Source organism: Pseudoalteromonas sp. (genome assembly GCF_036960685.1).
In the GTDB taxonomy this organism is placed as follows: domain Bacteria; phylum Pseudomonadota; class Gammaproteobacteria; order Enterobacterales; family Alteromonadaceae; genus Pseudoalteromonas.
Map to the genome: position 1 here is coordinate 57,672 of NZ_JBALXK010000003.1, position 57,671 is coordinate 115,342.

The window sequence follows — 57,671 nt, forward strand, 5'->3', positions numbered from 1 at the left end:
AGGATATGTGGAATTTTGTAGAACCTGAACTGAGTTCTTTGCTCAACTTTCTTACAGGCGATCAATGGCTGTTTACTTTTGAAAAAACAACTATGCCGATGCCGACTCCTAAAACAAGTGAGCAAGCGAAAGCAAAAGCAAAATCATTAATTGGACTCAACTCTGTTTGCCTTTTTTCTGGTGGTCTTGATAGCGCAGTTGGTGCAATTGATATTTTGAACGGAGAATCAGATTTAAAGCCTCTCTTGGTTAGTCACGCTTATCGTGGTGATGGCGCTAAGCAAGAAGACATTAAGCAATTATTATCCCCGCCATTCGGCGAATTGTCCTATTCAATGTCTCCCCATATTATTAAGCACTTAGAAGGTAAAACTGACATTAGTATGAGGGGAAGAAGCTTTAACTTCCTAGCTATGGCGGTACTTGGTATATCAGCCTTAAGAAATGCTAATTGCGATAGCAGTATTGAAACTATTGTCGTCCCAGAGAATGGCTATATTTCTATAAATCCGCCGCTTACCAGAAGACGGATTGGTAGCCATAGCACTAGAACTACTCATCCTAATTTTCTAAGCAGGCTTGAATCTTTGCTTAGAGACACTGGGTTTCATGTCAAATTTGTAAACCCCTATCAATTCAAAACTAAAGGTGAAATGTTAGCGGAATGTGTTGATCAAGACGCAATTAGAAAAGCAGTTCCCCTAAGTGTTTCATGCAGTCATTGGCACAGAGAACATAAACAGTGTGGGCATTGTGTACCTTGCCTTATTCGAAGAGCGTCAGTTTTTCATGCTGGTTTTACACAAGATGCGCCATACAAGACAAAGCGGTTGAGAGATCTTATCAAAGAAAAAGATACTCGCGATGATCTCCAAGCGGTTCAAACTGCCATTATTAGATTGAAACAATCCGATAACTATCGTTCTTGGCTTCGAAGTTCAGGGCCAATACCACAAGAAAAAGATATACGAGAAAAATTAGAATCAACTATTAAGCGAGGATTGGCAGAGGTTGAATTATTTCTCCAAGCGGATAAATCGTCATGATGGATCTTCATTGCCACGTTGATTTATATCCAGATCATCAAGAGGTATTGAACGACATAAAAAGCAGTAATTATTACGTGCTATCAGTAACTACGGTGCCTTCAGCTTTTGAAGGTACTGTCCAGTTAACAAGTGGCATAAAACACTGTAAGACGGCCTTGGGGCTTCACCCTCAACTTGCTCATCTAAGAAAAAATGAATTAGCACTATTCGATAAGCTAGTTGATAGAACTAGATATATTGGAGAAATTGGACTGGATGGCTCAAAAGGTTACGCTGATTACTTTGATGATCAATTAGAGGTTTTCACGCATATTCTAAAAAAATGTGAAGGCTTTGATGACAAAATACTAACTATCCATAGTCTTAACGCGACTGGTGAAGTTCTTGAACAACTTAAGTTACATCCCAATGCTGGTACTTCTATTCTTCATTGGTTTTTAGGTACTAAGAAGCAAGTTCTAGAAGCCGTCGAGCTAGGCTGTTTCTTCTCTATTGGGCCAGCCATGCTAACTTCAGCCAGAGCTAAAAAAGTAATATCGTGGATACCTCAAGATAGAGTTCTACTCGAAACTGATGGACCTTTCGCCAAAGTGGCGGGGAATATTCTGTTTCCTTCAAGTGTTGGCACTGTTACTGAATATCTGGCTGAAATTTGGTGTAAAAATAAGGCTTTGATAATAGAAAAATTGTCAGTAAATCTTAGGTGTTTAACATCAGTCAAGTAACTAATTATACGTCACGTAATCTTATAACAATTTTATTCAGGTTTAATCGGTTTGTTTGAAGTATTTGTATTAGCTATAGCACTCAGTATGGACGCGTTTGCAGTATCCATAGGCTTAGGTTCTAAAAAAGTAGTAAATGCTGAAAAGCTCTTTATTAAAGCCGCTGCTTATTTTGGTTTTTTCCAAGGCTTTATGCCTCTTTTAGGCTATTACAGCGGTAAAGGTTTATCATCTTGGATTGAAGATTATGCACCTTGGATAGCTTTTATTTTGCTAGTATTTATCGGTGGCAAAATGATTTATGAGTCCCAATCTGAAGGAATTGAAGAAGATATTGCTAATGTTACTCATCGTGTGCTATTTGTTCTTGCTATTGCCACCAGTATTGATGCAATGGCGGCAGGTTATGCAATCACATTGCTTGAGGTAGATATAGCCGTAGCTTGCTTGATAATAGGCGTCACGACGTTTGCCTTTAGCTGGATTGGTGTGAATATCGGCGAAAGAAGTGGCGTATGGCTGGAATCTAAAGCTGAACTATTTGGTGGTTTAGTGTTAATCGCAATCGCATTTAAGATATTACTTGGTTGACACAGAACCACCGAATACTAGGCTACTTACCTGAGCAACATGCATTGCCTTCTTGAATAGGAGGACACTTAACTGTTCCATAAGAGCAATAAACGCAACAATCACCTTTTAACGGTTTAAGTAGTGCTTTACAGCTTTCGCATTCGTAATACCATTGGCAAGCGTTTGTAGGCATGGTTTCAACTTTGCTAAATCCACATTCAGGGCAAGTGATTTTAGATTCTAGTTCTATACCTTGCATACTGGTTCCTTAATGGGCTTAACAATATCTAAAATAGACATTACGACCATCCAAATGATCCCAAAGTAAAATAAGTAAGTGCTCCAGTCGTATTGCCATAAAGGATAAAGGGTCAGCAATACTGCAATTGGGCCAATGACACTTAAAACGCCTCTCAATGAATCTCGATGTTGATACCAATTATAGAAATTAACTAACAACGCTAGTGAAGCAAATAATGGCAATAAGGTGTTCACCGCTATCCCTTCAAAATGTGAAAGAAAACCTAACCCAAGAGCAGATGCCAATGAGCCGAGTGCAGGAAAACATGCTGTGCAGCTAAGGGCGGCTAGCCAAACGCCACCAGAACCTACTTTATCTAGAATTTTATTGATCATAACTATCTACCTCAATTTTTAAGGTAGTATAAACTCCGTACATAAGTACGGGGTCAATAGCTATTTAAGTGAATTTATTACCGGGCAGGATTGAGGGTCTTGATTGGCCTTGCAAGAATCTGTCATATCTTGAATTACTTTCTCTAATCGCTGTAAATCAGCAATTTTATTACGAATGAGATTAAGTTTTTGCAACCCCATCGACTCAATATCAGCGCAACTGTCACTTAGTGACATAAGCGATTCAATTTCTTTCAGCGTAAACCCTAATGCTTTAGCTTTCAGAATAAATTTGAGTTGACTGGTAAGGGCATCGCCATACATTCTGTAACCAGACTCTGGTTTTAAAGGTTGCTCTATCAGACCTTGGCGCTCATAGAAACGGATTGTTTCAACATTGATATCTAAATCTTTTGCCAGTTTTCCAATGGTTCTCATAAACATACTCTTTAGAAGCAGAAATATCATTATACAATTAATGCGGATTGCCTAAACTCAATTTTATTGCATGAACGGGGTCGCTAAGCGTCCTCTTTGTAGAATTAAGTTCACATATCCAGATCACTCTGACCGTCTCTTGTTCGCTCTTGCTGCCTGTCAGGTGAAGTCTAAGCCTAATCAACAAAACTGTAAGTTGAGATATGAGCTACTACATCTAATCTATTGTTTCGTTGAAACTAATTCAATAATTTCACCAGTAGACGTATCCACTCTTATTTCTGTATGTTGCCCTGAATGCTGAAGTTGATTTTGTAAATCGGCATTAATCAGTTTGAGCTTATCTATTTCTGCGTACATTTCACTCAACAACACTAATAACTTTGTATCTTTATTATCGATTTCCTTAGTGCCGATATTATTTTTTTGCTTTTCTTTAGCAAGCTTGCTTTTTAGTTCGGCTACCTTTGTTCTGAGTTGTTTTATTAAATTATCTTTATTTTTTTCTTCCCAAGTTAATTGAGCTTTTTCAATACTTTCTCGTAACTTTACCCATTTTTCTTCTTCTTTAGATAGATTCGCAATATTTCTTTTAGCTCTCGTTGCTACTGCATTTTTGGTTATCTTGCTGCCATCAGATTTCATCTCTTCAAAAGCACGTTTTATATCATCATATGCGCTACTCATGCTTGTTCTCCTTGGTTTGTATGCGCTTTGCCTTCATCTAATACATAGTCAGCTGCTGCTATATTATTTTTCCAGTGAATAGCAAATAGCTCGTAATCTTCTTGCTCTTCTGTGGTTGATGCTGCATATGCCTCTAGTTTCTGGGTCGCATCTTTTTTTATCACTTGCCAATTGACCTTGTGGCGTTTGGTAATGATTTTACTACCACAATACACACAGCCACTAGGGATTCCTGCTCCTTTTATCTTGCAAGCTTCTCCCGCAGTGCAGTACCCCGTAGGCAAGCCACGTATGTTTTTAATATTTTTGACGAGAAATTTTTTCAGTTCTTCAATTGAACTGAAATGGATCTGCTTAATCACAGTCGAATCTTTACTTTGACTATCAGTAATACCTATTATCAGATCTTTAGATGTTTTATTAATTTGCTCACCAGCACCACCTTTAAGTGATTGTGACTCGGCTTCATCTATTAACTCTTCTGCAACACGGTCAATTAAAATCTCATTAAACTCTTCAGTAGTTTTAATTAAAGTTGTTGAGGCCAAAAATGCTCTTCGAGTATAAACAAACGTCATTAGGCTGGTTAAATGTTTAAATTGATATCTAATATCATCAAGCTCACCTAATTTATTGGCAATGACAAAGTAGGCCAACGTATGTCGAAACATGTGAGCGGTTAATCTAAACGTATCGCCTTCTTCGTATGGGACACCTCTATTCTCTCCTCTAACTTCTTTGTAGTTAGATTCAAGGCGTTCAAGCTCTGCTATATCATCATCGTCTAGAGTTAAGTCAAAAAGCTCAATGTTTTCACTGTTTTTAACCTCAAATTTTGTGAATCGCCCAGCATCGCTAAAACTAACACTACAGCTACTATGTGAAACCCCGAAAAGACGGTTTCTTTCTAACCCTTCTTTCAAGTTGTGTGCTTGACTACTTGTTATATTGGCTCTGCATGAAGAAAGTACAGCTTTTGCCCTTTCTTGCATACCGAACACATATTTTTCGTAAATACCAACACACTCATGTACTTCAGCGTTTGAAAACCATTCCATCTCAACCTTACTGTTGTCGGTTTTGGTCATGATTGCCGTAATGTAATAAATATCATCTTTGTAATTGGCACAGCCAACCTTGCATGTAAGTACTTCGTTATATCTCATGCCTGTATAGGCCAAGATATTAATGTATGTGGCTAATTTTAAATCTTCTAATTCTTCGGATAATTGAATGAATTCCACTTCATCGGGTAAGTTTCTTACATGTTTTGCTATTAGCTCACCTGTACTAATTTTGGGCGGTGGTTCAACGGAGCCTTCATTTAAACTATCTATTAAGCGTGCATTTAATTCTAGCCATCGTTCTATCTTATCCTTAGAGTTTTCAACTATTTTTTCTGCAAACTTCAGAATTTTTTTCATTACTTTAGTAGGAATGACAGGGTGCGAATAAGTGACTGGTCTCGGATGGTGTAACTCGTTTAGTTGGTTAAGTACATCAATAAAAACACTACACACCTTAGGGCCAAAAAGACGAAAGCTGCGCTGCACGTCAAATAGTTTAGTAAATGAGTGTGATTGTCTGTAAATAGCTATTTTCCTGACTTCATATAAATAGTCTTTTATGAGATTCCTAATAACTAAGTCAGATTTGAACTCCAACTCATGAAATGAGTGATAACCTCTTTGTCTTAAGAAGGCTGCAAATAAATTTAGATACGTTACATCATTTTGAAGTGTAGAGATTTTTAGAGGTTTACCGCCTACAACATCACCATGTGTGAGTTTAATTAGTGAATAAATTCGAATTTGATATGCTAATTCATCAACACCTTTAAAATTCACATTTCTTTGCGTTTCTTCATAGCTTATCCAAGTGTCATCGCCAAAGTGAATAGTGCCATGTTTAGCAATATTCAATGCTCTGTTTTCCCACAAAGCAATCGAATTAAAAGCGCTAGTATCATCAACTTTAAAATCTTCTAACACCTGAACCAAAGGTTTTATAGTGATTTGACCTGTATGTGTTTTTACAACAGCGATATCAAGTAGTTTTGTTTTAGTTATCTCTTTGGTCATAGCAAACCTGTGTTTTTCCAATGAGGATGAATACCCTCTGTTCTCAATAGTTCTTTTCCATCAGTCACAGCTTGAGCATTAAGCTTGGCAATATCAGCTAATATTTCGTTAACCCTATTTTTCAACTGCTCTATGTTTTCCAGTTGCTCTGTTATAGAGTCAAATGTTGCGGCTGAGTTTTCCATATCAGCAACAACAAAATCCCGGTATGACAAAAGTTTCCAAACATGCAATGCGTCAGCAACACAGCGATAGAACGGACACCACAAGCATGCGTTAAAGTCGGCACATGCATGCTCGTTTGTATCTCGCTGGTCTAATAATTTCCTGTTTTGTGATTCGAATGCCACTACTGCGGATTTATCTTTTGAGTTAATGCATGTGCCATTCGGGACTTTTTTACCGTCTTCTGGTGGAGTCTGCAAAATGATTACTTTGTCGGTAACATCGCGAACAAAATAGTCTGCCATTGTTTTTGTCGCTCTGTTGATTGTCATTGCAACATCTTTGTTATCTTGCATTAAATAATGACGCAAGAACGTTTCATAAGAGTGCTTGCCAGCTTTTTGATACCACTTAAATTCTTTGGCAACTTTTCGGTAAATGTAGTTAAGCCCTGATTTTCTGATCTTTTGCGAATTAAATACGATATCACACCCAAGCTCAGTCAATATCCTATCTATAGTGGTCTTGAAACGTGATGCTGTTAATAATTGAATCTTTACTTCTCCAATACTATTTACTTTGGGAAAAACAAAAATTCTTTTTGATAGGTTCTCAATAGAAGGGCGGTAAATAGACGTAAGTTTAGTCGCAGCCTTAATATCAAATATTACTGGTTCGACAACGTCGCCGTATAAGACGCCTTCTTTTTCTAGATCTTCGGCTTTAATTTCAAATTTATGCCATTGTGTTTGATAATTAGCTCGGCGTTTAAATAAACGAAGAGCAGGAGTTTTACTTGAATGTAATGGCGTGTTAAAGAAAAATAAGTCGTCAGTATCAAGCTCTAGCGTAGGAGTTGAATTCCAACCAGTTTTCAATATGACTTTTGCTGCATAAAGTGTAACTTTGTCTTTAATTGTGAGTAAGGTCTCAGAAAGCCCTTTTTCTATGTAATATGCTAATTCTACTACTTCTCTATATGAGTAGAGCTTATCTTGATTCTGAGAGAGTTGCTCTTGATGTTGTGCAGTTAATTCGGTGTTGACCGGAAAGCTTTTAATAGTATCTAGACCATAAAACGATAGTAATTTGTCGATAGCGCTCTGATATTGATTACCAACAAAAACCGACAAATCGCCTTGTTTTGATTTTAGTTGAATTGCCTCTCTTATAGCCTTTAGTATCTCACAGTTATTTTCAACAAAAGCATGAACCCCATGATTGGCAATAAGCTTCATTTGTTCATCTGTTAATGATGATGCATTTTCTTTCAATGCGCTAGCCATACTACCTATGTAACCTTTGAGAGTGACGATGCCTATGCTCTCGCCATCAATTCGCTTTGTAAAAACTTTATGGTATTCGACTAGGTTTTGATAAAATTTATAGGCATTGTCATATACCCACTCATGCTTCTGCCATTCGGTAGTGTCACTTTCTTTAAGGTAATAGCCCAATGAGTAGGGTAATAAACTTTCCTTTGCGATTTTTTCACCCGTAACAAAGTGGTAAAGGTCCAATGCAGCGTTTAGTAGCAGTAAAAACTGCTGGTTATTTTGAGTTTCTTCTTGGTAATGCTTATAAAGGTATTTAAATCCCTGAAGGCCATTTTCTGCAAACCCTTGAATTCCACGCTCACTAAGCAGCTTAATTATTGGTGATGCTACGCTACCAGCACTATTCAACCACCTTGGAAATGATAAAGTTGAGGATCTAACTCTTGTTGTATTAGCTTCCGAAGCGCTTGCTATCTGATTTTTCAAAAAAGCATCAACTTCATTGCCAAATTTGGATGATATGCTTTGTGCATACCCTATCACTTCGGCTTCAGTTTTAAATTGATTGACTCTAGCTTTACCCCACACATCGGGTAGTATAAATTTTAAAAAAGTACGGAAGTTGTGATTGCATATAAATGATGAAACGAATTCCCTATCCTTTAATGTTGCCAATAATGGCAGTTTGACGCGTTCAGTATTCTTAAAAGTATCATGTAGACAAATATTTATAATAGCAGTCGCAGTTTTGAGGATGTTGTCTCTAATAGAAGAATCTTTGAGGCTTAATTCTGGAAGGACGAGATAGTCCAGATATTTTTTTAGTAATTTACGAGTCTCTTTTACTTGATGGAATTCAAGTTCGAATAATTTAGTTATGTCGATTGAAGTAGCCCCATTTACTAGCCTAAAAGGAGCGTTGATAGCGTTATCATAAAAATGAAACTTAGCTATGTTTTCTAAAGCTTCTTCTATACGAGTAGCATAACTAGGTAGCTTGACATCATTTATTTCATTAATGCAAAAGTATTCCAGTTCTTGCCAAATTTCAAAGTCTGATAGAGCATTTAATCCCGAAGTTTGAATTGATGTCGCAGTATCTGCACTAACCTTATTAAGGGCTAGAGGAAGAATGTGCTGTAAACTGACACAAGCATTCCGCAAGCGACTCATTGAAATAGCAGTGTCGTCACCTGTGCTAATATTGCTTTCTTTGTCATATGCCCTGTTAAATAAAACGTCTAACTGTTCGGCTAGAACAATTGAATGAGGTTTAAATCTAGCAGGAATACGATTGGACTTCCGCGTTTTAACTTGCTGTAGCATCTTCAGCCTCACGCATAAGCAATTCGTTAACATCACCGTAGATATCTTTTACCCACTCTGACATCGCTCCGTATGCATCCACTGATACACTTTTGGCAAAGTCGATGTAACGTTTGGTTGTTTTAAAGCTTTCGTGACTCATCAAAGTCATTAGTGTTTGTCGGATGGAACTTTCTGATTCACCTTTGTCAATTAGGTATTTAGCGACATAAGTAGCAAAGGTAGCGCGTAAGTCATGGAATGTGCGTAATAGTATTTCTAATCCCTGCTTCCTTTGTTCTTTTCTAACTATGGAAATAGTATTCCCCGGTGTATCTTCGCTTATCCGCGATCCTGAACTATTCATAAACAAAGGAAGCGGATGTTCGCTATTGTCCATACCATGATTAGTCTCATGTTTGGTACGTCGCTTCATATTTTGAATTGTCAAAGTGTGATTGTACAAAAGCTTCATTAGAACTCGCGCTATTGTTAATCTCACTGGCTTATGTCCTTTTCGTACAATGTTCAATTTTGGAATACGTTTCTCGTTTTCTTTTTCATCAGGGTTAAAGAGGTCTTTCTGGTCGATGGCCGAAATTTCAAAAGATCGAAGTCCACCTAACAAGGCACACTGCAAATAAAGTTTATAAGTCTCTTTTTGAGCTGTATTCGTCTCCAGTAACTGTTTAAGTTCTTTTGGAGAATATGGTTGTAGACCTTTGTCTGGTGAGTCTTCTTTTTGTTTCAATGTATTTGGAATGCTCAAATTACTGACCCATTTCCATAAGCCCCCAGAACGATTGTTGCTGGTAGGTAATTGAAACAACGAACTGACACCTGATTTAGCTTTCGATTTAATACGTACCTGTTTGTATTCAAGTGAGAAGGGGAGGCTATCTATAGCTCCGCGCTTATGGCTCCATATATAGAATGCTTTAACAGCTCTAATTCGTTCTTGAGCGCTGTTAAAGCTTATGCGTTTAGACTTATCTTTGGTTTCGACTCTTTCACATAAATGTTTGTGATATCTCCACACAGGTAACCTAGAAATATCATCATCTACAGATTGTTTTGAAAGTGGTGCAGCTATTACTTCAAAATAGGATGCATCATCTTTATCCAACCAATCTAAGAAAGCTTTTAAGTGCTTAGCTATACTGCGAACAGACTTAACATCTAATGGCTTTCCCGGTTGGCTGGCATGATAAGCGTCACTAAAAGCCTCATTGTCTATTTGATTCTTTTTGAGACTGAAATGACCTTCAAAGCGGTGCATTAAAAATAAGTTCATTTCTTGGCATTCGGTGAAGCGAGTCGGGTGATATAGCACTGGAAAATTAGGTTCTATTTTATCGTGCCTATATGAGTGAGTTCTGATGCCTTTTTCAGTCTTAATAGGTTGCCCTGATTTATCGAGGTGAAAAGACATTCCTTTTCCAAAGTTGACTGATGTTTTAATTATTTTAGTTTTTGTTGTATTTCGAAGTATCATTTTCGTTCACCTTTGATTCTTAGCTAGAGTATGTGTGTAAAAACTTTTTTGTTCAAGTTTATTGAGGGTATGATAGTATTATATCAATTCGGGGGTGATTTTAGATGAAAGCCAAAACTTAACCGCCTCGCAGCTGAAAACCATTATTACCCGTTGTGGCGAAGGCACCAAGCTAATTTGCTCTGGCAACCTTGCGCAAATAGACAGTAATTACTTAACCCCAGTAACATCGGGTTTAACCTATATTGTCGAGCGCTTTAAAGATTTTGAGGGCAGCGCCACAGTTAACTTGAATGGCGTAGTAAGAAGTCGCTTAGCCTCGTTTGCGGAGGAAAATTTATAACTTGCACAGCTTCGCTTGGCTCGATAACCTAACTTGCAAAATTAGCGTCAAGCGACGGATTGTAGATTGAACTTTCTACCTTTAAAACATTACTACCGTTCACTAACAGTGGCACTTATTGTGCCACTGTTAGTGGCTTTTCTATTGTGCCTACATTTATACAATATTAAATTGGAGCGTGGCGTTGCTAAACGTGAGGCGGATTTTGCCAATTTAGCAGCGCAAGTTGAGCATGCTATGAATGGTGCGGATGGCTTGATTGCCACGCTTTTTTCTCAATATTCACAACCTCTTTCTTATCAATTTGATCAGCAATGGCTTGAAGGTATCAATCAGCAAGACAATTATTACTACCGGAAAATTCCAGGTGGTGGTGGTGAAATTGTCGGTCAGGGTAAATTTTCAAACAGTCCAAATGCAATCGCGCAATGGCAGCAAGTTATTGCGCTAGGACCGGCTTTTAATACCGCATTATCGTTAATTCAATCTTTAGCTGCGGTTGCTTACGTTAATGAGCAAGGTTTTGTGTATATCAAGCGCCGCCAAGACGGGGATAGCTTAATGCTAACCCAAGTGCTTGATGGCCACCTTCGCCCTGCGGTTGTTGATAACTCGCTGACATCAAGTGCGGTTATCGAAATTGCGGGAAAAAATTACTTTTCAATCGGCCATGCACGTGAGCGAGGCAGTGAAGAGTACATTATTTTGATTTATGACCTAGCGGCCGTTGCAAGTTGGTTAAAAAAAATAGCCCCCAGCAGCGGTGAATATATCTTTTTAAATGATCAGCAAGAGGTCATTACTAGTTCGCGAAATGAGATCAAACAAGGCGTGCCACTAACAGCGTATTGGCCCTTAGCAAGCCCTGCTGATAAGCCTGCAAAAGGGATGGATAAGCTTGGTAATGTCTTCCTTTTACAAGCGCAAAATCAGCTTCCCATATATGTTGGTTACTTTGAATCTCATTTTGAATTAGCATCACCGATAGTGACCGATGTTGTCATAGAACTGGTTTTTTTATGTTTATTTTTAGTGATGATGTTCGCCACCTTACTGTGGTTGAGTCAGCGTATTTTTGTCAAACCGATGACTTACTTAATGGCGTACCTTGAACAAAATGAGGCACATTATAAAGCGCGTTCAAATTATCAAATACCAGCTAACTGGCAGCCATGGTTTAGCCGGATTAAGTGGGTGCTTAATAAAAATCAGCAACTTGTTGATTCTTTACAGCAAGCTAATAGCGAGCTCGATGACCAAGTTAAAATAAAAACTCGTGAATTAGCGCGTAGTTATGAAGCTAAAGAGCGACATTTAGCCTTGCTTAATAGCATGCTCAATAGTGTGCCAGATTTAATTTACTTTAAAAATATTGATGGTTCATTTTTAGGCTGTAACCGTTCTTATGAGCAATATATTGGGATTGAGCAAGGCCAGCTAGTGGGTCAGCAGTTATGTGATATTAGTGATGACAGTGGTCATATTAGCGAGCTGGAACAGCAAGTGTTAAAAACTAAAAGCAAAGCGGAGCTGCGGCTTGAAACCCAACAGCAAGTATTTCAATTAACCATTGCGCCATTTTACAACGAGCAAAATCAATTATTAGGCTCAATGGGAATTGGTCGCGACATAACAGCGCAACAGCAAGCCTTGTTGGCATTAAAAGCCTCCGAATCTAAATTTCGCAGTGCCATTGAATATGCCGCCAATGGGGTGATCTTATTGTCACTAGAGCATAGCGTATTACAGCTTAATAGAACGGCGCGCAAGATTTTTGATATTGATAAAGCAGCACCCAACTTATTATTAAAACAGTTATTCCCGCAGCAACAATGGCAAGAAATAGCATCACTATTAGCTTTATTACTGACTGAGAAAAAGAAGGTTTATCACCTTACTTTAGGGCAACAAGAGCTCAATCTTTGGTGGCAGTTGAGTGTTTCTTTAGTGTGGGATGAGCAGCAAGCTCCTTATTATTATGTGATCCATATTCAAGATGTCAGCGCACTCACCCAAGCTAAACAGGACGCAGAGCGGGCAACCGAAGCGAAAAGCCGTTTTATTGCTAATTTAAGCCATGAAATTCGCACTCCACTTAATGCGGTGACCGGCTTAATTGATATGGTTACCCAGCAAGGCTTAACATCGCAGCAGCAACAACATGCAGCTCAAGCTAAAAGTGCAGCGCAAAGCTTATTAACTATGCTTAATCGAATGCTAGATTTTGCACGAAGTGAGAATAATCAAGTACAACTCGATCTGGTTAGTTTTGAGTTATCTGCACTGTTAGATAGCTGTGAGAGTTTATTGATCGGGCTTTGTCAGCAAAAAGGGCTTTCGTTTAATATTGAAGTGGACTCCTCAGTTGCGCCTCAACTTGTAGGTGACTATATTCGTTTGCAGCAAGTGCTCGGAAACTTACTAACAAATGCCGTAAAATTTACTGAGCAAGGAACTATTACACTTAAAATAACGGCTCATGATATATCTGATACTCAACAAACGCTGTGTTTTACGGTGCGAGATACTGGTGTAGGCATTGATAAAGCTGACCAAAGTCGATTATTTGACGCATTTACCCAAGGTGATGAATCGCTTACCCGTACCCACCAAGGCGTCGGCTTAGGACTTGCCATTGTAAAACATGAAGTGGCGTTAATGGGCTCAGAAATTAACGTAGTGAGTGAGAAAGGCCAAGGCAGTGAGTTTTTCTTCACAATCACCTTCACTATTGCGCAACCACCCACCCAGCCTACGCAACCTAATAGGCTTAACACTGCAATGACAGCACCGACTCTTAAGGTTGCAGGAGCTCTAGTATTAGTGATTGATGATAATCAGCTGAACTTAGATATTATTAGTAATATTTTAAGCCAAACAAATATTAATGTGATGACTGCAAATTCGGCGATGGCAGGTATTGCGTTAGTAGAACAAGTAATGCCGGACCTGATTTTGATGGATATCCAGATGCCAGAAGTTGATGGCTTGCAAGCAACGGGATTATTGCGACAACATTATACTCAACAACAATTACCTATTTTTGCACTTACCGCTCACAGTGAGTTGGCCGATGAGCAACGTTCAATTGCTGCGGGTATGAACAGGCATCTTACCAAACCTGTCATTGCAGCGACTTTATTAACAGCAATCAATGAGCTAAAAATAATGAAAAGTGCATTTTTCGATCGTTCTTTTGCATTAGCTCAATTCTCAGGCGATAATACTTTACTACAGGTAATGTTAGAAAAGTTTGCACAGTTGTGTGATAGTCATATACAACAACTACGAGTTTCAACCTTAGAAGATGGTTTGGAACGGTTAGTGCATAGCATTAAAGGTGTGTCAGGAAATCTCGGATTTAACCGCCTTTGTGCTGTCGCTAAGCAACTTGAAGGTAAACTGCGAGAGTCGCAATCGCAACACGTTGAGCAATCAGAGTTGACTCAGCTAGTGTTCGAATTAACACAAATAAGTAGATATATTCAAATACAAGGCTCTGTAAATGTTGAAGAAAGCCAAAATACTGATCGTAGATGATGACCCATTAAATCGATTAGTGTTGGAAAAAACATTAGCGAATGATCACGAAATATTTTTAGTTGAAAGCGGTGAAAAAGCCCTAACGTTTGTTAAATCGACTCAGGTTGATTTAATTATTCTTGATATTGTGATGCCCGGCATTAATGGTTATGAAGTATTAGTTCGGTTGAAAGAGAATCCAACTACGCAGACGATCCCGGTTATTTTTATTTCAGCTAACACTAGCCATGATGATGAAGCAAAAGGTTTTGAATTAGGGGCAATGGATTATATTGCTAAGCCATTTAGTACGGCAATTGTGCGTGCCCGGGTGCGTAATCAATTACTGATCAAGAAAAAAAATGACTTACTCGAAATGCTTGCCTCAATTGATGGCCTAACAGAGATCCCTAATCGTCGTTACCTAGATGAAAACTTATCAAGGGAATGGCGAAGAAGTCGCCGCGCAGGTACGCCGTTATCAGTTTTATTAATGGATATAGATCACTTTAAACGTTATAACGATTGTTATGGTCATCGTGCCGGAGATGATTGTCTTAAACGTGTAGCACATGCATTGGTTGCTGCATGTGAGCGTGGTACTGATTTTGTAGCGCGTTATGGTGGTGAAGAGTTTGCTGCGGTATTACCTAATATCAACCAGCAAGATGCGTGGGAGTTTGCAAATAAACTCAGAGATGCCGTAAATGCGTTGAATATCCCGCATAAAGCATCACTGAATGCTGATCATATTACGATAAGTATTGGTATTGCCACCACTGAGTTTGGCCAAGTGTATGCAGAACACACGCTACTCGAAGAAGCCGATTTAGGCTTATATGAAGCCAAAGATACTGGGCGCGATAAAATAGTCGCCCGCGTTATTGCTGCAAGTGCCTAGGCAAAGAAGAGCGAATCAACATTCACTCTTCTTTGTGTATTAAATTGCGCTTAGTGAGTTATAAATACTGTCACCTACACCAATCAGCTTGTCGTTTTTAAAGACAAGTGGCGTACATTCATCTTTTGTTGTTTTACTATCTGAGTGAATGCTTTGGGTGGCATAAAATAGCACTTGGTATACATCACCGTCTTTCTTTAGTAGCTCAGTAAAGTCAGGTGTTTTTAGTTGACTTAAAACGCTCTGATAGCTGGTATCTAGCCCTAATGATGCAATAGTTTCACGATTAGATTGGTGGCGTTTCTCCCAGCTTGAATTATTACCTGCCCAATGCGTTTCTGCTTCTCCGTCTGATACGGCAATCACACAACCAGTAAGTAGTGGGGTAGTAAGGGCTGCGATCAAAAGTACTTTTTTCATTATTTTATCCTGATACTAAATATTGATTGTTAATTTGTTTATTCAGTAGCAAAGAATCTGCCAATATTTTAATTTATTAAAAATCATGTGGTTAATTGTTTTTGTACAAGGTGGTAAATTGTATTTAACCACCTTACATAGTAGTAAAAACTAAAATTTAGTTTATTACACCAATCTGTTTAAGGTTTCACCTTGGCTAAATGCACTGATATTTAAGCTCACTTGTTTAACCAAGCGAATGATTGACTCTTCGCTTGCCCAGGCAATATGTGGGGTGAGAATTAAGTTGTCGCCTTTGTAAAGAGCCAGTGGATTATTATCAGCAGCGGGCTCTTTGGTTAACACATCAAACCCAGCCCCTGCGATTTGTTTATTTGCTAATGCCTGCGCTAACTGTGCTTCGTTAACAATGCCACCGCGTGCGGTGTTAATTAAAATGGCGCTTGGTTTCATCATAGCCAGTTCTTCGCTGCCAATTAGATCGCGGCTTTCATCGGTTAATGGGCAGTGAACACTGATAATGTCGGCGCTTTTAATTGCTTGAAAAAACTCTGTGCGACCTGCTCTTGGGCTGTGATCTTTGCGCTCACTAATGATCACATTTGCACCAAATGCTTTGGCAACATCGGCAACTGCTTTACCAAGCGAACCATAACCGATAATTGCTAAGGTTTTACCGCCAATATCATTAAAACGATAATCAAGGCGGCAGAACATTTCGCTTTGTTGCCACAAGCCTTGCTGGCAATCAGCAATATAGCGGTGGGTATTGCCTAACAAATTAGTGATCAAAGCAAAGGTGTGTTGTACAACTGAAGGTGTTGAATAGCCTGCAACATTGGTAACAGCAATGCCAAGTTCTTTAGCGGCGACTAAATCAACATTGTTAGTGCCAGTTGCGGCAACACAAATAAGCTTTAATTCAGGTAGTTTTGCCAGTGTTTCACGATTAAGAACTACTTTATTGGTGATCAACACATCAGCGCCCGTACTGTGCGCTAAAACTTGCTCTGAACTGGTTAATGGGTAGCTTGTGAAATTGCCAAGTTTTTGAAAAGGCTCAAGAGAAGTGCCTGCTAATGTGGCAGTATCGAGAAGAGTAATGTTCATGTGCTGTCCTTATTAAAGAAAATAATTTTAATGCTTGACCTTGGTGTGTACTCTAAGGTTTATACTTGGCATCAGTTGATAATACACTCATTGGAGACACAGATGAAAATAGGTGAGTTTGCCAACCAATTAGGTGTCTCTACAGATACCCTAAGATACTATGAAAAACATAATTTGTTAACGCCATCAAGTCGAACCGAAGCCGGTTATCGCGATTATGGCGAAACGGCATTACAGCAAATGAAGTTTATTTTGCGTGCTAAAAATGTTGGTTTTAGCTTGGCAGAGATCAAAGAATTACTGCAAATTAAATTTAAAAAGCATCAGCATTCATGCCATGAAGTAAAAGATTTAACAATACAAAAACGTGATCTAGTCGCAGAACGTATCGCTGAACTAACACGTTTTCATCAATCGCTATCAGTTCTTGCTGATAAATGCTGTGGCGGACAAGAGCCTGCAGACAACTGTTCAATATTAACCACTTTGGAGGACATCGATGGACTTACTCAATAATTTTTGGCAGTTATTTTTATTATCTGCCCCTTGGTTAATGCTTGGTTTATTGATTGCTGGGTTATTAAATGTGTATTTACCTGCAAATTTTTTAAATAAACATTTAGGTAAAGAAGGTTTTTGGACCACAGTAAAAGCCGCTTTAATTGGTGCACCTATGCCATTGTGTTCATGTGGTGTTATTCCTGCAGCTATTGGCCTAAGACGTGCTGGTGCTTCAAAAAGTGCGACCACAGCGTTTTTAGTGTCGACTCCTGAAACTGGCGTCGATTCAGTGTCTGTGTCGTACGTGTTACTAGGTCCATTTATGGCGATTATTCGTCCCATAGCTGCGATTTGCAGTGCTATTGTTGCAGGTGTACTCGTTGGGCGTGATGGAGATAAACAGTCAGTAAAACCCGCTGCGGGAGCTGATATTAAAACCAGTTGTTGTGCGGCTAAATCTGCGGAGCTTAAACCGACGCAGCCTGAAGTTAAAACCAGTTGCTGTGCGCCTAAAACGGCGCAGCCTGAAGCTAAAACCAGTTGTTGTGATACAGATACACCAAGTGCGGCACCGCAGAGTCAATGGCAAAAGATGCGACAGGCGATAAGTTTTAGCTGCAACAAATTACTATCAGATACCATGGTCTGGTTAATGATTGGTTTATTCTTTGCCGCATTGGTACAAACATATGTGCCAGAGTCATTTTTAACCCAGTGGGGCAGTGGCATTTTAGCTATGCTGGTGGTGATAGTGATCAGTATTCCAATGTATATTTGTGCCACCGCATCTACACCTATTGCTGCTGGCTTGTTATTGAGTGGAGTATCGCCGGGGGCGGTGTTAGTGTTTATGCTCGCGGGACCGGCTACCAATATCGCTACGTTAGGCGTTGTGGCTAATGAGCTTGGTAAACGAGCCGTGGTTGCATATTTAACTGGGGTTATTGGTGTCGCGTTAATATTTGGTTTTTTAACGGATTATTTAGTAATGGAGTTTGGTTTTGTAGTCACCCCATTACTCGGTGAAGAGCACCAAGTACTGCCACATTGGCTAAGCTTGGTTTGTGGTGTAATTTTAATGGCACTTATCCTGCGTTTAGTTGTCATAGCATCACAAGCAAAGCTAAAGACAACTGGTAAGAGCATTGCTTAATTAAATGTTCTATAAGTACTTTTAAGAGCGCTTATTAGTTTGCATGAAAATGCAATAGTGTGACTTAGTTCGCATTTTAGTTTGCCTGAGTTATAATCGAACCAATAATATAAACGGTACGTATTTTACGTGCCGTTTTTTTAACTTTATAGATGCAGTAATGAGTGAATTAGTGGATAAGTACGCCGATATAAGACCTTACAACGACGACGAAGTAGCTGCCTCAGTTACTCGTTTGATTGCAGATAACGCATTTATTGATGTATTAGCAAAATATAATTTGCCACGCTTTATATCCTCGATACCATTTTTGGCGCGTTTTTTAGTTCGCCGGCAATTACAAAAAAAATGGGGCGGTGTTAATTCTGTTGAGCAAGTGCAGCAAGAAGTTGCGAAATATTTAGCCTTATTGGTCAAGCGCACGACTTCAGAAGTTACCTTTTCTGGCTTAGATCAACTGGATCCAAAGCAAGCTTATTTATTTATCTCAAATCATCGCGATATTGTGCTTGATCCCGCATTAGTTAATTGGGGGCTGTTTAGTCATAAAATGAAAACAGTACGTATCGCTATTGGTGATAATTTACTGCAAATTCCTTATATTACAGAACTTATGCGGCTCAATAAAAGCTTTATAGTCAAGCGCTCAGCTAAAGCCCCAAAGGAGATGCTTAAAGCCCTATCGCAGCTTTCCGCATATATTTATGATTCACTTGCAGGTGGTGATTCAATTTGGATCGCGCAAAAAGAAGGCCGTGCAAAAGATGGTTTTGATCAAACCGATCCAGCTTTACTGAAAATGTTGCAATTAAATGGTCGTAAGCAAAAGAAAGAATTTTCTGAATATGTACGTGAGCTAAAAATTGTTCCAGTATCCATCTCTTATCAATATGAACCTTGTGCCATAGCAAAAGCGAAAGAGCTTTATCATAAACAACATCACGGTAAATATGTTAAATCGGCTGGCGAAGATATTGCCAGCATTGTTGAGGGCTTTAGTGCTGCGAAAGGGCATGTACATTTAGCGTTTGGACAACCCATTGATGCAGATTGTGATTCGCCAGAGCGATTAGCAAAGACGATCGATCAGCAAATAGTTGATTCGTTCTTCTTACATCCTGGCAATTATATTGCTGGTGGTTGTAAGCAAGCAGTGATTGATAAAAGTGACGCAAAAGCATTTGAGCAACGCATGGCAAACGTGCCAGAGGAACTTAAACCTCTTGTATTAGCGATGTATGCAAAGCCTTTTCATCGCAAAGCTGAGTTTTATAGTAGCGAACACGAGCAATAACAAAGCAGCATAGTTATAAAAGCCGTATAAAAACAACACAGTTTTAAAAACCGTATAATAAGTTACGGTTTTTTTTCGCTTAAAAAACGGGCTATACTCAAAGCATTCTTTATTGACTGATGCTGGCTATGCAACAAATTGAAATTTTTGAAATTCCAAGTCCTTGCAAAGGCATTTGTGAGGTAAATAACCGAGGCTACTGTAAAGGCTGTTATCGCAGTCGTGAAGAACGCTTTGGTTGGAACTCATTTTCAAATGTTGAAAAAAAGCACGTTATTAGTTTATGTCAACAACGCTATAAGCGTTACCTACAAAAGCACAAAACGCTTACTGAACAACCTGCTTCACCTAAGCAGGATGACTTTGGCTTTTAATCAAGGTTATATTTAGATCTGAGTAACCGTATCGTGCCGTTTTCATTTAGTTTATGCAGTTGCTGTTCAAGTTTCGGTATTAATGCTTTATGGCGGGAGTTTAGAAAGTGAAAGCTCTTGATCGGTGCAAGTACTTCCATTTGAAATTGATTAACATCAAAGTGAGGGTGCTTAGTCGATAATAAAAAGTCGAGTAATAATACCCCTTGCACTTTTTGTTGGGTGAGTAAATTGAGCTGGGCAGTCACGCTTTTTACGTTAATTACCTCACCAATAAATGGGTGCTCATTTAAGTAACTTTGCGCTGCTGGGTAGCCAACTTGAATGGCGATACTGTCAATTTGTTCAAAGGTACATTGTTGGCAATTTTTTAATAATACTAGGTTAAATTCAAACAGTGGAAAGTTAACTGCATGTAGGTTTGTATACTGCTGGCTGATAGTTGAAACGCGACCTAGTTGGCCATCAAGAGTACCATTATTGGCTGCTGATAAAGCACTTTGATGATTAAAGTCAATAATATGTACATCATAACCAAGCTCGTTATAGGCAAGGGTCATCAACTCGATAACATAGCGAGCTTGTGGAGTATCGGCTGGACGATTAAATAGCATATGTTGGTTTTTTGCCAATGAACAAAGTGGCGCAAGTAAGGCGCATAGTATGATGCATCGAAGAAAATATTTAATCACAGCGTTTCCATATTAGGACGAAAAACGCCACCAATCTACGTTTAAAAGCTAAAAAGCGCAAGTTTAGTCGTAACTCCGATGTTATACTCAATGCATCTTTATGATTAGTAATAGCAGGTAATTTATGTCGTTTAACTTATGCTTACTGCCGCGTGAACAAAAATATCAAATACAACTAGATTACGAGGCGTCGTTTTGGGCTTATCAAATTAAGCGCGGCAAAAGTACACGTGAGCAAATATACAATACCATTCATAGTCGACCAGTGGCAGAACAGATGTTTTTGAAGCAGCAGTTTGAGCAATATTTAGCAATGATGCAAAGTTAATGAGCTCATTGCGTTTTGAGCGTTTAGAGGCGATTAAAACACCTTTAGTTAATAAGTTTTACAGTCAATATAATGCTCGTGGTCGAGCGACCAAACACGATCAAGTATGGGTTGCTTATTATGACTTTATCATTGTGGCGGCGTGTAGAATTCAAAATCGCAGTGACCATTTATTTTTATCTACCGTATTGGTCGCACCAACGAGACGTCGTCAAGGGCTGGCAAAACAACTACTAAAGCATGCCCTGAGTTCTCAAAGCTCACTCGTTTATACGTTTGCTTACGCTGAGTTAACTGATTTTTATAAATCAATCGGGTTTAACTTTGTGCTAACATTACCATCACCTTTGGATGCACTATTTGCTATCTATCAGCAACGCAATATAGTAGCCATGCAGTATTAATTTGTTAAAACAAATACGTGGAAATTTAGATGGGTAAATGGTTTAAGGGTTTTATTTTCTTTTGGTTAGCCGCATCTATTGTCGCAAGTCAAATTGCTGTTGCGCAGGTAAAACGTTTATCGCCTAGCGAAGGTTTATCACAAAGCTATGTAAGTACCATGTTAATCGATAACAGCGGTTATCTATGGCTGGCGACTGAAGGTGGCTTAAATCGTTATGATGGTTATCAAGTCGTTCATATCGCAGGGCCGAATGGCGAATTAGATGAAGCGATTATTGATGTTATTTACCAAGATCCAGCAGGGTATATTTGGATTTCTTCATTAGTCGCGGGGCTATTTCGGTATGACCCAAGTACCGATAGTTATCAGCAATTTCTGTCAAAGCCCATCAGTGAAGAGCAAATCTTAAGTCAGTCTGTATTTAGCATGGTTGCTACGGATGATAAATCATTATGGATTGGCCGTGGTTGGGATTTTGCCCACCTAGATTTAGCTACGGGCCAAATAGAGACTATTTTTGAATTACCAGAGCGTACACGCAGTAGTGTGATCCGTGATTTACTTCATTACAAAGGCTATATTTTTATCGCTGCTAGCAGTGGCGCTTATGTTTATCATATTGCAACAGGGCAATATCGACAGTTAGAGCACTTAAGCACAGAACCTGATCATGTTTATCAAAATTACATAAAGTCGTTTGCAATAGGTGAAAACGAACAACTGTACGTTGGTGCTGTACGCGGTCTATATCAAGTGGATATCAGCGATTTACCGAGTATGTTTGAGCGCCCAGATATCCCGTTTAAAAATAAAACCATTCTCGATGATTTAAATGTATGGAAAATAATTAGTGAGCAAGGGGCTCTTGATCTTGGTACAGATAAGGGCCTGTTTAAGTTTGATTTAGCGACAGGAGAGTTGACTAAAAACAATCGGCTTGAAGAAAGTAAATACTCACTGGCCGATCCAAGTATTATCGATATCGTTAAAGATAAAAATGGCGCTATGTGGGTCGCGACTAAAAGTGATGGGGCATTTTATTTACCTTACGACAATTATCATTTTGAAAATGTAAATGCCACTATGCTCTCAGGTGATGGTTTGTCACACCCCTCTATTTGGGGCATCACCGAGTTTGAAAATAAGCTATGGTTAGCAACCCACAATGGCTTAACTGCGGTTGATTTAAAAACCAATCAAGGGCAGGTTTTTTTAAAAGACTATCAAGCCGACTTATTTACTACTGAATTTAATATTTACGAGATAACTCCCTATAAAAATAAGCTGTGGCTGCGTACCAATCGCGGTATGTTCAGTTTTGATCCACATAGCCATGAGATTTTTCCAGCGCAAACGGCCGATCCTAGCCAGCAGCATTTGATCACAGGCTGGGTACATGGTTCGGTTTTGATGCCTGATGGAGACTTGTTTTATGTTCATTCCGATCATGGCATGTTTGTTTATAATATTGATAGCCAAAAAATAACCCCTTTAGGCGGTGAGTTTGAAAGTTTTGAACCGTTTTTGGCGTATGGTTTTTTTCCACCACTCTCTAGCAAGCCTGAATCACCGCTGTTTTATAATGCTGGTGTACTTTATCAGGTCGATCCTAATACATTCGCTTTGACAAAAATTTATACTGTTCCGGAGCAGCATGAGAATGTTGCGGTAAACGTGATGTCTTATATCGTTGATAATAACAATGTGCTGTGGATAAGCTTATCCAATTTTGGTTTGATTGGTCTTGATGCTACGACCTATAAATTACTTTATACCATTGACTTAGATAAAAATAAGCTTGGCACTTTAATGTACGATATGGTGCTAGATGATACAGGCATGATCTGGATGAGCAGCCATAAAGGTATTTGGCGACTAAACCCAGAGAATAAACACTTTCAACAATTTACTTCATCAGAAGGTTTGATTTCTACTGAGTTTAATAGTGGTGCATTTACGCGGTTAAAAACGGGACAAATAGTCTATGGCACGTTGAAGGGGTTTAGTTACTTTTACCCAAATGACAATCACCCTAAACATAATTTAATTGACCACGTTAATATAACCAGTATCGATTTAATGTCTCGTGAATTATCTACTGATCTTAAGCAACCGATCAAAAAAATCGTCTTAGAACATGATGATATTGGCCTAGAAGTGGCTTTTTCTGCGATGGCATTTAACTATCAAGAACGTATCATTTATGAATACCAACTCTCAGATGGTCAAAAATCCTATACCCGTAACAATAATCGGGTGTTATTTCCAAAACTAAACCCTGGCGAGTACCAATTAAAAATTTGGGCTAAAGACCCTCTGACTGGCGATTATACTCAACCAGCAGTACTGGATATTGTGGTTAAATACCCACTATGGAGAGCGCCTCAATTTATGGTGCTCTATGCGTTAGTGCTTTTTGTATTAATTGCCAGTTGGATAATACGCCGTAACCGAGTGCAGCAACTGTTGTTAGCTGCTCATAAAGAAAGCCAAGAAAGTGAAGCGCGCTTAAAATTAGCGTTAGAGGGAAGCCGCTCAGGGGTATGGGATTGGCAATCAACAAGCCCCATTATCTATCAACCACGCCTTAAAAATGAGTTAGGTTATGATGTTGAGTCGGTCAATCTGGATGACTATTTAGCAAAAATTCACCCTAAAGATAAACAAAATTTCCGTATTGAATGGTTAGAGTTTTTATCTACCGAAAAGGGCTATTTTAACTGTACTTACCGATTGCGACACAAATCAGGGCATTGGCGTTGGTACAAAGACTTTGGCAAAGTGGTGGCGTGGCAAGGTACTACACCAGATAAAGTTGCCGGCACGTACACTAATATGACCCGTGAATTAGTGTTTGAAGAGCATGCGCGTTTATTTGGTGCTGCATTTGAGCAAACCCGTGATTGGGTGTTTATTTTAGATAAAAACTTACGAATTCTTGCGACTAACAAAGCACTGCAAAGTGCATTTGATTTCCCCGCAGAGCATCGCTCTAGCTGTTCATTACATTTAGGCTTAAGTCGCGCTGTCAGAGTTAATTACCTGCGTGTTATGAAAGAACTGCAGGCCGGTGAACATTTTTCAGCAGAAGATACCGTTTACCTAGCCAATGGTGAGCCTCGCCATGTATTAATTAAGGTCAGTGCTGTGGCTGATACTGAACAACGCTTAGAGAGCTATGTTGTGATCTTGACCGACATTAATGCGCAAAAGTTGGCTGAGAATGAGTTGTTTGTATTAGCAAATTACGACAGTTTAACGGGATTACCAAATCGCACTTTATTTAATGACCGAGTTGAACATGCACTTGAACAAGCAAAAGCCCAAAACTCAAAAACTGCACTTCTCAATATTAATATTAAACGCTTTAAATATTTTAATGACTCGCTTGGACATGAAGCGGCTGATGAGATCATAAAAGCCGTCGCACTGCGGTTAAAATCACGTTTACAGGCCAAGGATAGTGTTGCTCGTTTTAGTGGTGACGAATTTATGTTGTTAGTGGAAGGCATTCAACAAATCGAAGAAGTTGTTTTGTTATGCGTTAAATTGATGGCCAGTATGAATGAAAATATTATCGTTAATGAGCAGGCGATTAGCATCAGTTTAAGCATTGGTGTTGCCATTTCTCCTGACGATGCTGTTAGCGCGAAAAGTTTAATTAAAGCTGCTGATATAGCGCTTTACCACTCTAAAAAGAGCTTAGAAGGCCGTTATCAATTTTACAAACAAGAAATGAATCAGCACGTTCAACGTGCCCTGCATTTGGAGTCGCAACTAAATCAAGCCTATCAAAACTATGAGTTTTGCAATCACTATCAAGTGATTGTGAATGCAAAAACTAATCAGGCAGATGGGCTCGAAGTATTACTACGCTGGCCAGAAAATACCACTTATAAACCTCAAGAATTTGCACTTGCAGCTGAAAGCGTTGGTTTGATCACCAAAATTATGCTGCAAACCTTAGCCAGAGCACTGATAGAACTTAAGCAATGGCAACAACAAAAACCGGATTTATATATTTCAATCAATCTTTCGGCATTAGATTTTGAATGTAAATCTTTAGTTGAAGAGATCCGCGCCGCATTAATTTATGCTGATGTGTCGGCTTGCTCTGTGGTGTTTGAAATTACAGAATCCGTGCTAATGCATGATTCATCACAAGCGTTGGCTAGTATGTCAAGATTGAAAAAATTAGGCTGTCGTTTATACATGGATGATTTTGGCACTGGCTATGCATCCTTAACATATTTAAAGCGTTTTCCAATCGATGTACTTAAAATTGATCGTAGTTTTGTCAGTGATATTGGCATAGATAGCGATGATGAGGCGATTATTGAATCAACGCTGGCATTAGCAAAAAGCTTAGGTAAAGAATGTGTCGCAGAAGGTGTAGAAACTAAGCAACAACTGAACTTTTTACGCAACTTAGGCTGTAATTTATTTCAAGGGTATTTGTTTAGTAAACCAATCCCAGGTGATGATGTTAGTGAATTATTAAACAAAGACTGGCAGTCGTTATTGAACGAAGACTAGTATTGGCGCTCACCACAGTGACGACAATAAAGGTGTTTAGTCCGGTGGTTAAGTTGAGACTTAATTGCTTTGTTTGCCTCTTGTTTACTTAGACCAAGCTTGCAACGTAAGTGCTCTAAATGCTCCAGTTGATCGTCATCTAACTTACCGTCATGCAGGCATTCATGCACGGCATCACTAAAAATCACCCGACGTTTGCGTAGTTGTTCTGAAAAACTAGAAGCTAGTAAACCCGTTGGAATAGCCACCATTCCCATACTAAGTAGTGTAATAACGCCACCAAAAATACGCCCTAATGGTGTTACTGGTACAACATCACCGTAACCTACAGTCGTCAATGTTGCCATTGCCCACCACATTGCCGCAGGAATGGAACCAAACTTATCAGGTTGAATATCATGTTCAATTAAATAAATGCCACAAGAGGCTAAAATGAGTACCACAGCCATTATAAAAAAGGCGGCAATCAGTGGACCGCTTTCATCACGAAATGATTGTAAGAGCAGTTGCATAGCACGTGAATAGCGAGTTAGCTTAAAGATCCTGAGCAGCCTGAAGACTCTTAAAAAGCGTAAATCAAAAGTGATAAACATCATCAATAGCGTGGGCAGGATTGCCAGTAAATCAATAACAGCTAATGGGGAACATAAGTACTTTAAGCGGCGTTTAAAGTCACTACATTCTAAGCTTTTATATTCTACGCGGTCAACGCATGACCAAAAGCGTAATAAATATTCGATAGCAAAAATACTAACCGAGCCGAGCTCTAGCATTAAAAACGCGTGCTTGTACTGTTGGGCTAGGGTAACGACAGATTCAAGTACAATCGCAACTACATTGATCATTATTAGGGTTATTAAAAATACATCAATAATGTGGCCGATTTTGCGATATTCACCATTACCTTCAAGTAACAAGGCGGTTTGTTGTCGTAAATTTTTCAAATGCTTATCCGTGTTTATTTATTGGCGTTAAAGCAAGCACCATGTTGATACTGCCTTCTTCAAAGTCACGACTGATCTTAAAGCCTAGTTTGCGGGCTAATTCAATCATGCCAGTATTTTCTGGCAGGGTGATACCTTCAATAAATTGTACACCTTGGCTTTGGCAATATTCAATGGCAGCTCGCATCAACAAGCCTCCTAAGCCAAGCCCTTGGCTGTTTGAGCGTACCACAATGGCAAATTCGGCATGCACTTTATCAGGGTCCATTAATACCCGAGATACACCAAGTGTTGCGTTGTCTTGAGTGATAATAAATGCCATCTCTCGGTCGTAATCAATTTGCGTCATTTTCGCCAGTTGATCGTGGTTAAATTGCGGCAGTTCACCAAAGAAGCGTTTGTAGCGATCTTCTTTACTAAGTGACTGATCAAATTCTTGGTGTGCTTGCTCATCTTCGGGTTTGATCGGACGCAGTATTGCTTGGCTATTATTTTTTAAAGTAACCTGTTGTACCAGCTCAATCGGGTAGGGGCGGATTGATAAGCGCTTACGATGCGATTGTACTTGATATCGACTTAAGGTCATGGTGGCATCGAGTACTAAAAATTGGCCGTTACTGGCTAAGATTGGGTTTAGCTCTACAGATGTGATATCGGGTTGATCAATCACTAGCTGAGAAATGCGGGTAAGCAGTGCGCAAAGGCGATACTTATCTACTTTTTCTGGTAATACGCGATCTTTAAGCACGCCCTTATCATGAGCTGCGGCAATTAAATATTTAGCTAAGTTCATGTTTAAAGGGGGGAGAGCTACTGCGGCTTGAGCAAATTCAAGACCGGTGCCGGCTTCTCCAAGTAAAATAACCGGGCCAAAGTTAGCTTCAGTTTTAATTGCGATACGCAGTTCATTTGCGCCTGCACGCGGCGCCATTTTTTGTAGTGAAAAGCCTTCAATAATCGCATCTGGGTAGGTGTTTTTTATTCTTAGTAGCATTGCAAAGGCGGTTTGCTCAACTTCTTGCGCATCGTTTAAGTTAAGAACTACGCCACCGACTTCTGATTTTGATGGAATGCTAGGGCTTATCAGTTTCAGTGCCACAGGAAAGCCTAGTTCTATGGCTTGCTCTTTAGCTTCTGTTGGCGTGTAGGCCACCTCGGTTTGAATACATTCAACCCCATAATGAGCCAATATTTGGCTGGCTTGATGGGTGGATAAATAGCTTTGCTGCTCTGCTAAAAATTCATTAACGATGGCTTTTGCAGCTTGTTTATTGATTGTTGCATCATCGGTGTTTGACTCAGGGGTTTGTGTTAAGTGCTTTTGGTTACGGCGATAACTCACTAAGTGCATAAATGCACGTACAGCACCCTCAGGGGTACGGTAGGTAGGAATGCCGTAGTTGCTGCATAAGCGACGCGCGGCGTAGGCGGCATCTTCACCCATAAAGTTTGTGATCACATAAGGACGGGCCATTTTCGGCAGCTTATTGAGCGTTTGCGCAATGATCAACGCATAGTCTTCACTGGGGGCTAATGCCGATGGCGTGTGGATGATCAGTAAGTTTTTAACTTCTTTTGCATGTAATAAAATTTCCAGTGCTTGCTGATAACGGGCCGGGGCTGAATCGCCAAAAATATCTACCGGGTTTGACGTCATATCTGATTGTGGGATCACCTTGTTTAACGCACATCGGGTTTCTTCACTCAATTGTGCAAGCTTACCGGAACTTTGTAATAAACTATCAACGGCCATCACACCAGGGCCACCGCCGTTGGTTAAAATGGTCAGTTGTTCGACTTTTAATAACTTAGGATGCATAGCCAAGGTTTGTGTGGCAGCAAACAGCTCAGTGAGATCATTTACCCGCAACATACCAGCGCGTTGGAACAAAGCATCATATACGGCATCAGAGCTTTGCTTTCCGCCGGTGTGAATTTCTGCGGCGAGTGCCCCTGCGGCCGTTTTTCCGGTTTTAATGGCGATCACCGGTTTACTAAACGCAGCAGCGCGAGCGGCGGAGATAAAACTACGAATGTTTTCGATATTATCGATATACAGCAAAATAGCTTTGGTTTTCGCATCGCGACCTAAAAAGTCCAGCAGCTCTGCAAAATCAATATCTAAGCAGTCCCCCACAGAAACAAAATAGGAAAAGCCAATTTCTTTATTTTTAGCCCAATCTAAAATGGTGGAGCAAACAGCCGCTGACTGTGAGACAAAGGCTATTTTACCTTCGCTGGCAACGGTGTGAGAAAAACTCGCATTGAGGCCAATATGGGGGATCAATAAACCCAAACAATTAGGGCCAAGTAATGACACTTTGGCTTGTTTAGCGGCTTCTTGCAGTGCTGTTTTTTGCTGATGATTGAGTCCCGCTGCGATCACCACGGCATTTTTACAGCCAAACTCACCTAATTCGGCAATAATTGTCAGCAATGTGTGTTTGTTGGTGCAGATCACTGCAAGATCTGGAATTTTCGGCAGTGCTGCAATTGAAGGGTATGCTAACACGCCATGCACGGCGCTGTGCGTTGGGCTTACTGGCATTATTGGGCCGTTAAATCCGCCCTGCAATAAGTTACGCATCACCACAAACCCTGCCCGAGAAACATTATTTGAGGCACCAATCACGGCAACCGATGTCGGGTTAAAAAACTGACTAATGCGTTTTACGCTCATGGCTTTTCCTTGCGGGTTATGTGTTTTCTTGGCAAGTGATGCAGAGAATCTTTTTGCTAAACTATACTGCTCAATGTAACCTGTTTAGGTTGATTTTTCGAGCATCAAACCAATTTACATTGATAATTATCAAAGGAATCTAAATGAATAAGCCAAATGGATATTACCAGTTACTGGGAGCCGCGGTATTAAGTGTTGCTATTTTAGGTTGCGGATGGATTTTAAAATCTGCGGCACTTGATGTAAAAAATATGGAGCGCACCGTTGAAGTCAAAGGCCTTGCCGAGCGTGAAGTTGTTGCCGATACCGTTATTTGGCCGGTGCAATTTAGCGACGCTGATAATAATTTAGAAAAATTAGTCGAGCGGGTTGAGCAAAAAAGCTCTGCGGTGGTCGCTTTTTTAAAGTTGCATGGTTTTGATGAGCAAGAAATAAGCTTAAGCAAACAATCAATTGTTGATAAACAGGCGCGCGAATACGGTGCTGAAAATCAGCAATTTCGATATATTGCCCGTGCTAATATCACTGTGTATTCACAGCAACCCGATAAAGTACAAAATGCTTTAACAAAGGTGGGGCAGTTGGCCAAGCAAGGAATTGCTATCGTACAGGATAACTATGAAACCCGCGTTGAGTACATGTTTACTGGGCTAAATGATATCAAGCCAGCAATGGTGCAAGAGGCCACTGAGAAAGCCCGTGAAGTTGCTCTTAAGTTTGCCAAAGACTCACAGTCAAAACTTGGTAAAATCCGCACCGCAAGACAAGGCCAGTTTAGCATTATCGACCGCGATTCAAACACGCCACAAATTAAAAAAGTACGCGTTGTAACCAGTGTTGAATATTATTTATCTGACTAATATTATTTATGTTGTGCAAGGTAGCGATCAATTTGCTCTGTTTTACAGCGTAAATACGCACCACTGAGTAATATTTTATAGTCACTAAGCGATTTAGTTGGGCTTGCTTGGCATAATGTGAGTAACGCTTTTAAGAAGGCGGCAGTGTTGATATTGCCCTGAGTTTGTTTAAATTCAACTTCCATTAGTGCCAAAAGAGCTGAGAACTCATGCTTAGGTAAGTTATGCTCGGTTGGATTTTTGGCGATATAACTTGCAACGGCGGTGAGGCCATTTTGATCCACTTGCTGAACAGCCTGTAACAAGCTTTCATTGCTTTCAAATAACATTAATGAGCGAACATAATTAAAAGGTAAATTGCTGCCAGAACAATTACTAAACAGGCTGTGTAATACATTTTGTTGCTGGGTATTTTGCTGGGCAAAGTTATTGTTAAATTTTAAACCGGGGGTGAAAAAGCTCAGCTTGTCTAAGCTCTGAATATTGGCTATTAGCTCTTTGGGCAACACATGTTGGGATAATATTTTACTCGCAATGTTTTGCAAATAAGCATATTTTACGCTCATGCGCTGGGCACTTTCATACAAATGCAGTAATTGCAGTGTTTGCTGCGCATCAGTTAAACGCACAAATGAATCAACAATGGCTGGTAACTGATGCTGTTGCATTTGTGCGTTTAGTTGGTTAATACAGGCGTCCATTGTTGCTCTCTTCTTCGTTTTATCAATCTATCCTAGCCTAACTCCTTCACTGGTCAAGTGTTTATCTATAATTCAGACAATAATTCAGACAATAAAAAAGGCCGCAGATACGGCCTTTGTAGATGTTATCAAGCAATCATGCTTAAGCTGCTAGTTTGTCTGCAACCCATTGATCAACAAAGCTCTCAAGTACGTTTAGTGGCACAGCACCATTTTTAAGTACTACATCGTGGAATTGGCGAATATCAAACTTGTCACCCAGTTTAACTTTCGCAGCTTCACGAAGCTCTAAAATCTTCAACATACCTACTTTGTAAGCCGTTGCTTGTGAAGGCATTACAATGTGACGCTCAACCATTTTAACACCGTCAGACGTCGCGTTAGGCGTATTATTTACGTAGTAATCGATACCTTGTTGGCGAGTCCATTTCATTTCATGGATACCAGTATCAACCACTAAACGGCATGCGCGCCATAACTCCATTGATAAGCGACCAAAGTCAGAATAAGGGTCTTCATATAGCCCCATTTCTTTTGGTAGTAATTCAGAGTATAAACCCCAACCTTCAATGTAGGCTGTGTAGCCACCAAATTTACGGAACTTAGGCACACCTTCAAGTTCTTGCGAAATAGCAATTTGCATGTGGTGACCAGGAATACCTTCGTGGTAAGCCAGCGCTTCCATTTGGTAAGTTGGCATTGCTTCCATATCGTAAAGGTTGGCGTAGTAAATGCCTGGGCGTGAGCCATCCGGTGCAGGTTGTTGATAAAATGCTTTACCCGCTGCTTTTTCACGGAATGCTTCAACACGTTTTACAATCATGTCAGCTTTAGGTTTAACAATAAATAGTTCATCTAAGCGTGATTTCATATTGTCGATAAGTGCTGTCGCTTCATCGAGGTATTGTTGCTTACCAGCTTCAGTGTTTGGTAAGTAAAACTGCTTATCGGTTTTCATAAACTGCATAAAAGCTTTTAAATCGCCTTTAAAGCCGACTTTTTCTTTGATTTCGCGCATTTCATCATGAATACGTGAAACCTCAGCTAAACCAATGCTATGAATTTCTTTCGCGGTTAAATCTGTGGTTGTGGTACGCGCTAACGCATTATTGTAAAACGCTTCGCCGTCAGGGAACTTCCATGCACCATCGCGATCATCTGCACGTTTTTCAAGCTGTGCTAAATAATTAATTAGCTTAGAGTAAGATGGCTTAACAGCAGCTTTTAGGGCTTTTTCTGCGTCTGTAATTAGCGCGTCTTTATCAGCTTGAGCGATTTCAAGTGCCGTTACTTTGCGTTTAAAGTCAGCAAGTAAAGTTGAGTCTTCACCTTGTTCAAACGGCGCACCATGAATGATGTTCTTGCTTGAATCAATGACATGTGGGAACACAAACTTAGGGGCGATAATGCCTTTATCAGCACGTACTTCTAAGTCTTTGATTAGTTGGTCAATAACAGTCGTTACGCCATTTAAACGTGAGATATAGGCTTTGGCATCGGTAACATCAGAAATCTGGTGTTGATTGATTAAAAATGCTGGGATCATCGAGTGAGTACCAAACATTTGGTTTACCGGATAGTTGTGGTAACGCCATTTAAAGTCTGCGATGCTCTCTTCAAGGTCTTGTTTTTTTAAGTCATAGCTAACTTTTGTGGTGTCATCTAGCAAGTCACGGTTAATCGCATTTAAAGCAACTAAATCATCTTTGGTTTGTTGATGATCTTTTTGCACGCGAGCTTCGCTGCCGTCGTCCCATTTATCGTAATCTTTTTTGATACCCATATAGGTTTGGTAAACCGGGCTGCTCATCACATCACGGTTAAAGGTATCTTCGAAAAATGCATTGGCTTTGTCTATTTCACTTTGCACAGGCTGTGTTTGTACAACGGGTGTGCTTGATTGCTCAGGTGTTTGCTGGCAACCACCTAACAGTGCAATACCCACTGCGGCGGCGATAAAGGTAAGTTTACGCATGTTTTCCCTTTTGTTGTTAGAAACCATTAATGGTTATTAATTATTATTAAAATCAGTAATTACCTGTTTGGTAATTACACAAATAACTCTAGCAGATCATTTAAAAAACGATGACCTTTTTGGCTTACCTGCCAATGACTCTCCGTTTGCTCAAGCAAACCCTTTGCGACTGCTTGTTGTAATGCATCAGCCTGACTTTGCAGCGGTAATTGTGTTAACGCCGTAAAATCACTAATTGGGCATGCTTCAAATAACCGTAAGCGATTCATAAAGAATTCAAACGGTAAGTCATGTTGTTCTACTTGCCACTGTTTAAATAAATAGGGCTTTGCTAAATCCATGTATCCACGTGGATGTTTCACTTTTTCAGTACGGGTAATGATACCTGTTTTAGCATCCGTTACCTTAGCATGGGCACCACAGCCAATACCTAAATAGTCGCCGAAGCGCCAATAATTTAGGTTGTGTTGGCATTGGTAGCCTGGTTTTGCATAGCCAGATATCTCATATTGCTGATAGCCAGCATCGGCTAATAGTGCTTGGCCTTGCTCTTGAATATCCCATAAAGTGTCATCTGCTGGCAAAACTGGCGGTTTAGAAGCAAATTGCGTATTGGCTTCAATCGTTAATTGATACCAAGATATGTGCGGGGGATTAAGAGCGATCACTTTTTTCAAATCACTGAGTGCATCTTCAACAGATTGCCCTGGTAAACCGTGCATTAAATCAAGGTTGAAGCTGTTTAAACCAGCTTCATGGGCTTGCTCCGCGGCATAAGTCGCTTCATCGGCACCATGAATACGGCCCAGTGCTTTTAGCTTGTCATTTTGCATGCTTTGCACGCCAATCGAAATGCGATTAATGCCAGCGGCTACGTATTCTTTAAAACGCCCGGTTTCAACAGTGCCCGGGTTGGCTTCTAGGGTGATCTCGCAGTTTTCACTCAGGCCAATTAATGAATCCACCGCCGTTAATAAATTAACGTAGGCCTCACCGGTTAACAGGCTAGGCGTGCCGCCACCAATAAAGATGGAGTGAATTTTACGTCCTTGCACTAAGTGTAAGTCAGTTTTTAAATCATCAATTAAATGCTGCACATATTCTTTTTCAGGAATATCGCCTTTTTGACCATGACTATTAAAATCACAGTAAGGGCATTTTTGCACGCACCACGGCACGTGCACATATAAACTTAGCGGCGGTAAATTCACAGGCCGCCTTTGAGCTTAAGCTCTGACAGTAACTGTTTTAATGCTGTTCCGCGATGGCTTACAGCGTTCTTTTGCTGTTTAGTTAATTGCGCGCTAGTACAGTTAAGGTCTGGTACATAAAAAACCGGGTCATAACCAAAGCCACCTTGACCATCTTGGCTTTGCGTAATTTGCCCTTCCCAGCTAGCACTGCAAATCAGTGGGGTAGGGTCATCGGCGTGGCGCATAAGCACTAACACACACCAAAACCGTGCACTGCGGTTAGGATTATCAGCAAGCTCAACTAATAGCTTATCAATATTATCTTGATCGCTGGCGTGCTCGCCTGCATAACGTGCTGAGTAAACACCCGGTGCGCCGTTTAATCCATCAACCTCTAAACCTGAGTCATCGGCTATAGCTGGCAGGCCAGTGATTTTTGCCGCATGGCGAGCTTTAATGATGGCATTTTCAACAAAGGTGGTGCCTGTTTCGGGCACTTCTGGCACGTTAAAGTCGCTTTGCGGCACAACGTTGATTTCAAGCGGGCTTAGCATTTGTGCTAACTCGTTGACTTTGCCTTGGTTACCGGTGGCTAATACTAAGGTTTTTTTCATGGTTTAATCTACGTAAAATTTTTGCTGGAATTGCAGCTTTTGAAATTGGTTACCTTGCTGTATTTCAACGTCAAAGCGAAGAATTTCTTCGTTGGTAAAATCAACTTGCGCAAGATAGTAAATTGATTCGCCTTCAATCACTTCTTTAAAATCTAAGGTTTGTTTATTACCGAGTAAATTCCTCGCAGTCCCTTTTAGGATGGCTGTTTGCGCTGTTGCATCAGTATCATTTTTCAAAATTGAAATATTTACAATGCCCTTATAACCACTGCGCTCAAGATCATAAGCTTTGGCTATTTGTGGTTGAATAAAGGTCGACGGGAAGGCAATGTAGTGAACTTGCCACGGGCCTAGCTCTTTATATTGTGCACCTTGCATTTGTTCACTGTGGGCACTGAATGTAATACCTGCTAATGCAAAGAATAAAATACTGACTATTTTTTTCATCGGAAGCTCTTAAGTAAGAGGCCTAAAAATAGGCCTCGGTGAGAATAATGTGCTTAACGAATTAAATCCATAAACAAAAATTGGGCAAATTGCAGTGCAATAATTAACACTAAAATTGATAAATCTAAGCCGCCCAACGGAGGTAATACTTTACGAATAGGTCTTAGCATTGGCTCTGTTAATTGATGGAAAACTGCTTCGATTGGGTTGTTGCCTTGGCTTACCCAGCTTAATAATGCGCGAATAACCAACACCCAAAATAGTAAGTTTAAGCCTTCTTTAATTACCGTTACTAGGGCATTGAATAATACAAAGCCAACTTCCCATGTCGCGCCGACTAAAAAGATCAGTGCGGTAATTTTTCCAACAGCGACAATGAACGCCAGCAATAATGAGGCTAAGTCTAGCCCACCAAAACCGGGAATAATTTTACGCAGTGGGTTAACAGCAAATGAAGTGGCTTTAACCACAAACTGACTTAATGGATTGTAAAAGTCAGCTTTGGCGGCTTGTAGCCAAAAGCGCATTAAAACGACCATTAAAAATAGATCGAATAATGTGCTTATTAAAAATTGCATGGCGTTCATAACGTACCTTAATTAAAAACCTTAAACATAAATAGGGCTAAAAGCTTAGAGATGCTTTTAAAGTTCTTGTTCCATTTGCTCAGCACGCGCAATACAGGCATCCATGGCATCGGCTACAGTACCCGTTAGGCCCTGTGCTTTTAAATGCTCAACTGCCGCGTGAGTAGTACCGCCTTTAGAAGTCACGTTAGCACGCAATTGTGAAATACTAATTTCAGGCTGCGATACTGCCATTTCAGCTGCACCTAATGCGGTTTGCTGCACTAAGCGACGTGCGTCTTCATCGCTAAAGCCCAATGCTTTGGCTTTTTCTTCTATGGCTTCCATAAATAAGAAAAAGTAAGCCGGTGATGAGCCCGTTACGGCAATAACATCGTTAATCTGGGATTCTTGCTCAACCCACACAGCAATGCCCGTACACTCAAATACTTGCTGTACAAATTCGTGCTCTTGCGCCGTTTCACCAGCGCCAAATAAGCCCGATACACCACGCCCTAGTAATGATGGCGTGTTTGGCATACAACGGACCATTTTAACGTCTTGACCAAGCATTTCACGTAACCGTTTAACGGTCAGGCCCGCTGCAACAGAGATAAATAACTTATCGCTAAAGTCGATACCTGAATCTTGAAATGATTGACATAAATCGCCCATCATTTGTGGCTTTACAGATAACACAATAACATCGGCATCGCGCAGTGCTGCGTTGTTATCTGCGGTGGTTTTAACCCCGAAATCTGCTGCTACCTTAGCGAGTTTTTCTTGGTTACGGTTTGTTGCAATAATATTTGATGCAGCAAATCCTTTTTTTACCATGCCGCCAATAATGGCGTAGCTCATATTACCTGTGCCTATGAATGCAATTGTTTTATCTGACATATCTTAGTTATCACCTTAACTTCGTTGGCCAAAAATATCCGTGCCGATGCGTACCATGGTTGAGCCTGCTGCAATTGCAGCCTCTACATCGCCACTCATCCCCATCGACAAGGTGTCTATTTGAGGATATTGGGCTTTAAGTCTATCAAAGCAAGCCCGTAATTGCTCAAAATATTGTATTTGTTGCAGGTTGTCGTCAGTTTTGGCTGGGATGGCCATCACGCCACGTAATTCTAAATTTGGACAATGTTGAACATATTCAGCTAAGCTATCGAGTTGATCAGGGTGGCAACCTGACTTAGCTGCTTCTAAGCTTATATTTACTTGGATCAGTACTTTTAACGGGGCTTTATCTACGGGTCTTTGCTCGTTTAAGCGTTTGGCAATTTTTTCACGGTCAATACTCTGCACCCAATCAAAATGTTCAGCTACCGCAGCCGTTTTATTTGATTGAATTGGGCCAATGAAATGCCAAACAATATCGCTATAATTTGCTAGTTGGGTTATTTTATCAACAGCTTCTTGCACGTATGATTCACCAAATTCTCGGTGACCTTGTTGATAAGCCGCTAAAATAAAATTAGCAGGTTTGGTTTTTGATACTGCCAACAAGCAGACATCACGTTCGTTACGATGATGTTTTTTTGCCGCGAGGGCAATTCTAGCATAGGCGGATTTAAGCCGTTCTGCTATTGTAACCATATAATTATCAGTTAGTTGTGGAGTCATAAATGGATATTACCGAATTATTGGCCTTTAGTGTGCAGCACAAAGCATCCGATTTACACTTATCATCAGGGGTTGCGCCAATGATCCGTGTTGATGGCGATGTGCGACGTATTAATATACCAGCGCTGGAAAACAAAGATGTGAACAGCCTAGTTTACGACATTATGAACGATAATCAACGCAAGGACTACGAACAAAATCTGGAAGTGGATTTTTCGTTTGAAGTGCCAAACTTAGCGCGTTTTCGTGTTAATGCCTTCAACTCTAACCGAGGTCCAGCCGCTGTATTTCGTACTATCCCCAGTGAAGTGCTGACGCTTGATGATTTAGGTGCGCCAGATATATTTAAAACTATTTCCGATACACCACGTGGCCTGGTGTTGGTAACAGGCCCAACCGGCTCAGGTAAATCGACCACCTTGGCTGCGATGGTGGATCATATAAACCAACACAAGCATCATCATATTTTAACCATCGAAGATCCCATCGAGTTTGTGCACGACAATAAACTATCACTAATTAACCAGCGAGAAGTGCATCGCGATACACATAGTTTTTCTAATGCACTGCGCAGTGCTTTACGTGAAGACCCTGATGTTATTTTGGTGGGTGAGTTGCGTGATTTAGAAACTATTCGACTAGCTATGACCGCAGCTGAAACCGGTCATTTAGTGTTTGGTACTTTGCATACAACTTCAGCGCCAAAAACCATTGACCGTATTATCGATGTATTCCCAGGTGAAGAAAAAAGCATGATCCGCTCAATGCTCTCTGAGTCATTGCGGGCGGTTATTTCACAAACCCTGCTGAAAAAAATTGGTGGGGGACGAGTCGCAGCCCATGAAATTATGATTGCAGTGCCGGCCATTCGTAACCTGATCCGCGAAGATAAAATTGCGCAAATGTATTCGTCGATTCAAACTGGCGCATCGCAAGGTATGCAAACCATGGATCAATGTTTAACTAATTTAGTAAACCACGGTGTAGTTACCAATGCTGAAGCGCGTGCTAAAGCACAAGATAAAAATAACTTTGGTGGTTAAGGAGCAGTAATGACACATTCTCTAGATTACTTTTTACATTTGATGCTTGAAAAGCAGGGTTCTGATTTATTTGTTTCAAGTCAATTACCGGTCAGCGCAAAGATTAATGGTGAGCTGATTGCATTAGGCGACGAAAAAATATCAGACGAAGAGTCGCTTGAGCTAGTTGAATCTGCGATGAGTGAAAAACAAAAAGCCGAGTTTCATAATACCAAAGAATGCAACTTTGCTATTGCCACCGAAGAAGGGCGCTTTAGGATCTCAGCATTTTGGCAACGAGATTGTGCCGGCATGGTTATCCGCCGTATTGTTACAAAAATTCCAGATGTAACTGAGCTTGGCCTACCCTCAACGCTGACCGATGTGATCATGGCAAAGCGGGGGTTGGTGTTATTTGTGGGGGGCACAGGCACTGGTAAATCAACCTCGTTGGCGGCGTTACTAGGTTATCGTAACCGTAATCAACGTGGCCATATCTTGACTATTGAAGATCCGATTGAATTTGTTCATGAACACCGTAAAAGTATTATCACTCAGCGTGAAGTCGGTTTAGATACGGAAAGTTTTGAGTCAGCGCTTAAAAGCTCACTACGCCAAGCTCCTGATGTCATTTTGATTGGTGAAATTCGCTCGCAAGAGACTATGGAATACGCCTTGAGCTTTGCTGAAACCGGGCATTTATGTGTAGCTACGTTACATGCTAATAATGCCAACCAAGCTATCGACCGTATCATGCATTTAGTGCCAAAAGAAAAGCACGACAAGCTAAAATATGATCTATCTTTAAATCTACGCGCGATTATTGCCCAGCAATTAGTGCCTACCGCTGATGGTAATGGCCGGGTCGCGGCAATTGAAATTTTGCTGAACACCCCGATTGTTGGCGAGCTTATCAAAAAAGGGGATATTGGCGGTATTAAAGAAGCCATGGCTAAAGCGAAAGATATGGGTATGCAAACCTTTGATCAGGCGCTCTTTGAGCTTTATAAACAGCAGCGAATTAACTACGCTGATGCATTACATCATGCTGATTCACCAAATGATTTACGTTTGATGATTAAGCTGAGAAACAACGAACAACAAGGCGCTGGTTTTTTACAGGGAGTGACCATTGACGGATTAGAGCCTAAAGGTCAATAAACCAATTTACATTTATATACGCGATGATGTCGATATGATCATCGCGCAGCAAGCTTCGCACTTAGGTGGCTTTAATAGAACTTTTAATTATCAAGCTGGGTTTATACCTCAGCTGTCAGATAAGTTGATCATTAACTTACCAATTACCCGTAAGCCTGCTCAAAAAAGCTTTCCAAAATAATCACGGCCGACATATTATCAACATTGCCTTTGCCTAAGCTACGGTAACCGCCTTGTTCAAATAAACGTGCTTTAGCATCTGCGGTGGTTAAACGTTCGTCTTGGGTCTCTACAGGCAGCCCATAGTGATTATGTAAGCGGTTGGCAAACTTTTTAGCTTTAAAGGTGACTTCTTGGTTGGTGCCATCCATATTAAGCGGTAAACCGACGACGAGTAAATCAGGTTGCCACTCATCGACATGCTTTTTAATAAAATCCCAATTTGGTATGCCATCTTTGGCTTTGATCGCAGTGAGACTTGATGCGGTACCCGTTAACTCTTGGCCGATAGCAACACCAATGCTGGTGGTGCCAAAATCAAAGCCCATCACGGTACGCTCACCTTTGGGCTTTAGTTGTTTTTTAGTCATGCTAGCTCTGTGCTTTTAAATTGTGCTTGACCACGCTTATGCGTGGCCAGCCTCTGAACTTAATTGGCTAATATCAAATCCGAGTGTCGCGACTGCTTTTTCCCAGCGCTGCTCAATCGGTGTGTTAAAAATAATATCGGGATCGGCTTTTATAATTAGCCAAGCGTTTTCAAGTAGCTCTTGTTCGAGTTGGCCTTGCTCCCAACCAGAATAACCGAGCGTAATAATAAACTGCTCTGGCGCTTGAGCGGTGGTTAAACTTGCCAACACATCTTTGGATGTAGTGATCATAATTTCGCTGCTGAGTTCTTGGCTTGCGCTATAACCGGATTTTGGTGAATGTAATACAAAACCACGATCTGTTTTTACCGGCCCGCCAGCAAACACTGCCACACTGGCAGCTTGGGTCGATTTGTCGTTATCAATCTCTATTTTGTCGAGTAAATCACCGACAGTAATATTGATAGGCTGATTGATCACCAGCCCCATAGCCCCGTCTTCATTGTGCTCACAAATATACGCGACAGCACGTTTAAAAAAAGGGTCTTGCATTGATGGCATTGCAATTAAAAAATGATTTTCTAATGATTGCATAACGATACCCCTTTATTGTTAGTAAATTTAAGTATGGCTTAGTTTTCTTTCAATGGCATCAAATAAGCGCCCTGTAATTGAAATATCATAAGCGGCTTCAATTTCTTTCACGCAGGTTGGTGCTGTTACGTTAATTTCTGTTAATTTATCACCAATAATATCCAGACCAACAAAAATCAGCCCTTTGGCTTTTAATGTCGGTGCCACGGCTTCGGCAATGCGACGGTCTGAGTCACTGATTGGACGTGCTTCGCCACGGCCACCTACGGCTAAATTACCGCGTGTTTCACCATTTTGCGGAATGCGAGCAAGGCAATATGGGATCACTTCACCATCTACCACCAATACGCGCTTATCGCCTTGTTTGATCTCAGGGATATAATTTTGTGCCATGGCAAAACGGCTACCGTGTTCGGTGAGGGTTTCGCAAATAACGCCGATGTTGGCATCATCTTCTCTAACCCGGAAAATAGAGGCGCCACCCATGCCATCTAAAGGTTTTAGAATGATGTCTTTATGTTCGGCTAAAAACGCACGAATTTGGTGTTTGCAGCGGGTTACTAAAGTGTCAGGTGTGTGCTCACTAAACCAGGCGGTGAATAACTTTTCGTTGGCATCACGCAAGCTCTGTGGCTTATTAATAATAAGTGTACCTTCAAGCTCGGCGCGTTCTAAAATGTAAGTTGCATAAATGTATTCAGTATCAAATGGCGGATCTTTACGCATTAAAATCACATCTAAATCAGCAAGTGCGATGCTGGTTTTTTCTTCAAGCTCATACCAATGGTGCTCATCGTCGAACACGGTTGCTTTAGCGGCTGTGGCGTAGGCTTTACCTTTACGTAATGAAAGATCGTTCATTTCCATATAGTAAATTTCATAGCCACGGCTTTGGGCTTGCATCATCATTGCAAAACCGGTGTCTTTTTTGATGTTAAATCCGCTGATCGGATCTGAAATTATACCTAACTTAATTGCCATGTTCGTTGCCTTACTGAATATATTGCTATTGATATGAGGGTGGTTTAGCTATTTTCAATTAGCTAAATCGCCAAATTGTAGCTGTAATGCACTTAACACCGTCAAAGCGGCCGTTTCTGTGCGTAGTACGCGTGGCCCAATACGAATATCAACAAACGCTTGCTGTTTGGTCTGGGCAATTTCTTCATCGGTAAAGCCGCCCTCAGGACCGACTAAAAAGCGCACGCCAGCACTTGGCACCTTGATTGTTTTGATGCTGTGCTCGGCGCGAGGGTGTAGGGTGAGTTTAATTTCATCACTCTTTTGCGCAAGCCATTGGCTAAGATCAATCGGTGGGTGAATGGTGGTGATGCTATTGCGGCCTGATTGCTCGGCGGCAGCAATGGCTATTTTTTGCCATTGTAGGTGTTTTTTGGCAAGTCGCTCAGGGCTTAATTTAACCCCACAACGCTGGCTAAAAATAGGCGTGATTTCAGTGATCCCTAATTCAACCGACTTTTGAATGGTAAAGTCCATTTTATCGCCACGAGAAATCCCTTGCCCTAAGTGGATGCTAAGTGGTGATTCAACATCTTTGTCATCAAATTTAAGCGGCATTGCCACCACTGATTTTTTACCAACTTCAATGAGTTCGCAAAGGTATTCGCCACCTTGACCATTAAACAATGAAATATGCTCACCAACTTTCATCCGTAATACGCGACCAATATGGCCTGCGGCATCATCGTCTAACTGCAATGGGGTCGCAATTACAATGGAACTTGCTTGATAAATATGAGGAACTCGCATGCTGACCTTCAACAAAAATAGCTAATGGCGTTATGGTATGTAAGTCATCTCGTTGGTGCAAATACTTATTACCAGCACTGCGTAATTAGTTATTGAGCTTTTCGCATAATGCGTCTAAATCTTGCGGGGTTTCGGCTATTTCAGTTTGGCATGACAGGTGGTTGTTTTGCGCCATATCGGCTACGGGCTCAAACAGATAACCATCTTCTGCTTCTTTAATTAAAAATCGTACAGAATGTAACGAGTTGAATATAAAGCGTTGTTTATCATCAGCTAACAAATAGTCCGTTTGATTAAACAGCACGCCAGCAATATCATGGTGTTCATGTAAGTAGCTTGCCAGTTCAGACACGCTAATTTCATTGCTAAAGTCGCAGTAGCAATAATCTTTAATTAGCTCATCAAACATTAACTTAACTAACTGACGAGTATTTGCCCCTGCAACCACTAGAGTACTGGGGCGGGTTCCGTGTGGCTGAGCAAAGTAGTGCTCAGTAAATTGCCGACTGAATTCACAGTCATTGTCGATCAGTAGATAGTTATTTACTTCAAACGGCATAAGGCCCCACGTATTCGAACATTTCCAAGCTTAAATTGAAAACATGCTTATTAGTAAATAGCCTATTGCACTGAAAACAGCAAATTCAATGCAGGCTACGCCAATATTATCTTGATGATCAATTTCAAGCGCAGTATCAATGTTTGGCAGTGAAATGAACTTGATTATAGTCGTTAATAGATACAGTAATAACCACATAGTGCCGCAATGTAAAGCTAATGTGAATAAATTCTCTACCATTTTGCCACTATGAAAAGTGGCACTGGCAAGGCCTGCATAAATAGCTAATGCAAGACCGATGGATTTCCCCGCATAACGGATGCCGATAGAGGTATTTTCTAAATTAAAGTTATTCTGTAATGATGCCCCTTGATTAGCGCGAGCAAAGCGATATTCACGTAGCTTGCTGTCTAGGGCAAAAATTCCTTGTAATAAAAGGAAGCAAACAAACACGATGAGCAAGCTGCTAAAGCCTTGGGTATGAGACCAGTGGTAAAGCCCTAAGGTGATAATACAGTTGGCGATTAACATGCCAGAATCAACTAAAGCAGCGCAGACATTTTGCTTTAAGATGGCGGCTTCTTCGTTAAAACGGTGCAAAATCCATTTGCGGTGGATCAAGTGACCTATTTTAATAAAAGCAAATAACAGGACTATCAGTACAATCACTTTAATCGGGTTTGATTGGGCTGTGCTGATACTAATTTCATCAAATAAAAATGCCACCGTCGCTACCACTACACTGATTTCTGACGCAAAACTAATTCCTAGAGCAAAATTGTCATGTTGAGCAAGCTCTTCTTTTAATGCTTGTTTAGCCTTAAGTTGACTTACTACCCGCAAACAAATAACAGCTAAGCAAATAACCATAAAACAGATAGCAATCGCGAGTAAACTAGTGTTAGATAAAGATAAATATGACATTGAGAACCTAGGCTGGTTATTATTATGTTAATCATTCTAGTACGGTTACGACGGATATAAAAGAGAGTATTTGATGACACTAGGCGAACAACTTCCAGCAGCACTAAACACCCTTGGCCGCGAGCGCTTCGCACAGCTCTATCCTGAGCGCACCCTAAGTGAGTTAATTATTAATTTAATCGGCTTGAGTGACTTTGCATGGCGTTGTTTGCAATCTCAACCGCAGTTAATTGAGATGTTACTTTGTGATACACAAATGAGTTTGCGTGATAGCCCAAATCCATTCCAAGGGTTAAATTTGGCAGAGGTGGATGAAGCGCAGTGTCATAAAATTTTACGCCGTTATCGTGAGCGCTATTGGTTAAAATTAGCGTGTTTAGATTTGTGTTATAGCAATGACATAGCAGATAGCATTGGCTATATTTCAGCACTTGCCGATCAGTTAATTGACAGTGCAAATAATTGGGCGTTCGCTCAGGTTGCAATCGTTAATGGGCAACCACTGGATGAGCAACAACAACCCCTCGCTATGATGGTATTAGGCATGGGTAAGTTAGGCGGCCAAGAATTAAACTATTCGTCAGATATTGATTTAATTTTTTCTTATCCACGTAGTGTGAAAACCCAAGGTGGGCGTCGCTCGCTAGAAGCGCAAGTGTTTTACACTAAAGTTGCACAAAAACTGATTGCCGCACTTAATCAAATCACTGTTGACGGTCAAGTATTTAGAGTGGATATGCGGCTGCGCCCATTTGGTGAGAGTGGCCCTTTGGTTATGAGTTTCACTGCAATAGAAGATTATTATCAAGATCAAGGTCGTGAATGGGAACGCTACGCCATGCTCAAAGGGCGTTTGATTGGCCCGCAAACGCGCTACAGTGATGAATTCTATCAGTTATTAAAACCGTTTGTGTATCGTCGTTATATTGACTTTTCAGTGATCGAATCGCTGCGTAAAATGAAACAAATGATAGCTCAAGAAGTACGCCGTAAACGCTTGACTAACAATATAAAACTAGGTGCAGGAGGGATCCGTGAAGTAGAGTTTGTGGTGCAAGCACTGCAAATGGTAAGGGGCGGCCGAGAAGCTAATTTGCAAACACAATCCTTGCAAAAAGCACTGGCGGAGCTTGAAAACATTCAAGTTATTGGCGAAGATGAAGCGCAGTTACTCCGCCATAATTATTTATTTTTAAGACGAGTAGAGCAGTATCTCCAGATTTTTGCCGATCAACAAACGCAAACATTGCCAGATGATGAACTCAACCAACAGCGATTAAACTATTTACTATCACAAGCTGACTTTAACGCTACTTTAACCACAATTAATACCATAATGGCTGGCATACATAGCGAGTTTGAACAAGTTATTGGTTTTGAAAGTGAGCCTGTCGATCCGTGTGAAAGTGCGTATATCAGTGCCTGGGAGCATACTGATATTAGTGCCTTAGAGCAGCCAAATGATGCATGGCAAATACCGCTCGAAGACTTTAGGTCGCGATTAACAAAAACTAAAATTGGCCACCGTGGCCGCGATATTCTCGATAAACTCATGCCGTTAATGCTAAAGCAACTATCAGACAGTCAAGCAAGCGGTGACGTATTTAGTATGATCTGCCAAGTACTAAGCAAGGTTATTTCACGCACGGCGTATTTAGAATTATTGTATGAAAACCCTGGCGCATTAAAGCAGCTTGTTTCATTGTGCTGTCATAGTAAATGGATTGGCGAACATATCTCCCGCTACCCGATCTTACTTGATGAGCTGATCGACCCTGCGGTGCTGTATAAGCCTACGCCGCTCAGTGCGTATAAAGATGAAATTCGACACTATTTTTTACGTATTGATAGTGAGGATTTAGAGCAACAAATGGAAGCACTGCGTCAATTTAAACAAACTCATCAGTTACGTATCGCTGCCGCTGATGCAACTGGTGTGTTAGATGTGATGAAAGTAAGCGATCATCTAACCGCATTGGCCGAAGCAATTGTAGAACAAGCTGTTAACCTTGCGTGGCAACAAATGGCGCAGCGCTTTGGGACTCCACCGAATACTGATGATGAGCATAAGGGCTTTGCAGTAATCGCATATGGTAAAACCGGTGGCTTTGAGGTGGGGTATGATTCTGATCTCGATTTAGTTTTTGTGCATAACAGTGATGGTTCAGAGCAAACTAATGGCAGCAAAGCGATTGATTCACGTCAGTTTTATCTAAAACTGGCGCAGCGGTTAATGCATTTATTTAATACACGTACTGCGTCGGGTATTTTATATGAACTGGATACTCGGTTACGCCCAGAAGGCGCTTCAGGGTTAATGGCAATCAATTTAGAAAGCTTTAATCATTACCAGCAAACTCAAGCGTGGACGTGGGAACATCAGGCTCTGGTTCGCTCACGAATGATTTTTGGACAAGCTGAATTGCAACGGCGATTTGCGCAAATTCGCTTAGGTATTTTGTGCCAGCAGCGAGATCCACAAAAACTCAAAGAAGATGTGATCACCATGCGTGAAAAAATGCGCACCCACTTAGCGAAGGGCAATGACACTGAGTTTGATTTAAAACAAGATGCTGGTGGCATTGCCGATATTGAGTTTTTAACGCAATACTTAGTGCTCAATAATGCGCACCGCTTTGATGAGCTGACAACGTATTCAGATAATGTCAGAATTTTAACCGATGCAGCTCGACTTGGTTGTATTAGTAAAGAAACCAAGCAAGGCTTGATCGCAGCCTATATTGACTATCGCTCTCGCTACCACGTATTAAGCTTAGATCAGCAGGGACGTTGTGTTGCAAAACAAGAGTTTGCCACACATATCGGGTTTGTCAGCAATGCATGGCAGCAGGTCTTTGAATTAACTGCTTAACTTCTTAGTCGCTTGCAATTCTCGCGCACATATTCAGAGGGCAGCTCAGTGATCACCGCTGCCCGTTGCTTAAAGCAAAAGAAGGTATAAACCTCGTTTTCAAAGTCATCATTGATGGCGCGACCGACTTGGTAAAGGGTGGAGTTGAAATCACTATCCACTCTAAAGTGATCTTTTACCACATAATCTTTACTTAAATACCAATACAATACGATGTCTTCATTGCGTGCATAGTCAGATAACACTTTTTTTAATGTTGAGCCGTTTTCAAAACGTCTCGGGATAAATTTCCCAGTCCAATTTGGTGACGAAGGTTCAACCACTTTAGCGCGCTCGGTTAATGCTGCATCAATATTTAAATCAGGAGCAGGGAGCTTCAGTACGTATTTATCGCGTTCATTATCTTTATTAACTTGGTTACGTAATGAAGAATAAAAGCGTGATAAGCCTTGCGCTGCGGCATTTTTTGTATCTTTCATATCCATGACAGGGCCATGGCCTAATAAAAAATAAAGTGCTGCAGCAATTAAAATGACAGCTAGTGATAAATGCTTAACCCAAAACCACATGACTCATACTCTTGTATTTATATTTGTTAATAAAAGCATATTACAGCGGCGTTGTCACTTGTAATAAGAGGGGGCATCGATATCTGGACGTGTTTTAAAGCGTCTATGCAGCCACATGTATTGTTCGGGAGCAACGTTAACTGCTTGCTCTATTCGTTGGTTAACTCGGGTGACATCAGCTTTATTATCACCGCTGGGGAAATTCTCCAGTGCAGGCAGTACTTCTAAATGGTATTTTCCTTGTTCATCACGACGGCTGGTTAAGCTGACCGTTTCGCAATTTTTGCTGGCTGAAAATAATAAGGTGCCAGTGGTTGTTGCCGCATCTGGGACTGCAAAAAATGGCGCAAATTCACAGCGTTTTCGACCATAGTCTTGATCAGGCAAGTAGTAACAGACTTTTTTAGCTTTAAGTGCCTTCAATAGGCCTTTTACATCGCGTTTGCCAATTAAATATTCATTCGAGCGCAATCGGCCACGGGTCATAAAAAACTCCATTAGCGGGTTATTATGCGGGCGGTAGAAGCCAATGCCTTGATGATTAAGGCCCATAACACGGCTGGCTATTTCTAGGTGTAGAATATGAGGAACTAGCAATAGCACGCCTTTCCCAGATTGTTGGATCCGCGCAAAATGTTCCAGCCCTTTCACTGAACCATACACACGCTTTATTCGCCAATTTGGCCACCACCATGCCATACCTGTTTCAAGGGTCGCAATACCTGTGTTTTCCATATTCTGTTTAACTAGTGCACGTTGCTTTTCAACTGGCATATCAGGAAAGCATAGTTTTATATTAACCTCAGCAATGCGACGACGTTTTTTCATAGTGCGGTGCACTAAGCGACCAAGCTGCTTACCTAGCCATAATTGCAACTTAGACGGCAACCAAGACACTGTATATAAGATAAATACACCAAGCCAAGTAAGCCAATAACGCGGACCTAGAAAAGACCATTTAAATGCAGAAGAGTTGACCACAGAAATATCTCATATTTGAAAAGAACTTAGTTTAACTGGATGAATAAAAAAATACAAAAAAGCCAGCAAGTTGCTGGCTTTTAAATGAGTAATGTTAAGCTTATCTTTATTGGATTGCTTTTAAACCTTGATTGATGGCTTGTAAATCATCACTAGTTAAAGTACCCGCCGCTTGCTTTAAGCGAAGCGTTGATACGACGTAACGATAGCGAACATCTGCAAGGTTACGTTTTGCATTAAAGAGGTTTTGTGTGCTGATCAATACGTCAACAATAGTACGAGTACCCACTTCAAAACCTGCTTCAGTGGCTTTTAATGCACTTTCAGCAGAAACCACAGCTTGCTCAAGGGCTTTAAAAGTAGCGATATCAGATACCACTTGATTATAAGAGGTGATCGTATTGCGTGTTACAGCGCGTAAGCTTGCTTCTAGGTCTTCACTTGCAGCTACATAAAACGCACGTGCTTGATTAGTTGCAGCAACCGTGGCACCACCTGAGTAAAGAGGCACACTAAAGTTGATACCTATAGTGGTCGAATCGGAACGAGGTTGGTTATCAAAACTTACACCGTTTATGTCGCGATTGGTTAAAGAATCACCGTAACGCGCATCAAGTGTTAATTTTGGGTAGTGGCCTGCTTTCGCTAGCTCAATTTGATCTTTAGCTATATCAACTGTGACTTTTGCTACTTGTAAATTTAAGTTGTTTTCTTCTGCAAGCTTAATGTAATCAGTAGATTGCTTAGAAGGTTTTACTGTAGAGAAGGTCTCAGTATTTAACATATCAAGCTTAGCGTGGTATTTACCGGTGATTTCGCGAAGCTGTTCACGGGCCGTTTCAACGCCATTTTTAGCCACGATTTCAAGGGCTACAGAGTTATCGTACTGCGCGTGTGCTTCATGTACGTCGGTAATAGCAGTTAGGCCTACCGCGTAGCGTTGCTTTGTTTGCTCTAATTGGCGTTCAATAGCGCGCTTTTCAGCTTTAACAAATTCAAGGCTATCGATAGCACTTAATACATTAAAGTAACCATCGGCAACACGTACTATTAAATCTTGCTTGGCAAAATCGTACTGTGCACTGGCTTGTAGAGCTTGTTTATCAGCAATACCTAGGTTATTCCATACGCCTAAATCAAACAGTGTTTGGCTTAAGCTAACACCACGAGTGAATTGGTCAGTATCGCTTTCTACTTTAACTTGAAGTGATAAATCGCCAACACTTTGAAAAGAGGTAGAGTCACTTTTTTCGTAGCCTAAGCTTAAACCTATTTGAGGTAATAATGCGCTCATCGCACGATCACTTTGATAAGATTGTGCATCCGCTTGGGCTTTTGCCTTTAACACGGTAGGATCGTTAGCTGTCGCAATTTCAAAAACTTGCAGTAAATCTTCAGCGTGAGCAGCTGTAGCGCCAATTGCGCATGATAAACTAACCAGCGCTGCAAGGATGTTCTTTTTCATGTGTGGTTCGGTCCTTAGACAAATTTTATACTATTGGGCATGTTAACCTGTTTTGGCTCATAACTAAAAAAAAAATGAGTAAAACAATGTTTGTAAGTGTAACAGAATATATTAATCCACTTTAGTTTATTAAAATAAGTAAGAGGTAGTTATATGACCAATAAAAAGTTGATCGAATTTACTCACCAAGATGTGAGATTAAAACCTATTACTAACCTTTACGATGGTTTTTTTAAAATTAACTTATATCAATTTGAACATGCATTATTTGCCGGTGGCGAGTCGCAACTCATTAGCCGTGAAATTTTAGAACGCGGCGATGCTATTGCCGTGCTGCCTTACGACCCTGTAACCGATACAGTGTTATTAATAGAGCAAATACGCATTGGTGCAATAAAAAGCAAACATTCGCCATGGCTGTTAGAATGTATTGCAGGTATGACCGATGGCTGTACTGATTATGAAGCCGTCGTCAAACGCGAGGCACTAGAGGAAGCTGGACTAGAGCTGCAAGAGCTGGAATTTATGTTATCGTATCTTTCAAGTCCTGGCGGTACTACCGAACGGCTGCACCTTTACCTTGCTGTTACGGATTTAAGCCAGCTGCAAAGTGGTGTTTATGGGCTTGAAACCGAAGGCGAAGATATAAAAACACATATCATCAGTTTTAATGAGGCGATGGCACGTTTAGCAAGCGGTGAAATAGATAATGCTGCTACGGTTATTTCATTACAGTGGTTAGCGCTTAATCGCGAACGTATAATGAATAAATAGACTACCCTTAACTTCTAATTTTATGGCGGTAACGTGACAGCACTTGCAGTGAAACAACGATATATTCAAAGTCTTCCAAAATACTTGACGTTATGTGAGCATAACTACTTACGCGCGTTAAAGTTGCTGCCTAATGAGCGCAAACAAGGTAGCACTCGACAAGTGCAATTAGGTAATAATCAGTTTGCAATTAAAGTGGATGGTTGTGCAAAGTACACTATGGATATTTCTATCACGCAATTAACGGGGATGTTAAAAGGTTTTAATCCGTTATTTTTAACCGTGCGTTTGTATCATGATGCAAAAGTGGCTGAAATAATTCACCATGACTACCATCAAAGAATTAAACCATCGTATGGCTACCCGAATCCGCAAATGCATCAAAAAGACGAAAAATATCAACTCAATGCATTCTTGTACGATTGGTTAGTGGCGTGTGTTGACAGTGGCCGAGCGGTCCTTAATTGGGATGTGAATAATGGCTTGGTTTGATCAATATGCTATTTTCAATAGCGGTCAACTACGTTTAGCGCATATAACCGATTGCCATTTATTTGCCGACCCACAAGGGGAGTATTTTGGGGTTAATACGGCAGAGCACTTTTCTTGTGTGTTGGCGCACATGGCAGAGCAGTCATTAGATGCCGTGATCTTTGGTGGTGATCTAACTCAAGATCACAGTATGGCATCATATCGACTATTTGCTCAGTTGATAGCTGATTCAGCGCTCACCTGTCAGGTATTTTGGGTGCCAGGTAATCACGATGAACTAGCTGCCTTGCAACACATTTCAAGCGGGCAAATAAGTAATGCTAAACGGTTAATTGCCAATGACTTTGAAGTGTTACTTATTAATTCCAAAGGACCCACGCCTGCAGGGTGGGTCAGTGAAGCGCATTTAAATGAAATCACTACATTATTAGTAAGCACATCGCTACCGAGTGTGGTTTTTTGCCATCATAATCCATTGCCAATCAATGGCTATTTAGATAAACACATGCTTGAAAATGGCCCGCAATTGCTTAACATATTACAAAATAGTGGGCAGGTTAGGCATCTGTTTCACGGTCATGTTCATAATGACTACCAATTTCAATTCAGAAATATTGATGTGGTGGCAACGCCTGCAAGTTCAGTGCAATTTACTAAAAACACGGCGCAATGGCAGCAGCAAAATTTAGGCGCAGGCTATCGGTTATTAACGATAACTAAGTCAAGCGATGAAGTGGCTGTTGATTCGGAGCTAATATGGCTCAACGAGTAATTTATATTCATGGCTTTAATAGCAGTGAAAAATCATTTAAAGCTGTGCGCTTTGGTGAGTATATGGCACACTATGACGTTGATTATTGTGTGCCGCGATTAAGTCATGAACCGCTGCATGCGATAATTCAAATTGAACAATTATTAACGCCAAATACGGTATTACTTGGCAGTTCTTTAGGTGGTTTTTACGCCACTTATTTATCGCAAAAATATCAGTTACCAGCAGCGCTGATCAATCCTGCTGTTAAGCCTTATTTGTTATTGAGTTCATTGTTAGGGGCGAACTATAATCCCTATCAGGATAGCCATTACGAGCTCAATAATAGTCATATTAACGCGTTAAAGTCACTGTCGATACCCTACTTAAAGCGCCCATCATTACTGTATTTACTACAGCAAACAGGCGATGAAGTATTGGATTATCAGCAGGCCGTTAAATATTATTCACAATGCAAGCAACGGATTGAATTTGGTGGTGATCATAGCTTTGTTGGCTTTGACGACGCCATTGCTAGTATTGTAGATTTTCTTAAAATCACGTAAAACATAGCTAAGCGCATAAAAGATAAAAACTATGAGTCAGCAAAATTATAACGCCGAAGCCATTGAAGTATTAAATGGGTTAGAACCTGTTAAACGCCGTCCAGGCATGTACACCGACACCACTCGCCCTAATCATTTAGGGCAAGAGGTTATTGATAACAGTGTCGATGAAGCCATGGCTGGTCATGCCACAAAAATTGATGTTATTTTACATGAAGATAACTCACTTGAAGTCAGTGATGATGGTCGTGGTATGCCCATCGATATTCACCCTGAAGAAGGTATTCCAGGGGTTGAGCTAATTTTCACTAAACTGCATGCCGGTGGTAAATTCTCTAATAAAAATTACCAGTTTTCTGGTGGTTTGCACGGAGTTGGTATCTCTGTTGTAAATGCATTATCCACCCGGGTTGAAGTTGTTGTGCGCCGTGATGCACAGCAATACATGATGGCATTTGAAAATGGCGATAAAGTTGAAGACTTAAACGTTATTGGCACAGTCGGTAAGCGAAATACCGGTACTACCGTACGTTTTTGGCCGGATGCCAGCTATTTTGATTCAGCTAACTTTTCATTACTGAAACTGCATCATTTGCTTAAAGCCAAGGCTGTATTATGCCCAGGTTTACGTATTAAGTTTACCAACAAGCAAACCAAAGAAACCCAAGAATGGTATTACGAAACGGGTTTAAAAGATTACTTAAACGAAGCCGTTAAAGGCTACGAAGTTTTACCACAAGACCCTTTTACTGGTGAATTTTCAAGTTCAACTGAAGGCGCTGACTGGGCTGTTGTATGGTTACCAGAGGGCGGCGAATCTATCGCTGAAAGTTATGTGAACTTAATACCGACAGCGCAAGGTGGTACCCATGTTAATGGTCTGCGCCAAGGGTTACTTGAAGCAATGCGTGAGTTTTGTGAGTTTCGTAACTTATTGCCGCGTGGCGTTAAGCTCACCCCAGATGATATTTGGGAACGCTGTAGCTATGTTTTATCGGTGAAAATGCAAGATCCACAATTTGCCGGTCAAACCAAAGAAAAACTCTCGTCGCGTTCGTGTTCAGCATTTGTATCTGGGGTTGTGAAAGATTCATTTAGCTTATGGCTGAACGAACATACCGACACTGCTGAGTTACTCTCTGAATTATGTATATCGAATGCCCAAAAGCGTTTACGTGCGGCTAAAAAAGTGGTGCGTAAGCGAGTTACAGCAGGTCCAGCCTTGCCTGGAAAACTAACCGATTGTAGTGCTGCTGATAATGACCGCACCGAACTGTTTTTAGTGGAAGGTGACTCAGCGGGTGGCTCAGCCAAACAAGCTCGCGATCGTGAGTTTCAGGCCATAATGCCGCTACGTGGTAAAATTTTGAATACCTGGGAAGTTGAATCAGGGCAAATTTTAGCATCACAAGAAGTGCACGATATTTCAGTGGCACTGGGAATTGATCCTGATTCAGATGATATTTCTTCTTTACGCTATAATAAAATTTGTATCTTAGCGGATGCTGACTCCGATGGGCTACATATTGCAACCTTACTATGCGCCTTGTTTGTGCGTCATTTTCCAACTTTAGTGAAAAGCGGGCATGTGTATGTTGCTATGCCTCCATTATTTAGAATCGACATTGGTAAAGACGTTTATTATGCGCTGGATGAAGATGAAAAATTGGGCATTTTAGCGCGCATCGAAGCAGAGAAAAAACGTGGCAAAGTGAATGTACAGCGCTTTAAAGGCTTGGGTGAAATGAACCCATTGCAATTGCGTGAAACGACTATGGACCCAAATACTCGTCGCTTAGTACAGCTAACATTGGAAGATGAAGTTGAAACCATGGAAATGATGGATATGTTGCTTGCGAAAAAGCGTTCATCAGATCGTCGTCAATGGTTAGAAGATCATGGAAATCGTGCTCAAGTGTAATAAAACCAGGGTGTAAATATGCAAATACAACAAGGAAGGTGTTTTAATTATTTACACTCGCGTGTTTCATTGCTCAGCTTTTTTGCCTGCTTGTATTTATATTGTGCTACTTTAAACGCAGCACAGCAGCCGGTACTGGATGCAAAATGGTTAACTACACAGTTAGAGCTTGCTCATAAAAAAAGTATTCAAGACCCAGGCGACGCCGCTGAATTTTTAGAGCATTTAATAAAACAACACAGTACTCACTTATCGGCCATACAGCGCAGCGAATTGCAACTTCATTTGGCCGATAATTACTTATTACTGGGGGAATTGAGTAAAGCTATCGCGCTGGAGAGGCTGCTCGCCAATGAGCTGACCGTATTAAATAATGAATCACTGATCCGTTACTATTTAATTAAATCCACTATTTATAGCTATTCGGGTCAGGCTGATAAATCGTTAGCGATTTTAAATACTGCTGAGCAGCAAGTCGAACAACTAGAAAATGAAAAGCTAAAAAGTAAAGTTTACGGCGCGTTAGCAAGCTTTTATGTTTATAATCATGATGATATTAAAGCATTAGACTATTTTTATAAAAGCTATGAGATTATTAAACGCAGCGGTGACTTACTCGATTTAGCCTATATTGAATCAACCATGGCTAAATCGTATGAGTATTTATTTGATTACGACAAAGCGCTGGAATTGCAACTAAAGGCATTGGCCTATTTTTTAAAAAATGACTTAATGTTTGATAGCTTAGTGTCGTACTTCCACTCAGCTAAAATATATTTAAAAATGAAACGTGGCCAAGAAGCCATTGCTAGCAGCCAAAAAATGCTCGCAATGGCCGGCCAAGTAGCAAATGAAAACTTAGTGTACTACGGTTATATAATCTTGGCTGAAGCGTATTTGTTAGAGCAAGATATAGCGCAAGCAAATCATTATCTTTCACTTAGTAGCCAGTATTTCGATAAGCTTGAAGATGTCGCGAACATTGCAAATCACTTATATATTCAAGCGGCAATTGAGCTTGCGCAAAATTTAACGGATCAAGCTGCAAAAACGTTAGCAAAAGCGCAGTTGCTGTCTGAGCAAATACCGATAGAAAATAGTATTACGTCGCTATTAAAACTGGCCAATTTACAGACAGAGCTGGCTGTACAGCAAAATGATTACCGGTTAGCTTATAAGTATCAACAAGATTTTATCGCGTTAAATGAACAGCACTATAATAAGGTTCGAGAGATAGCTCGTTCACGCCATAAAGTAGAATTTGATATTAAACAAGTTAAATTAGAAAAGCAGTTACTTAAAAAAGATAAAGAGCTAAACGAGTTTTCCTTACAAGAAATTAAACAGCAGCAAGCATTACAAAATACCATTATGTTCAGCGTGCTGTTGTTGTTTTTATTGTTGTTATTGTTTTCGTGGCGACAGTATCGATTAAAACGCAAGTTTAGTGTGCTGGCGAATACAGATTTTTTAACTGGCGTGGCAAATAGACGTAAAATTATGGATTTTGCCGAGTCACAGTGGTTAGAGCTAAAAAGCGATAATTACAACTTTTGTTTGATAATTTTTGACTTAGATCACTTTAAAAGTATCAATGATGAGTTTGGCCACCCTGCTGGGGATCTGGTATTAAAAAGCATCACAGAGACAGCGCAGCGAGCAATTCGAGAACATGACATTCTTGGCCGTATTGGTGGCGAAGAGTTTTTAGTGGTGCTAAATAATACCCCCCTTGTAGAAGCGACGGAAATTGCTTATCGCATTAAAAGTGATATAGAAAAAACACCAATAAACGATGGTGAAAATGTTATTAAAATCACCGCAAGTTTTGGTGTAGCGCAAAAAAGAGCGCAATTACACTCATTTAAAGATTTATTAAAAAACGCAGATAAAGCGCTCTATACAGCAAAAGAGCGTGGCCGAAATAGGGTAGAAACCGATGAATAAATTACTAATATCACTACTAGCGGTAGGGTTGCTAAGTACTCCCTTAGCAGCAAAAGAAATCATTCAAGAACTGAGTGTTCCAGATGGTTTTTCAATAAACATATTCGCCAGTGACGTAGAAAATGCACGACAACTAGCTGTATCTAAAAAAGGCATTGTGTATGTTGGCTCGCGTAAAGCAGGTAATGTATATGCGTTAATTGATCACAATAGTGATGGCATTGCAGATAAACAAATACTTGTTGCCAGTGGCTTAACCATGCCATCGGGTTTAGCGATTAAAGAGGGGGATTTATATGTCGGTGAAGTGCACCGTATTATTCGGTTTAAAAACATTGATACGCAATTAAAAGCACCAAAATATGAAGTGGTATACGATGCGTTGCCTAGTGAGCGTCACCACGGTTGGAAGTTTTTACGTTTTTCACCAACCGGTGAGTTGATTATTCCTGTCGGTGTACCCTGTAATATCTGCAGCGAAGATGAACGCTTCGGTCGTATTTTTTCATTGGATGTAAATACCAAACAAATGACCACGTTAGCTCAAGGCGTGCGTAACTCTGTGGGCTTTGATTTCCACCCAAGTACGCAGGTAATGTGGTTTAGCGACAATGGCCGAGATATGATGGGCGATGATTTACCTCCTGATGAGTTAAACCGTTTAACGGTGGAAGGCGAGCATTTTGGTTTCCCGTACGTACATGCAGGTGCGATTTTAGACCCTGAATTTGGTAAAGGTAAGAATATTGCTGATTACAGTGCACCAGCTTTAGCATTAGGCGCACATGTGGCGCCTCTTGGCATTCATTTTTATAACGGTAAGCAATTTCCGGCTAATTATAAACAGCAACTTTTTGTGGCTGAGCACGGTTCGTGGAACCGCAGTAAAAAATCTGGATATAAAGTGGCAGTTGCCACCATTGAGCAAGGACGTGTGATAAAATACACGCCGTTTATTACGGGCTTTATGAAAAACGAAGAAACATTGGGTCGTCCGGTTGCTTTTGCAGAACTTGCCGATGGCAGCTTATTGATCTCCGATGATTATGCCAATGTGATCTACCGTGTAAGCTATAAAAAAAATTAGGTAGGC

52 protein-coding genes and 1 pseudogene (1 of these 53 only partly in view) are annotated in these 57,671 nt (G+C 40.5%); 24 read left to right on the forward strand and 29 right to left on the reverse strand.

What is annotated here, in order from left to right; translation table 11 throughout:
- The 3 genes in view from qatC to V7783_RS03895 are tightly spaced (at most 51 nt apart) and all read left to right on the forward strand, a layout consistent with a single transcriptional unit that may run on beyond the window.
- Positions 1-1,046, forward strand: partial view of a Qat anti-phage system QueC-like protein QatC gene (gene qatC / locus V7783_RS03885; protein ID WP_008109704.1) — the 3' portion only. It extends 289 nt beyond the left edge of the window; 1,046 of the gene's 1,335 nt are visible here — the last part of the coding sequence; the start codon falls outside the window, past its left edge; it ends in the stop codon at positions 1,044-1,046.
- A complete protein-coding gene (qatD, locus tag V7783_RS03890; protein WP_008109706.1) occupies positions 1,043-1,774 on the forward strand; it encodes a Qat anti-phage system TatD family nuclease QatD in 732 nt (243 codons plus the stop codon). The genes qatC and qatD overlap by 4 nt, the downstream gene beginning before the upstream one ends.
- A gap of 51 nt (positions 1,775-1,825) precedes the next feature.
- The gene (locus V7783_RS03895) at positions 1,826-2,365 is read left to right on the forward strand and encodes a manganese efflux pump MntP (RefSeq protein ID WP_008109708.1); all 540 of its coding nucleotides are present in this window, start codon (positions 1,826-1,828) and stop codon (positions 2,363-2,365) included.
- 22 nt (positions 2,366-2,387) lie between these two features.
- On the opposite strand, the gene V7783_RS03900 is transcribed toward V7783_RS03895, so the two are convergent.
- From V7783_RS03900 to V7783_RS03930, 7 genes are all read right to left on the reverse strand, one after another.
- A complete protein-coding gene (locus V7783_RS03900; RefSeq protein ID WP_008109710.1) occupies positions 2,388-2,606 on the reverse strand; it encodes a GDCCVxC domain-containing (seleno)protein in 219 nt (72 codons plus the stop codon).
- Positions 2,594-2,983, reverse strand: coding sequence for an organomercurial transporter MerC (gene merC / locus V7783_RS03905; RefSeq protein ID WP_008109712.1), 390 nt, complete (start codon positions 2,981-2,983; stop codon positions 2,594-2,596). Before merC ends, V7783_RS03900 begins: the two co-directional genes overlap by 13 nt.
- Positions 2,984-3,043: 60 nt before the next feature.
- Entirely contained in the window at positions 3,044-3,421 is a 378-nt protein-coding gene (locus V7783_RS03910; RefSeq protein ID WP_008464133.1) for a MerR family transcriptional regulator, read from the reverse strand.
- A gap of 222 nt (positions 3,422-3,643) precedes the next feature.
- Positions 3,644-4,108 (reverse strand): hypothetical protein, encoded by a 465-nt coding sequence (locus V7783_RS03915; protein ID WP_008113385.1) that lies wholly within the window; start codon positions 4,106-4,108, stop codon positions 3,644-3,646.
- Positions 4,105-6,189, reverse strand: a complete 2,085-nt coding sequence (locus V7783_RS03920; protein ID WP_008113384.1) for a hypothetical protein — start codon at positions 6,187-6,189, stop codon at positions 4,105-4,107. Before V7783_RS03920 ends, V7783_RS03915 begins: the two co-directional genes overlap by 4 nt.
- Positions 6,186-8,957 carry a hypothetical protein gene (locus tag V7783_RS03925; protein ID WP_008113383.1) on the reverse strand — a complete coding sequence of 924 codons (2,772 nt, stop codon included), beginning with the start codon at positions 8,955-8,957 and terminating at the stop codon, positions 6,186-6,188. Before V7783_RS03925 ends, V7783_RS03920 begins: the two co-directional genes overlap by 4 nt.
- A complete protein-coding gene (locus V7783_RS03930; RefSeq protein WP_008113382.1) occupies positions 8,941-10,431 on the reverse strand; it encodes a site-specific integrase in 1,491 nt (496 codons plus the stop codon). The genes V7783_RS03925 and V7783_RS03930 overlap by 17 nt, the downstream gene beginning before the upstream one ends.
- Positions 10,432-10,516: 85 nt before the next feature.
- Here V7783_RS03930 and V7783_RS03935 point away from each other — a divergent pair.
- The 3 genes and pseudogenes from V7783_RS03935 to V7783_RS03945 all read left to right on the forward strand — a co-directional run.
- Positions 10,517-10,774 (forward strand): annotated as a pseudogene (locus V7783_RS03935) (PhoH family protein); the annotation flags it as partial.
- Positions 10,775-10,840: 66 nt separating this feature from the next.
- Positions 10,841-14,314 (forward strand): PAS domain-containing sensor histidine kinase, encoded by a 3,474-nt coding sequence (locus V7783_RS03940; RefSeq protein WP_335677607.1) that lies wholly within the window; start codon positions 10,841-10,843, stop codon positions 14,312-14,314.
- The gene (locus tag V7783_RS03945; RefSeq protein WP_335677608.1) at positions 14,280-15,197 is read left to right on the forward strand and encodes a diguanylate cyclase domain-containing protein; all 918 of its coding nucleotides are present in this window, start codon (positions 14,280-14,282) and stop codon (positions 15,195-15,197) included. The genes V7783_RS03940 and V7783_RS03945 overlap by 35 nt, the downstream gene beginning before the upstream one ends.
- A gap of 39 nt (positions 15,198-15,236) precedes the next feature.
- Here V7783_RS03945 and V7783_RS03950 read toward each other — a convergent pair whose 3' ends face one another.
- Together V7783_RS03950 and V7783_RS03955 are read right to left on the reverse strand one after the other, a co-directional pair.
- On the reverse strand, positions 15,237-15,617 hold the full coding sequence (locus V7783_RS03950) for a DUF3192 domain-containing protein (protein ID WP_335677609.1): 381 nt from the start codon (positions 15,615-15,617) through the stop codon (positions 15,237-15,239).
- Positions 15,618-15,782: 165 nt separating this feature from the next.
- Complete coding sequence (locus tag V7783_RS03955) at positions 15,783-16,727, reverse strand: D-2-hydroxyacid dehydrogenase (protein ID WP_335677610.1); 945 nt, start codon at positions 16,725-16,727, stop codon at positions 15,783-15,785.
- A 102-nt stretch (positions 16,728-16,829) separates the two neighbouring features.
- Between V7783_RS03955 and zntR the strand changes: the two genes are divergently transcribed.
- From zntR to V7783_RS03975, 4 genes are all read left to right on the forward strand, one after another.
- Complete coding sequence (gene zntR, locus V7783_RS03960; protein WP_335677611.1) at positions 16,830-17,243, forward strand: Zn(2+)-responsive transcriptional regulator; 414 nt, start codon at positions 16,830-16,832, stop codon at positions 17,241-17,243.
- Entirely contained in the window at positions 17,227-18,381 is a 1,155-nt protein-coding gene (locus tag V7783_RS03965) for an SO_0444 family Cu/Zn efflux transporter (RefSeq protein ID WP_335677612.1), read from the forward strand. The genes zntR and V7783_RS03965 overlap by 17 nt, the downstream gene beginning before the upstream one ends.
- Before the next feature lie 160 nt (positions 18,382-18,541).
- The gene (locus V7783_RS03970; protein ID WP_335677613.1) at positions 18,542-19,675 is read left to right on the forward strand and encodes a 1-acyl-sn-glycerol-3-phosphate acyltransferase; all 1,134 of its coding nucleotides are present in this window, start codon (positions 18,542-18,544) and stop codon (positions 19,673-19,675) included.
- Between the two features lie 128 nt (positions 19,676-19,803).
- Positions 19,804-20,049 (forward strand): DUF1289 domain-containing protein, encoded by a 246-nt coding sequence (locus V7783_RS03975; protein ID WP_335677614.1) that lies wholly within the window; start codon positions 19,804-19,806, stop codon positions 20,047-20,049.
- Here the strand turns inward: V7783_RS03975 and V7783_RS03980 are convergent.
- Entirely contained in the window at positions 20,046-20,741 is a 696-nt protein-coding gene (locus V7783_RS03980) for a hypothetical protein (protein ID WP_335677615.1), read from the reverse strand. The two genes, V7783_RS03975 and V7783_RS03980, sit on opposite strands and share 4 nt — an antisense overlap.
- A gap of 124 nt (positions 20,742-20,865) precedes the next feature.
- Between V7783_RS03980 and V7783_RS03985 the strand changes: the two genes are divergently transcribed.
- The 3 genes from V7783_RS03985 to V7783_RS03995 are packed head-to-tail and all read left to right on the forward strand — an operon-like array spanning position 20,866 to position 26,011.
- The gene (locus V7783_RS03985; protein WP_169020037.1) at positions 20,866-21,069 is read left to right on the forward strand and encodes a DUF3283 family protein; all 204 of its coding nucleotides are present in this window, start codon (positions 20,866-20,868) and stop codon (positions 21,067-21,069) included.
- On the forward strand, positions 21,069-21,473 hold the full coding sequence (locus V7783_RS03990; RefSeq protein WP_335677616.1) for a GNAT family N-acetyltransferase: 405 nt from the start codon (positions 21,069-21,071) through the stop codon (positions 21,471-21,473). Before V7783_RS03985 ends, V7783_RS03990 begins: the two co-directional genes overlap by 1 nt.
- Before the next feature lie 29 nt (positions 21,474-21,502).
- Positions 21,503-26,011 carry an EAL domain-containing protein gene (locus tag V7783_RS03995; RefSeq protein WP_335677617.1) on the forward strand — a complete coding sequence of 1,503 codons (4,509 nt, stop codon included), beginning with the start codon at positions 21,503-21,505 and terminating at the stop codon, positions 26,009-26,011.
- Here the strand turns inward: V7783_RS03995 and V7783_RS04000 are convergent.
- Together V7783_RS04000 and V7783_RS04005 are read right to left on the reverse strand one after the other, a co-directional pair.
- Entirely contained in the window at positions 26,008-26,955 is a 948-nt protein-coding gene (locus tag V7783_RS04000) for an ion transporter (RefSeq protein ID WP_335677618.1), read from the reverse strand. The genes V7783_RS03995 and V7783_RS04000 overlap by 4 nt on opposite strands.
- A gap of 4 nt (positions 26,956-26,959) precedes the next feature.
- The gene (locus tag V7783_RS04005) at positions 26,960-29,635 is read right to left on the reverse strand and encodes a bifunctional acetate--CoA ligase family protein/GNAT family N-acetyltransferase (RefSeq protein ID WP_301562563.1); all 2,676 of its coding nucleotides are present in this window, start codon (positions 29,633-29,635) and stop codon (positions 26,960-26,962) included.
- 143 nt (positions 29,636-29,778) lie between these two features.
- On the opposite strand from V7783_RS04005, the gene V7783_RS04010 reads away from it, so the two are divergent.
- Positions 29,779-30,495 carry an SIMPL domain-containing protein gene (locus tag V7783_RS04010; protein ID WP_064667178.1) on the forward strand — a complete coding sequence of 239 codons (717 nt, stop codon included), beginning with the start codon at positions 29,779-29,781 and terminating at the stop codon, positions 30,493-30,495.
- A gap of 2 nt (positions 30,496-30,497) precedes the next feature.
- Here the strand turns inward: V7783_RS04010 and V7783_RS04015 are convergent, their stop codons facing one another.
- From V7783_RS04015 to V7783_RS04050, 8 genes are all read right to left on the reverse strand, one after another.
- A complete protein-coding gene (locus V7783_RS04015; RefSeq protein WP_192541709.1) occupies positions 30,498-31,196 on the reverse strand; it encodes a hypothetical protein in 699 nt (232 codons plus the stop codon).
- Between the two features lie 142 nt (positions 31,197-31,338).
- The gene (locus V7783_RS04020; RefSeq protein WP_335677619.1) at positions 31,339-33,171 is read right to left on the reverse strand and encodes a DUF885 domain-containing protein; all 1,833 of its coding nucleotides are present in this window, start codon (positions 33,169-33,171) and stop codon (positions 31,339-31,341) included.
- A 74-nt stretch (positions 33,172-33,245) separates the two neighbouring features.
- The gene (gene hemW / locus V7783_RS04025; protein ID WP_064667181.1) at positions 33,246-34,382 is read right to left on the reverse strand and encodes a radical SAM family heme chaperone HemW; all 1,137 of its coding nucleotides are present in this window, start codon (positions 34,380-34,382) and stop codon (positions 33,246-33,248) included.
- Positions 34,379-34,978 (reverse strand): XTP/dITP diphosphatase, encoded by a 600-nt coding sequence (locus V7783_RS04030; protein ID WP_064667182.1) that lies wholly within the window; start codon positions 34,976-34,978, stop codon positions 34,379-34,381. Before V7783_RS04030 ends, hemW begins: the two co-directional genes overlap by 4 nt.
- 3 nt (positions 34,979-34,981) lie before the next feature.
- On the reverse strand, positions 34,982-35,425 hold the full coding sequence (locus V7783_RS04035) for a DUF4426 domain-containing protein (RefSeq protein ID WP_283710147.1): 444 nt from the start codon (positions 35,423-35,425) through the stop codon (positions 34,982-34,984).
- A 53-nt stretch (positions 35,426-35,478) separates the two neighbouring features.
- A complete protein-coding gene (locus tag V7783_RS04040; protein WP_064667184.1) occupies positions 35,479-36,012 on the reverse strand; it encodes a YggT family protein in 534 nt (177 codons plus the stop codon).
- A gap of 57 nt (positions 36,013-36,069) precedes the next feature.
- The gene (proC, locus tag V7783_RS04045) at positions 36,070-36,891 is read right to left on the reverse strand and encodes a pyrroline-5-carboxylate reductase (RefSeq protein ID WP_192541713.1); all 822 of its coding nucleotides are present in this window, start codon (positions 36,889-36,891) and stop codon (positions 36,070-36,072) included.
- 15 nt (positions 36,892-36,906) lie between these two features.
- Complete coding sequence (locus tag V7783_RS04050) at positions 36,907-37,620, reverse strand: YggS family pyridoxal phosphate-dependent enzyme (RefSeq protein WP_335677620.1); 714 nt, start codon at positions 37,618-37,620, stop codon at positions 36,907-36,909.
- A gap of 2 nt (positions 37,621-37,622) precedes the next feature.
- On the opposite strand from V7783_RS04050, the gene V7783_RS04055 reads away from it, so the two are divergent.
- The gene (locus V7783_RS04055) at positions 37,623-38,663 is read left to right on the forward strand and encodes a type IV pilus twitching motility protein PilT (protein ID WP_335677621.1); all 1,041 of its coding nucleotides are present in this window, start codon (positions 37,623-37,625) and stop codon (positions 38,661-38,663) included.
- A gap of 9 nt (positions 38,664-38,672) precedes the next feature.
- The gene (locus V7783_RS04060; RefSeq protein ID WP_064667188.1) at positions 38,673-39,803 is read left to right on the forward strand and encodes a PilT/PilU family type 4a pilus ATPase; all 1,131 of its coding nucleotides are present in this window, start codon (positions 38,673-38,675) and stop codon (positions 39,801-39,803) included.
- Positions 39,804-39,946: 143 nt separating this feature from the next.
- On the opposite strand, the gene ruvX is transcribed toward V7783_RS04060, so the two are convergent.
- From ruvX to V7783_RS04090, 6 genes are all read right to left on the reverse strand, one after another.
- A complete protein-coding gene (ruvX, locus tag V7783_RS04065; protein WP_064667189.1) occupies positions 39,947-40,393 on the reverse strand; it encodes a Holliday junction resolvase RuvX in 447 nt (148 codons plus the stop codon).
- A 36-nt stretch (positions 40,394-40,429) separates the two neighbouring features.
- Positions 40,430-40,987 (reverse strand): YqgE/AlgH family protein, encoded by a 558-nt coding sequence (locus V7783_RS04070; RefSeq protein WP_064667190.1) that lies wholly within the window; start codon positions 40,985-40,987, stop codon positions 40,430-40,432.
- A 27-nt stretch (positions 40,988-41,014) separates the two neighbouring features.
- Entirely contained in the window at positions 41,015-41,968 is a 954-nt protein-coding gene (gene gshB, locus V7783_RS04075; protein WP_192541715.1) for a glutathione synthase, read from the reverse strand.
- A gap of 54 nt (positions 41,969-42,022) precedes the next feature.
- Entirely contained in the window at positions 42,023-42,757 is a 735-nt protein-coding gene (rsmE, locus tag V7783_RS04080) for a 16S rRNA (uracil(1498)-N(3))-methyltransferase (protein WP_192541716.1), read from the reverse strand.
- A gap of 85 nt (positions 42,758-42,842) precedes the next feature.
- Positions 42,843-43,316 carry a hypothetical protein gene (locus tag V7783_RS04085; protein ID WP_335677622.1) on the reverse strand — a complete coding sequence of 158 codons (474 nt, stop codon included), beginning with the start codon at positions 43,314-43,316 and terminating at the stop codon, positions 42,843-42,845.
- Positions 43,317-43,346: 30 nt separating this feature from the next.
- Positions 43,347-44,240, reverse strand: coding sequence for a DUF350 domain-containing protein (locus V7783_RS04090; protein WP_192541718.1), 894 nt, complete (start codon positions 44,238-44,240; stop codon positions 43,347-43,349).
- Between the two features lie 73 nt (positions 44,241-44,313).
- Between V7783_RS04090 and glnE the strand changes: the two genes are divergently transcribed.
- A complete protein-coding gene (gene glnE, locus V7783_RS04095; protein WP_335677623.1) occupies positions 44,314-47,112 on the forward strand; it encodes a bifunctional [glutamate--ammonia ligase]-adenylyl-L-tyrosine phosphorylase/[glutamate--ammonia-ligase] adenylyltransferase in 2,799 nt (932 codons plus the stop codon).
- Here glnE and V7783_RS04100 read toward each other — a convergent pair.
- The 3 genes from V7783_RS04100 to tolC form a co-directional block, all read right to left on the reverse strand.
- A complete protein-coding gene (locus V7783_RS04100) occupies positions 47,109-47,681 on the reverse strand; it encodes a TcpQ domain-containing protein (RefSeq protein ID WP_064667196.1) in 573 nt (190 codons plus the stop codon). The two genes, glnE and V7783_RS04100, sit on opposite strands and share 4 nt — an antisense overlap.
- Before the next feature lie 54 nt (positions 47,682-47,735).
- On the reverse strand, positions 47,736-48,662 hold the full coding sequence (gene lpxL, locus V7783_RS04105; protein WP_064667197.1) for an LpxL/LpxP family Kdo(2)-lipid IV(A) lauroyl/palmitoleoyl acyltransferase: 927 nt from the start codon (positions 48,660-48,662) through the stop codon (positions 47,736-47,738).
- A gap of 106 nt (positions 48,663-48,768) precedes the next feature.
- Complete coding sequence (gene tolC, locus V7783_RS04110) at positions 48,769-50,127, reverse strand: outer membrane channel protein TolC (protein ID WP_335677624.1); 1,359 nt, start codon at positions 50,125-50,127, stop codon at positions 48,769-48,771.
- A gap of 153 nt (positions 50,128-50,280) precedes the next feature.
- On the opposite strand from tolC, the gene V7783_RS04115 reads away from it, so the two are divergent.
- The 7 genes from V7783_RS04115 to V7783_RS04145 are packed head-to-tail and all read left to right on the forward strand — an operon-like array spanning position 50,281 to position 57,665.
- On the forward strand, positions 50,281-50,901 hold the full coding sequence (locus V7783_RS04115) for an NUDIX domain-containing protein (protein ID WP_335677625.1): 621 nt from the start codon (positions 50,281-50,283) through the stop codon (positions 50,899-50,901).
- 33 nt (positions 50,902-50,934) lie between these two features.
- The gene (locus V7783_RS04120) at positions 50,935-51,393 is read left to right on the forward strand and encodes a DUF1249 domain-containing protein (RefSeq protein ID WP_064667200.1); all 459 of its coding nucleotides are present in this window, start codon (positions 50,935-50,937) and stop codon (positions 51,391-51,393) included.
- The gene (locus tag V7783_RS04125; protein WP_064667201.1) at positions 51,380-52,165 is read left to right on the forward strand and encodes a metallophosphoesterase; all 786 of its coding nucleotides are present in this window, start codon (positions 51,380-51,382) and stop codon (positions 52,163-52,165) included. The genes V7783_RS04120 and V7783_RS04125 overlap by 14 nt, the downstream gene beginning before the upstream one ends.
- Positions 52,150-52,710 (forward strand): YqiA/YcfP family alpha/beta fold hydrolase, encoded by a 561-nt coding sequence (locus tag V7783_RS04130; protein ID WP_064667202.1) that lies wholly within the window; start codon positions 52,150-52,152, stop codon positions 52,708-52,710. Before V7783_RS04125 ends, V7783_RS04130 begins: the two co-directional genes overlap by 16 nt.
- Positions 52,711-52,741: 31 nt before the next feature.
- Positions 52,742-54,631, forward strand: coding sequence for a DNA topoisomerase IV subunit B (gene parE / locus V7783_RS04135; RefSeq protein WP_192541722.1), 1,890 nt, complete (start codon positions 52,742-52,744; stop codon positions 54,629-54,631).
- An 18-nt stretch (positions 54,632-54,649) separates the two neighbouring features.
- On the forward strand, positions 54,650-56,578 hold the full coding sequence (locus tag V7783_RS04140) for a diguanylate cyclase (protein WP_335677626.1): 1,929 nt from the start codon (positions 54,650-54,652) through the stop codon (positions 56,576-56,578).
- Positions 56,571-57,665, forward strand: coding sequence for a PQQ-dependent sugar dehydrogenase (locus tag V7783_RS04145; protein ID WP_064667205.1), 1,095 nt, complete (start codon positions 56,571-56,573; stop codon positions 57,663-57,665). The genes V7783_RS04140 and V7783_RS04145 overlap by 8 nt, the downstream gene beginning before the upstream one ends.
- Positions 57,666-57,671: the final 6 nt, after the last annotated feature.

Bases quoted from the DNA above. Each gene is read 5' to 3' on its own strand.
- qatD (WP_008109706.1), top strand. From the start codon at position 1,043: ATGATGGATCTTCATTGCCACGTTGATTTATATCCAGATCATCAAGAG.
- V7783_RS03900 (WP_008109710.1), bottom strand. From the start codon at position 2,606: ATGCAAGGTATAGAACTAGAATCTAAAATCACTTGCCCTGAATGTGGA.
- merC (WP_008109712.1), bottom strand. From the start codon at position 2,983: ATGATCAATAAAATTCTAGATAAAGTAGGTTCTGGTGGCGTTTGGCTA.
- V7783_RS03910 (WP_008464133.1), bottom strand. From the start codon at position 3,421: ATGAGAACCATTGGAAAACTGGCAAAAGATTTAGATATCAATGTTGAA.
- V7783_RS03915 (WP_008113385.1), bottom strand. From the start codon at position 4,108: ATGAGTAGCGCATATGATGATATAAAACGTGCTTTTGAAGAGATGAAA.
- V7783_RS03920 (WP_008113384.1), bottom strand. From the start codon at position 6,189: ATGACCAAAGAGATAACTAAAACAAAACTACTTGATATCGCTGTTGTA.
- V7783_RS03925 (WP_008113383.1), bottom strand. From the start codon at position 8,957: ATGCTACAGCAAGTTAAAACGCGGAAGTCCAATCGTATTCCTGCTAGA.
- V7783_RS03930 (WP_008113382.1), bottom strand. From the start codon at position 10,431: ATGATACTTCGAAATACAACAAAAACTAAAATAATTAAAACATCAGTC.
- V7783_RS03945 (WP_335677608.1), top strand. From the start codon at position 14,280: ATGTTGAAGAAAGCCAAAATACTGATCGTAGATGATGACCCATTAAAT.
- V7783_RS03950 (WP_335677609.1), bottom strand. From the start codon at position 15,617: ATGAAAAAAGTACTTTTGATCGCAGCCCTTACTACCCCACTACTTACT.
- V7783_RS03955 (WP_335677610.1), bottom strand. From the start codon at position 16,727: ATGAACATTACTCTTCTCGATACTGCCACATTAGCAGGCACTTCTCTT.
- zntR (WP_335677611.1), top strand. From the start codon at position 16,830: ATGAAAATAGGTGAGTTTGCCAACCAATTAGGTGTCTCTACAGATACC.
- V7783_RS03965 (WP_335677612.1), top strand. From the start codon at position 17,227: ATGGACTTACTCAATAATTTTTGGCAGTTATTTTTATTATCTGCCCCT.
- V7783_RS03970 (WP_335677613.1), top strand. From the start codon at position 18,542: ATGAGTGAATTAGTGGATAAGTACGCCGATATAAGACCTTACAACGAC.
- V7783_RS03975 (WP_335677614.1), top strand. From the start codon at position 19,804: ATGCAACAAATTGAAATTTTTGAAATTCCAAGTCCTTGCAAAGGCATT.
- V7783_RS03985 (WP_169020037.1), top strand. From the start codon at position 20,866: ATGTCGTTTAACTTATGCTTACTGCCGCGTGAACAAAAATATCAAATA.
- V7783_RS03990 (WP_335677616.1), top strand. From the start codon at position 21,069: ATGAGCTCATTGCGTTTTGAGCGTTTAGAGGCGATTAAAACACCTTTA.
- V7783_RS03995 (WP_335677617.1), top strand. From the start codon at position 21,503: ATGGGTAAATGGTTTAAGGGTTTTATTTTCTTTTGGTTAGCCGCATCT.
- V7783_RS04005 (WP_301562563.1), bottom strand. From the start codon at position 29,635: ATGAGCGTAAAACGCATTAGTCAGTTTTTTAACCCGACATCGGTTGCC.
- V7783_RS04010 (WP_064667178.1), top strand. From the start codon at position 29,779: ATGAATAAGCCAAATGGATATTACCAGTTACTGGGAGCCGCGGTATTA.
- V7783_RS04015 (WP_192541709.1), bottom strand. From the start codon at position 31,196: ATGGACGCCTGTATTAACCAACTAAACGCACAAATGCAACAGCATCAG.
- V7783_RS04020 (WP_335677619.1), bottom strand. From the start codon at position 33,171: ATGCGTAAACTTACCTTTATCGCCGCCGCAGTGGGTATTGCACTGTTA.
- V7783_RS04030 (WP_064667182.1), bottom strand. From the start codon at position 34,978: ATGAAAAAAACCTTAGTATTAGCCACCGGTAACCAAGGCAAAGTCAAC.
- V7783_RS04035 (WP_283710147.1), bottom strand. From the start codon at position 35,425: ATGAAAAAAATAGTCAGTATTTTATTCTTTGCATTAGCAGGTATTACA.
- V7783_RS04040 (WP_064667184.1), bottom strand. From the start codon at position 36,012: ATGAACGCCATGCAATTTTTAATAAGCACATTATTCGATCTATTTTTA.
- proC (WP_192541713.1), bottom strand. From the start codon at position 36,891: ATGTCAGATAAAACAATTGCATTCATAGGCACAGGTAATATGAGCTAC.
- V7783_RS04050 (WP_335677620.1), bottom strand. From the start codon at position 37,620: ATGACTCCACAACTAACTGATAATTATATGGTTACAATAGCAGAACGG.
- V7783_RS04055 (WP_335677621.1), top strand. From the start codon at position 37,623: ATGGATATTACCGAATTATTGGCCTTTAGTGTGCAGCACAAAGCATCC.
- V7783_RS04060 (WP_064667188.1), top strand. From the start codon at position 38,673: ATGACACATTCTCTAGATTACTTTTTACATTTGATGCTTGAAAAGCAG.
- ruvX (WP_064667189.1), bottom strand. From the start codon at position 40,393: ATGACTAAAAAACAACTAAAGCCCAAAGGTGAGCGTACCGTGATGGGC.
- V7783_RS04070 (WP_064667190.1), bottom strand. From the start codon at position 40,987: ATGCAATCATTAGAAAATCATTTTTTAATTGCAATGCCATCAATGCAA.
- gshB (WP_192541715.1), bottom strand. From the start codon at position 41,968: ATGGCAATTAAGTTAGGTATAATTTCAGATCCGATCAGCGGATTTAAC.
- rsmE (WP_192541716.1), bottom strand. From the start codon at position 42,757: ATGCGAGTTCCTCATATTTATCAAGCAAGTTCCATTGTAATTGCGACC.
- V7783_RS04085 (WP_335677622.1), bottom strand. From the start codon at position 43,316: ATGCCGTTTGAAGTAAATAACTATCTACTGATCGACAATGACTGTGAA.
- V7783_RS04090 (WP_192541718.1), bottom strand. From the start codon at position 44,240: ATGTCATATTTATCTTTATCTAACACTAGTTTACTCGCGATTGCTATC.
- glnE (WP_335677623.1), top strand. From the start codon at position 44,314: ATGACACTAGGCGAACAACTTCCAGCAGCACTAAACACCCTTGGCCGC.
- V7783_RS04100 (WP_064667196.1), bottom strand. From the start codon at position 47,681: ATGTGGTTTTGGGTTAAGCATTTATCACTAGCTGTCATTTTAATTGCT.
- tolC (WP_335677624.1), bottom strand. From the start codon at position 50,127: ATGAAAAAGAACATCCTTGCAGCGCTGGTTAGTTTATCATGCGCAATT.
- V7783_RS04115 (WP_335677625.1), top strand. From the start codon at position 50,281: ATGACCAATAAAAAGTTGATCGAATTTACTCACCAAGATGTGAGATTA.
- V7783_RS04125 (WP_064667201.1), top strand. From the start codon at position 51,380: ATGGCTTGGTTTGATCAATATGCTATTTTCAATAGCGGTCAACTACGT.
- V7783_RS04130 (WP_064667202.1), top strand. From the start codon at position 52,150: ATGGCTCAACGAGTAATTTATATTCATGGCTTTAATAGCAGTGAAAAA.
- parE (WP_192541722.1), top strand. From the start codon at position 52,742: ATGAGTCAGCAAAATTATAACGCCGAAGCCATTGAAGTATTAAATGGG.
- V7783_RS04140 (WP_335677626.1), top strand. From the start codon at position 54,650: ATGCAAATACAACAAGGAAGGTGTTTTAATTATTTACACTCGCGTGTT.
- V7783_RS04145 (WP_064667205.1), top strand. From the start codon at position 56,571: ATGAATAAATTACTAATATCACTACTAGCGGTAGGGTTGCTAAGTACT.